Annotated in this window: 57 protein-coding genes and 1 riboswitch (1 of these 58 running past the window's edge); of the genes, 23 read left to right on the top strand and 34 right to left on the bottom strand. The window is 33.9% G+C overall.

The genetic code is table 11. The annotated features are described in order from the left end of the window. The 17 genes from xylA to RT99_RS04065 all read right to left on the bottom strand — a co-directional run. Positions 1–225, bottom strand: partial view of a xylose isomerase gene (xylA, locus tag RT99_RS04145; protein ID WP_042563473.1) — the 5' end (the start) only. Its footprint begins 1,101 nt before the window's first position; 225 of the gene's 1,326 nt are visible here — the first part of the coding sequence; the start codon lies at positions 223–225; its stop codon lies beyond the left edge, outside the window. 247 nt (positions 226–472) lie between these two features. After that, entirely contained in the window at positions 473–1,417 is a 945-nt protein-coding gene (locus RT99_RS04140) for a DUF4465 domain-containing protein (protein WP_052483555.1), read from the bottom strand. A gap of 63 nt (positions 1,418–1,480) precedes the next feature. Continuing rightward, positions 1,481–2,698: a hypothetical protein gene (locus tag RT99_RS24580; protein WP_052483553.1), complete on the bottom strand. Its 1,218-nt coding sequence runs from the start codon at positions 2,696–2,698 to the stop codon at positions 1,481–1,483. An 8-nt stretch (positions 2,699–2,706) separates the two neighbouring features. After that, complete coding sequence (locus tag RT99_RS04130) at positions 2,707–3,945, bottom strand: hypothetical protein (protein ID WP_042563472.1); 1,239 nt, start codon at positions 3,943–3,945, stop codon at positions 2,707–2,709. Positions 3,946–3,985: 40 nt separating this feature from the next. Further along, complete coding sequence (locus tag RT99_RS04125) at positions 3,986–5,269, bottom strand: hypothetical protein (RefSeq protein ID WP_052483551.1); 1,284 nt, start codon at positions 5,267–5,269, stop codon at positions 3,986–3,988. Positions 5,270–5,279: 10 nt separating this feature from the next. Next, on the bottom strand, positions 5,280–6,425 hold the full coding sequence (locus tag RT99_RS04120; protein ID WP_042563470.1) for a DUF5074 domain-containing protein: 1,146 nt from the start codon (positions 6,423–6,425) through the stop codon (positions 5,280–5,282). Beyond that, positions 6,422–8,467, bottom strand: coding sequence for a TonB-dependent receptor (locus RT99_RS04115; RefSeq protein WP_042563469.1), 2,046 nt, complete (start codon positions 8,465–8,467; stop codon positions 6,422–6,424). Before RT99_RS04115 ends, RT99_RS04120 begins: the two co-directional genes overlap by 4 nt. A 114-nt stretch (positions 8,468–8,581) precedes the next feature. Continuing rightward, positions 8,582–8,782: riboswitch (cobalamin riboswitch) on the bottom strand. Positions 8,783–8,832: 50 nt separating this feature from the next. Continuing rightward, positions 8,833–9,480, bottom strand: coding sequence for an NAD(P)H-binding protein (locus RT99_RS04110; protein ID WP_042563468.1), 648 nt, complete (start codon positions 9,478–9,480; stop codon positions 8,833–8,835). Positions 9,481–9,526: 46 nt separating this feature from the next. Continuing rightward, a complete protein-coding gene (locus RT99_RS24575) occupies positions 9,527–10,582 on the bottom strand; it encodes an adenylate/guanylate cyclase domain-containing protein (protein WP_052483549.1) in 1,056 nt (351 codons plus the stop codon). Between the two features lie 226 nt (positions 10,583–10,808). Beyond that, positions 10,809–11,918, bottom strand: coding sequence for an alkene reductase (locus RT99_RS04100; RefSeq protein WP_042563467.1), 1,110 nt, complete (start codon positions 11,916–11,918; stop codon positions 10,809–10,811). A gap of 94 nt (positions 11,919–12,012) precedes the next feature. Continuing rightward, positions 12,013–12,837: a DJ-1/PfpI/YhbO family deglycase/protease gene (locus tag RT99_RS04095; protein WP_052483548.1), complete on the bottom strand. Its 825-nt coding sequence runs from the start codon at positions 12,835–12,837 to the stop codon at positions 12,013–12,015. Positions 12,838–12,878: 41 nt separating this feature from the next. Beyond that, positions 12,879–13,643: a putative quinol monooxygenase gene (locus RT99_RS04090; RefSeq protein ID WP_042563466.1), complete on the bottom strand. Its 765-nt coding sequence runs from the start codon at positions 13,641–13,643 to the stop codon at positions 12,879–12,881. A 150-nt stretch (positions 13,644–13,793) separates the two neighbouring features. After that, positions 13,794–14,015: a 2TM domain-containing protein gene (locus RT99_RS04085; protein WP_042563465.1), complete on the bottom strand. Its 222-nt coding sequence runs from the start codon at positions 14,013–14,015 to the stop codon at positions 13,794–13,796. A 28-nt stretch (positions 14,016–14,043) separates the two neighbouring features. Further along, complete coding sequence (locus RT99_RS04080) at positions 14,044–14,631, bottom strand: NAD(P)H-dependent oxidoreductase (protein ID WP_042563464.1); 588 nt, start codon at positions 14,629–14,631, stop codon at positions 14,044–14,046. Between the two features lie 163 nt (positions 14,632–14,794). Beyond that, positions 14,795–15,298: a Crp/Fnr family transcriptional regulator gene (locus RT99_RS04075; RefSeq protein WP_207384879.1), complete on the bottom strand. Its 504-nt coding sequence runs from the start codon at positions 15,296–15,298 to the stop codon at positions 14,795–14,797. A 30-nt stretch (positions 15,299–15,328) separates the two neighbouring features. Continuing rightward, complete coding sequence (locus tag RT99_RS04070; protein WP_042563463.1) at positions 15,329–15,895, bottom strand: Crp/Fnr family transcriptional regulator; 567 nt, start codon at positions 15,893–15,895, stop codon at positions 15,329–15,331. A gap of 180 nt (positions 15,896–16,075) precedes the next feature. Continuing rightward, entirely contained in the window at positions 16,076–16,306 is a 231-nt protein-coding gene (locus tag RT99_RS04065; protein WP_042563462.1) for a hypothetical protein, read from the bottom strand. 229 nt (positions 16,307–16,535) lie between these two features. On the opposite strand from RT99_RS04065, the gene RT99_RS04060 reads away from it, so the two are divergent. The 4 genes from RT99_RS04060 (at position 16,536) to RT99_RS04045 (ending at position 20,383) form a co-directional block, all read left to right on the top strand. Next, on the top strand, positions 16,536–17,450 hold the full coding sequence (locus RT99_RS04060; RefSeq protein ID WP_042563461.1) for a phytanoyl-CoA dioxygenase family protein: 915 nt from the start codon (positions 16,536–16,538) through the stop codon (positions 17,448–17,450). Between the two features lie 166 nt (positions 17,451–17,616). Continuing rightward, the gene (locus tag RT99_RS04055) at positions 17,617–18,612 is read left to right on the top strand and encodes an SDR family NAD(P)-dependent oxidoreductase (RefSeq protein ID WP_042563460.1); all 996 of its coding nucleotides are present in this window, start codon (positions 17,617–17,619) and stop codon (positions 18,610–18,612) included. 139 nt (positions 18,613–18,751) lie between these two features. After that, positions 18,752–19,597, top strand: coding sequence for an AraC family transcriptional regulator (locus RT99_RS04050; RefSeq protein WP_042563459.1), 846 nt, complete (start codon positions 18,752–18,754; stop codon positions 19,595–19,597). Positions 19,598–19,819: 222 nt separating this feature from the next. Next, complete coding sequence (locus tag RT99_RS04045; RefSeq protein ID WP_131494895.1) at positions 19,820–20,383, top strand: tetratricopeptide repeat protein; 564 nt, start codon at positions 19,820–19,822, stop codon at positions 20,381–20,383. Between the two features lie 39 nt (positions 20,384–20,422). Here RT99_RS04045 and RT99_RS25110 read toward each other — a convergent pair whose 3' ends face one another. The 9 genes from RT99_RS25110 to RT99_RS04000 form a co-directional block, all read right to left on the bottom strand. Beyond that, on the bottom strand, positions 20,423–20,947 hold the full coding sequence (locus tag RT99_RS25110) for a hypothetical protein (protein ID WP_042563457.1): 525 nt from the start codon (positions 20,945–20,947) through the stop codon (positions 20,423–20,425). Between the two features lie 355 nt (positions 20,948–21,302). Continuing rightward, positions 21,303–21,593 carry a hypothetical protein gene (locus tag RT99_RS04035; protein ID WP_042563456.1) on the bottom strand — a complete coding sequence of 97 codons (291 nt, stop codon included), beginning with the start codon at positions 21,591–21,593 and terminating at the stop codon, positions 21,303–21,305. A 32-nt stretch (positions 21,594–21,625) separates the two neighbouring features. Then, positions 21,626–22,987: a S41 family peptidase gene (locus RT99_RS04030; RefSeq protein ID WP_052483546.1), complete on the bottom strand. Its 1,362-nt coding sequence runs from the start codon at positions 22,985–22,987 to the stop codon at positions 21,626–21,628. A gap of 52 nt (positions 22,988–23,039) precedes the next feature. Then, the gene (locus RT99_RS04025) at positions 23,040–23,834 is read right to left on the bottom strand and encodes a hypothetical protein (protein ID WP_042563455.1); all 795 of its coding nucleotides are present in this window, start codon (positions 23,832–23,834) and stop codon (positions 23,040–23,042) included. A 57-nt stretch (positions 23,835–23,891) separates the two neighbouring features. Further along, the gene (locus tag RT99_RS04020; RefSeq protein ID WP_042563454.1) at positions 23,892–24,749 is read right to left on the bottom strand and encodes a T9SS-dependent choice-of-anchor J family protein; all 858 of its coding nucleotides are present in this window, start codon (positions 24,747–24,749) and stop codon (positions 23,892–23,894) included. 84 nt (positions 24,750–24,833) lie between these two features. After that, positions 24,834–26,144 (bottom strand): hypothetical protein, encoded by a 1,311-nt coding sequence (locus RT99_RS04015; RefSeq protein ID WP_042563453.1) that lies wholly within the window; start codon positions 26,142–26,144, stop codon positions 24,834–24,836. A 422-nt stretch (positions 26,145–26,566) separates the two neighbouring features. Then, entirely contained in the window at positions 26,567–29,800 is a 3,234-nt protein-coding gene (locus RT99_RS04010; RefSeq protein WP_042563452.1) for a TonB-dependent receptor, read from the bottom strand. Between the two features lie 139 nt (positions 29,801–29,939). Further along, entirely contained in the window at positions 29,940–30,779 is an 840-nt protein-coding gene (locus RT99_RS04005) for a FecR family protein (RefSeq protein ID WP_042563451.1), read from the bottom strand. A 223-nt stretch (positions 30,780–31,002) separates the two neighbouring features. Continuing rightward, a complete protein-coding gene (locus tag RT99_RS04000; protein ID WP_042563450.1) occupies positions 31,003–31,581 on the bottom strand; it encodes an RNA polymerase sigma factor in 579 nt (192 codons plus the stop codon). A gap of 207 nt (positions 31,582–31,788) precedes the next feature. On the opposite strand from RT99_RS04000, the gene RT99_RS03995 reads away from it, so the two are divergent. From RT99_RS03995 to RT99_RS03945, 11 genes are all read left to right on the top strand, one after another. Then, positions 31,789–32,343 (top strand): AAA family ATPase, encoded by a 555-nt coding sequence (locus tag RT99_RS03995; protein ID WP_042563449.1) that lies wholly within the window; start codon positions 31,789–31,791, stop codon positions 32,341–32,343. Between the two features lie 111 nt (positions 32,344–32,454). Further along, positions 32,455–32,826 carry a hypothetical protein gene (locus RT99_RS03990; RefSeq protein ID WP_042563448.1) on the top strand — a complete coding sequence of 124 codons (372 nt, stop codon included), beginning with the start codon at positions 32,455–32,457 and terminating at the stop codon, positions 32,824–32,826. An 18-nt stretch (positions 32,827–32,844) separates the two neighbouring features. Then, positions 32,845–33,201 carry a nuclear transport factor 2 family protein gene (locus tag RT99_RS03985; protein ID WP_042563447.1) on the top strand — a complete coding sequence of 119 codons (357 nt, stop codon included), beginning with the start codon at positions 32,845–32,847 and terminating at the stop codon, positions 33,199–33,201. Positions 33,202–33,393: 192 nt separating this feature from the next. After that, complete coding sequence (locus RT99_RS03980; RefSeq protein ID WP_042563483.1) at positions 33,394–33,990, top strand: hypothetical protein; 597 nt, start codon at positions 33,394–33,396, stop codon at positions 33,988–33,990. 433 nt (positions 33,991–34,423) lie between these two features. Next, complete coding sequence (locus RT99_RS03975; protein WP_042563446.1) at positions 34,424–35,893, top strand: glycoside hydrolase family 130 protein; 1,470 nt, start codon at positions 34,424–34,426, stop codon at positions 35,891–35,893. A gap of 235 nt (positions 35,894–36,128) precedes the next feature. Beyond that, positions 36,129–37,709 (top strand): FAD-dependent oxidoreductase, encoded by a 1,581-nt coding sequence (locus RT99_RS03970; RefSeq protein ID WP_042563445.1) that lies wholly within the window; start codon positions 36,129–36,131, stop codon positions 37,707–37,709. A gap of 7 nt (positions 37,710–37,716) precedes the next feature. Beyond that, on the top strand, positions 37,717–38,301 hold the full coding sequence (locus tag RT99_RS03965; protein WP_042563444.1) for a flavodoxin family protein: 585 nt from the start codon (positions 37,717–37,719) through the stop codon (positions 38,299–38,301). A gap of 70 nt (positions 38,302–38,371) precedes the next feature. Then, positions 38,372–38,752, top strand: coding sequence for a YidH family protein (locus RT99_RS03960; RefSeq protein ID WP_042563443.1), 381 nt, complete (start codon positions 38,372–38,374; stop codon positions 38,750–38,752). Between the two features lie 113 nt (positions 38,753–38,865). Next, positions 38,866–39,384 (top strand): hypothetical protein, encoded by a 519-nt coding sequence (locus RT99_RS03955; protein ID WP_042563442.1) that lies wholly within the window; start codon positions 38,866–38,868, stop codon positions 39,382–39,384. Positions 39,385–39,507: 123 nt separating this feature from the next. Further along, the gene (locus RT99_RS03950; RefSeq protein ID WP_042563441.1) at positions 39,508–39,954 is read left to right on the top strand and encodes a hypothetical protein; all 447 of its coding nucleotides are present in this window, start codon (positions 39,508–39,510) and stop codon (positions 39,952–39,954) included. A gap of 40 nt (positions 39,955–39,994) precedes the next feature. Then, a complete protein-coding gene (locus RT99_RS03945) occupies positions 39,995–40,663 on the top strand; it encodes an SRPBCC family protein (protein WP_042563440.1) in 669 nt (222 codons plus the stop codon). Positions 40,664–40,777: 114 nt separating this feature from the next. Here RT99_RS03945 and RT99_RS03940 read toward each other — a convergent pair whose 3' ends face one another. Then, a complete protein-coding gene (locus RT99_RS03940) occupies positions 40,778–41,071 on the bottom strand; it encodes a hypothetical protein (RefSeq protein WP_042563439.1) in 294 nt (97 codons plus the stop codon). A gap of 221 nt (positions 41,072–41,292) precedes the next feature. Between RT99_RS03940 and RT99_RS25780 the strand changes: the two genes are divergently transcribed. From RT99_RS25780 to RT99_RS03930, 3 genes are read left to right on the top strand one after another with little or no spacing between them, the layout of a single operon-like run. Continuing rightward, a complete protein-coding gene (locus RT99_RS25780) occupies positions 41,293–41,424 on the top strand; it encodes a hypothetical protein (RefSeq protein ID WP_256365458.1) in 132 nt (43 codons plus the stop codon). A 21-nt stretch (positions 41,425–41,445) separates the two neighbouring features. Beyond that, positions 41,446–41,751, top strand: a complete 306-nt coding sequence (locus tag RT99_RS03935) for a hypothetical protein (protein ID WP_052483540.1) — start codon at positions 41,446–41,448, stop codon at positions 41,749–41,751. A gap of 39 nt (positions 41,752–41,790) precedes the next feature. After that, positions 41,791–42,042, top strand: a complete 252-nt coding sequence (locus RT99_RS03930; protein ID WP_042563438.1) for a Rho termination factor — start codon at positions 41,791–41,793, stop codon at positions 42,040–42,042. A 187-nt stretch (positions 42,043–42,229) separates the two neighbouring features. Here the strand turns inward: RT99_RS03930 and RT99_RS03925 are convergent, their stop codons facing one another. The 7 genes from RT99_RS03925 to RT99_RS03895 form a co-directional block, all read right to left on the bottom strand. Continuing rightward, complete coding sequence (locus RT99_RS03925; protein WP_042563437.1) at positions 42,230–42,478, bottom strand: hypothetical protein; 249 nt, start codon at positions 42,476–42,478, stop codon at positions 42,230–42,232. A gap of 322 nt (positions 42,479–42,800) precedes the next feature. Then, positions 42,801–44,498: a ribonucleoside-diphosphate reductase subunit alpha gene (locus tag RT99_RS03920; protein ID WP_042563436.1), complete on the bottom strand. Its 1,698-nt coding sequence runs from the start codon at positions 44,496–44,498 to the stop codon at positions 42,801–42,803. Positions 44,499–44,510: 12 nt separating this feature from the next. Then, positions 44,511–45,485, bottom strand: a complete 975-nt coding sequence (locus tag RT99_RS03915) for a ribonucleotide-diphosphate reductase subunit beta (RefSeq protein WP_042563435.1) — start codon at positions 45,483–45,485, stop codon at positions 44,511–44,513. Between the two features lie 669 nt (positions 45,486–46,154). Then, positions 46,155–46,922 carry a methyltransferase domain-containing protein gene (locus RT99_RS03910; RefSeq protein WP_042563434.1) on the bottom strand — a complete coding sequence of 256 codons (768 nt, stop codon included), beginning with the start codon at positions 46,920–46,922 and terminating at the stop codon, positions 46,155–46,157. A gap of 454 nt (positions 46,923–47,376) precedes the next feature. Further along, positions 47,377–48,531 carry an alpha/beta hydrolase-fold protein gene (locus tag RT99_RS03905; protein WP_082036910.1) on the bottom strand — a complete coding sequence of 385 codons (1,155 nt, stop codon included), beginning with the start codon at positions 48,529–48,531 and terminating at the stop codon, positions 47,377–47,379. A gap of 219 nt (positions 48,532–48,750) precedes the next feature. Continuing rightward, positions 48,751–49,959, bottom strand: a complete 1,209-nt coding sequence (locus RT99_RS03900; RefSeq protein WP_042563433.1) for an MFS transporter — start codon at positions 49,957–49,959, stop codon at positions 48,751–48,753. A 177-nt stretch (positions 49,960–50,136) separates the two neighbouring features. Beyond that, positions 50,137–50,718: a TetR/AcrR family transcriptional regulator gene (locus tag RT99_RS03895; protein ID WP_042563432.1), complete on the bottom strand. Its 582-nt coding sequence runs from the start codon at positions 50,716–50,718 to the stop codon at positions 50,137–50,139. 401 nt (positions 50,719–51,119) lie between these two features. On the opposite strand from RT99_RS03895, the gene RT99_RS03890 reads away from it, so the two are divergent. From RT99_RS03890 to RT99_RS03870, 5 genes are all read left to right on the top strand, one after another. After that, complete coding sequence (locus RT99_RS03890) at positions 51,120–51,554, top strand: DUF1810 domain-containing protein (RefSeq protein ID WP_042563431.1); 435 nt, start codon at positions 51,120–51,122, stop codon at positions 51,552–51,554. A 279-nt stretch (positions 51,555–51,833) separates the two neighbouring features. Then, on the top strand, positions 51,834–53,312 hold the full coding sequence (locus RT99_RS03885) for an ankyrin repeat domain-containing protein (RefSeq protein WP_042563430.1): 1,479 nt from the start codon (positions 51,834–51,836) through the stop codon (positions 53,310–53,312). Between the two features lie 10 nt (positions 53,313–53,322). Then, positions 53,323–53,802: a DUF2271 domain-containing protein gene (locus tag RT99_RS03880; protein ID WP_042563429.1), complete on the top strand. Its 480-nt coding sequence runs from the start codon at positions 53,323–53,325 to the stop codon at positions 53,800–53,802. Between the two features lie 6 nt (positions 53,803–53,808). Beyond that, positions 53,809–56,010 (top strand): PepSY domain-containing protein, encoded by a 2,202-nt coding sequence (locus RT99_RS03875; RefSeq protein WP_042563428.1) that lies wholly within the window; start codon positions 53,809–53,811, stop codon positions 56,008–56,010. Positions 56,011–56,208: 198 nt separating this feature from the next. Continuing rightward, positions 56,209–57,219: an FAD:protein FMN transferase gene (locus tag RT99_RS03870; RefSeq protein WP_042563427.1), complete on the top strand. Its 1,011-nt coding sequence runs from the start codon at positions 56,209–56,211 to the stop codon at positions 57,217–57,219. Positions 57,220–57,671: the final 452 nt, after the last annotated feature.

Genomic DNA, 57,671 nt, shown 5'->3' with positions numbered 1-57,671 from the left:
ATTCCACGAAAAATTGTGAGTGGCCTGCCCAAAAAGATCTGCGCCGTTTCCTCCAAAGCTATGCCAATACGCAACTGCAAATTTAAAATGCTCCCGCATTGTTTTGCCTGCCACAATTTGCTCAGGATTATAATATCTAAATGCCAAAGGATTATCTGAATCCTTTCCTTCAAAATTAATTTTGCCAATTCCTTTGTAATATTCTTTGTCTCCTAAAACTATCATCTCCCGTCTCTTTTTATAATTTTAAAACAATTTATCGTAATAATACGGCAAATGTATAGTCAAAAAGACTGTTTGATAAGCCAAATTTCTTTCAAAAATTTAACTTTAACACATATTTACTAGTATTTAGCTTCAATAATTCAATCGAATATTAAACTTACATAACTTCGTTATTCTGTTTATAACCGAAAAACCCCTTTTGCCAAATTGGTAAAAGGGGTTCTTTTTAATCTGAAAACTGCTTAAATTAATCTACACGTTTTACAGAAAGCTTGTCTAAACAGAAATAAGCCGCCGTATTCATTCCGTAAAGAGGATCTGAATCTGTTGAAGCCATTTGAAAAACAAGGTATTGAACGTCTCCCAAAGCCTGAAGTTTGCTGGCAGAAACACTAATCCATCCGGTTGGCATAACCAAAGATGATCCTGTATAATCTGCCAGAGTCTGAGTTACCGGATTTGTAATTACTCCATTTTCATCAACACCATAAATCAATAATTCAAAATGATCGCCGGAAGCAAAAGGCTGAGCAAATCCATCGCCATACAAACAGCCATAATAGGGCCATGGATGCATATTGATTTTTAAGCCTTCAACCGTATATATTCCTGTATTTCCAATTTTAATCCAGTTAGAAAAACCGCTTTCGCTAAAGGTAGTTCCTTCAGGGTTTTGAGGATCTAAATAGCTCGACCAATAGGCCACAATATAAGGGTCTCCCGAAGTTCCCGGTGTTCCTGGCGTTGTTGTAGAGGAAGTTCCAAAACCGCTTCCTGCCATAGTTCCCCATTGATGAGGCACCCAGCCATCTGATCCGCCCGAACCCGAACCAGAGCCATAATTTGTAATATCATTTACATTTGATACAATAAAACCATCCCAATAATTATAACCTGAAGATGTCGCAGTGTGCGAAAATGTAAAAATATCTACACTTAGGTTCGTGTTAGACACATAAGTGTTTTGCCAGTACTTTCCTCCTGTTGTTGTAATACCGCTGCTCAATAAAGCACTAGTCAGATTAAGAGTTGTCGTGGTTCCTATCGAAGGATCTGTAACAGCGATTTTTGCTGTTTTTGATGACGTTTTTACTGCCGAATTACTTTCGCTGCCTAAAACATCATCGTCGCTACTACAGGACGAAAATCCCACCATCAAACCGAATGTCAAAAAATAAACTACTTTTTTCATGATTTATAAAATTTATGGATTAATATTCATTCTTAATTATCTCAAATTCAACAGTATAAATAATTACTTCTTTGGAAAATTTAAATCCGATACTTCCTGAAAAACGCTCGTTAATAAATCTGCAGCTCCCAATGCTGTAAATGTTGGCACATATACTTTTACAAAATCAACTCCCGGTAAATGCACTTTTTTTCCATCTTTATCAACTGCCCAGCTAATGTCTATTGATGGATCTTTAATACCACCGTAACCCCATTCAAAAGTTCCAACATTGTAAGCTGTACCGGCACCATCACTTACATCTTTTACCGGTATAGCTACTTTTGTTCCTTTTAAAGTATAAGTATCTGCTGCCCATGCCGGATAATAATTAACTCGTCTGCGATTATTGGTTTTGGTAATTGTACCAGATCCGTTTTGGTTGTCTGTCCACGGAAGATAGGCTGTATCATACTGCCAGCTTGCTGTTCCGGTTACCGGGCTCGCCGTGGCATCAGGTTTATGATAAGTTAGTTCGTAATTTTTAACTGTTGTAGCTTTATAATATTCGCTTCCTGCTATTTCATACCATTCGTTTTCATCAGCAATTCCGTTTTTATTTGCATCATAAGCTACGGCTATACTTACGGGAGAATATTTAATCGAAGTAGTTCCTGTTGCCATCTGAACAGTAAAATCACGTTTATCATAAGCGTTAACAACGGTGTGGTCAAACGCTGTAATAATATATCCTCCAAATGTTCCCAAATAAACAGAACCACCTTCTTTTATAGTTGCCTGAGTTTGCTCCAAAGCTTCTTCTTTTGTAGTGTAACTCGCTACACTAAAGCTTGGTGCTGGTAAAAAATCTACAAGTGTTAATGCTTTTGCTGTATAGGTTTTTCCGGTTTCTGAAACGGTAATTTTAGTCGAAGCCTGTTTTACAATTTTGTCTACTGTTACCGTAAGATCTATCGCATAATCACCTGCTTTTGGTGTAATAAATAATAAAGTTTTGCTATCGCCGATGATAGAATCTTTTGCAACACCATCTTTATCAGAAACTTTTACTGACCATTGGTATTTGGCAGTTTTTCCGTCACCATTTTCGATTACTACTTCCGGAGTTATTTCTGTAACATTATATTGTTCTATTGCAAAATCTGAAGCTAATTTTATAGCAATTGTTGGGTCTTTAACAGGCTCTTCTATAACTTCTTCCGGCTTTGGATCGTCATTGCTGCACGCGTAAAAACAAACAAAAGCGATTAGAAATAAACTATACTTTAAATACTTTTTCATGGTCTTACTTATTTATTTTTTAGATTGTATTTTTTTAATATATGAAGGTCTCCTGCTCCTGCAAATACAGTCGCCATTGAAGATTGTTGCTGGCAAAGTCCCATTGGTTCACTCACACAGTTAACTACTTTAATAAAATTGATTCCCGGAAGATTAGCTTTATTTCCGTCTTTATCTACTGCCCAGTCAATATCAATATTCGGGTTTATGGCATTTGCATATCCCCATTCCGGAGGAGTAGAATTCCACAAAGTAGTCTGACCTGCACGTGCGGTTTCAAAATCTACATCTAGTTTCAGGCCTTCATAAGTAACTGTAGTCTGTGTTGCCCATAAAGGATAAAATTCCTTTTTAGCTCTTGGTCTAGCCAAATAATAGGTTTCTTCCTGATTGTTTTCGCAAAAAACATGTTCATAATCTAAGAAAAGGGCACTCGATGTTACCAAAGGTTCTCCGGCAGCTTTTTTATGGTAGGTAACTTTAAAATTCTTAATTGTATTGGCTTTCGAGTGCTGACTTCCAATAATTTCATACCATTCGTCTGCATCGGGTTTTCCGTTTTTATTTTTATCATAAGCCACATAAATCAATCCCGGTGCCGGCGGATTTGCTTTAGGGGATGTTGGATTCGATACATCTCCTCCATATACCCTAAAATCTTCGGTTCCTGCCACATTAAGGATAGTATGGTCAAAACCAACAATTATAGAACCTCCAAAACCTCCCAAATCTATTGGATAACCTACACTGGTTTCGTTGATTCTGCCCAAAGCCGTTTTCATTACGTCTTCTTTAGAATTGCCATCTTTATACAAATCGTTGGCGAACATTCCTGGCGCTGGATCAAAATCAAAAATACTTGTTATGTAAGGATTGTAATTTGAAGTTTCGTTTGTAACGTTTACAGTTGTCGTTTTGCTTCCTTTTTTTTCTGCAGCTGTAACATTCAGAGTAAATTCATAAGAACCTGCATAAATCGCTGTGAATCTTAAATCTTTTGAGTTTCCAACAATAGAGTCTGTTATCTGGTTAACAGGATTTTTTGTCATGATCCACTCGTATTTGGCAGTAGTTCCGGCATCAGAAGCTGCAATATCTAAAACCGTAAATGTTGGAATTTCATATTTTTCCTGAAGCGTAATTTCAATTACATTGGCATTTTCATCCGGTTTATCGTTATCACTGCTGCATCCGATAAACGAGAATGCGAGGGCAAACAATAGAAGATGGGTAACATTTTTTTTCATAATTTCTGATATAATAATTTTGGTTTTGATACTGTTTGATTTATCGCGTAGGGATATTTTCTCCTAAAAGATGTAGATCTGTTGCGCCCATTATTTCTGTTGAAGTTTCTCCCAGCCATCCCGCCTGTTGGTTAAGACCGTTGTAAACTTTTACAAAGTCAATCCCCGGAAGCTCTACTTTTTTTCCGCTTTTGTCGATGGCCCAGTTAATGTCTATTCCGGAATCGTCATCTGCATTGGGTGCATTATCGGCGTACCCGTATAAAAAAGCATACTGAACAAAATAACTTCCAGTTCCGCTTTCATCTACAGCATTATCGGGTAATCGCGTTCCTTTAAAAGTGATTGTTTCCTGATCTTTAAGCCATTTAGGCCAATAATCCAATGAATGATTGTAAGCGTTGTTTTGTGCCAAATAACCATTTTTACCCTGATTATCTGTCCAATAAATGTATTCCATATCTGTAAAAAGTACGGTTCCGGTTCCACCGCCCGGAACAGGTGTTTTGTTTGGATCCGGTCTGTGATAGGTTAATTCATAATTATGAATTGTTTTAGCCATTTTATGTCCCCCGCCTTCAATTTCAAACCATTCATCATCCGGGAGTCCGTTTTTGTTTTTGTCATATGAAACCATTATAACTCCGGCTTCGCTGCTTCCGCCACGCAATTCTGCATTCGGATTAGGATTGGTTTCTGCCCAAAAAGCATTACCCAGAACTCTAAAATCACGCTTTCCTTTTAGGTTTACAATTGTGTGATCAAACCCAAAAACTACATAACCGCCAAATGCGCCAAGCGAAATAAGATCTCCGTTTTTCTTTGCCAGATACGAATTGGCTCTGCTTAATATTCTCTCGGCAGTGTCACCATCATTTGCCACAGGAAGATCATTGACAAATTGTCCCGGAGCCGGTTTAAATTCGAATACTTTTTCGATATAGCTTTTTAATTCTTTAGTTTCTGCGCTTACAAAAACCTTAACTGTTTCTGTTTTTGTATTTCCTTTGTCGTTGATGGTAACTTTAAATTCATAAGTTCCAACTTCTGTCGCTGCGAATAAGGCTTCTTTTGAAGTGCTATTTGTCAAAGAGTAATTTTCTGAAGAAGCATTTACTGCCGTCCAACTGTAAGTAGCATCTGCGCTCACACTTATTTTTGAACTTAAAGGCACTATCGTAAAACGTTGGGTATTATATTCATTGTTATCAACTTGTTCTTCATCTGGCTGTGTGTTATCACTGTCAGAACAATTGGTTAACATTACTATTGCAAAGAAAAAAAGCAGTAATAACTTTAAATATTTTATAGATCTGTAATACATATTTCTGGTTTTATTTTTTGGTTATAAAAGCGATATGTGCGGGGATATTTCCTGCTGTTGTTTTCCATTTTAATTTTCCTTCGGGGGTAAAACAGTAGATATATCCGGTTACTACATAATTTTGGGCATCGGTGATGTAGATTTCTTTGGTTTCAGGATTTACCTGAAGTCCATACGGAATCATGATTTGCTTATCTGTACCATCCGTAATAATTTTATCGCTTATAATTTTCTTGGTTTTGGTGTCTAATATCCCATAAGTAATTTTGTTGCTATTCGTGAGATAACTCCACTGAACGCTATAGTAATAAAGTAAATCGTCGACAAGGCACATTCCTAAAACCGGAAGATCCAACTGCATTTTTTTCTCATCGGTCTGGGTATCTATTACAAAAAGATTGGATGGCGTATTGTAATAATCCCCTCTTGAACTCACATAAATATCTCCTCTACTGTCTATTTGCATACCGTAGAGATTAATACCTACGTCTATTTTCTTTATTTCGGTAAAAGTTTCAAGATCGATTACAGAAACTGTTCTGTCGTAGTTAGGAACTCTATAGCCTCCGGAATTAGCAACATAAAGTTTACCGTTATGCACCACCATTTGTTCGGGCTGGTATCCTACTGTAACTTTTCTTTTAATTTCTAATGATGTGGTATCAATTTCGGCAACAAAACCAATTTCTGCATTAGGGTCAATAGCAACTGGACCCGAATAAGAACTCACGTATGCTTTATCTTTATAAAAAGTTACATAACGGCAATTGGGAATATCAATTTTTTTGATGCGTTTTGCCGTCCATTTATCTATAACTTCTACTTTATTAGAAACATTTATTACCGCGTAAACCTTGTTGCCATAAATTTGAATATCATTTCCAACATCGCCTAATTCTTTTACGACTGTCGGGTTGCGTTCTGAGTAAATATCGGTTGTATAGTTTCCTGTTCTGTAATTAAAAACATCTATACTCGCCCGGTTCATTCCCATATTTCCCTCGTTTAGAAGATAAAAACCTTCTATATTGCCATCACTTCTGGGTGCAGCAACACTTACATCCGAAGATGGAAAAATGGTTTCTTCTTCTCTACACGAAACAAAAGCAAGGGCTATAAATAAAGGAAGTACTAATTTTGCGGTTATCTTTTTCATAGCTCAATACTGATTATAAATTTTAGCGTACGACCCGGCATCGGATAATTGTAAATCACTTCATATTGCTGATTGAGTGCATTATTGAGTTCTACCGTTCCTTTTAATTTGTAATTATGAATTGCAAATGCTTTTTGTACCGATAGATCATGTGTGTACCAAGGCTGTACTTCGTTGATTCTGATGTTGTTTACATTGCCATTATATCGCTTTCCGACGTAGATAAAACTATAGTTGAAATTCCACGATTCATAATTGGCATTTAGTATTCCGGACCCGCTATGCCAGGGTGTGTACGGAATCTGATCGCCGTAAGAGGACAATTCCAAGCCTCCAAATTTGGTATAATCCCGACTTTCAGAATACGTATAAGTTAGATTTGCAACAAGGTTCAATTTGTTAATATGCATACCTATATTAATAACCGATTCTATTCCGTGGCCTTTTACCTGTCCCATGTTGGTCATCATCCATCGGAACAAATTTCCTGTTGGAGCTGCGATTATTTTGTCTTTGGTATTGGTGTAATATCCATCAACCTGAATAGAAAATTTGTCAAAAAAGCTTTCCTTAACAGGCAAATTATAAGTGAACCCAACATCATATTGATTCATATAATCAGGTCTTAAAGTGCTTGAACCAACCATTGTATAATATAAATCATTGAAAGTGGGCATTCTGAAAATGCGTTTTGCAAATGCTCTCAGATTAAAATCGTAAGCTGCAAAAGGTGTATATCCGAGAAATAATGCCGGAGTAAATTCTGTTTTATCGGGCGCTTTTGCATTGTATCGAACCTCTTCATGCACGTGCGTACCAACAACACTTCCTAAAGCTTTAAATCTACCCACTCTGTAAGAACTCGCGAGAGAAAATAATGCTGTATAACGTTCGGGATAAGAAAACAAGGTTTTAATTCCTTTTCTGGTTGCATTTAATCTGTTGTATTGAAAATCTGTAGAAAGCGAAATATCCCAGGTTGGCAAAATGCTGTACATATTTACTGCCGAGAAATAATATTCCTGCTGGTAATAACTATCGTCTGACTGCGCTCCTTCGGTTACGGTTTCGCCAAGCACATTTGTAGTATCTCTGGCTACGTAATGGGTATAATCGTAAGCATATTTTGCCTTTGCCTGAAATTTATATTTATTGGTAAAGTCTTTTATAAATGTTCCCTGCGAGAAAAAATTCTTGTCGTATTGCCTAAAACCGTCTGAGAATTTATTTTCGACAATAGCGCCGGGAGCACCTCTGTCTGAATCATAATAATATACTTTTGCATCCCACGAACCATTTTTTATTTTTCCGTAAAGACCCGATTCAAATCTTAGTGCTTCAATATCGCTGTTGTGTCGGGTTGCGGTAGTATCGTAGGCCACAGTTCCATCCAGATTATTTCTTTTGTACCTGAATTTATATTGCCCATTCGATTTTATATATTCAGAACTTACGCTCAGGCTTACTTTGTCACTCAATTTTTGTTCCCATCTAAAAGACGGATCAAAATAATTGATTGACATTGTTTTGAAACGTACTAATACATTTGTTTTTTTATCATCTAAAAAAACAGGTCGTTTCGTTCTTAAATAAATAGTTGAAGCGGCCGCAAAGTCTTTTGCAGACTGAAATATTTCACTTTTTTGCCCGTTATACATGGTTAGGGATTCCATGTCGTCTAGAGAGTATTTTCCCAGATCTGTAACTCCGTTTTGGGCATTCCCTAATTGAATCCCATCGTAAAAAACACCCACATGATGTGTACCCATGTTGCGTACATCAACGGTTTTTAGACCGCCAAGACCGCCATAATCTTTAATTTGAGTTCCGGCAAAATAACGAAGTGCATCTGCAACATTATGACTCGCGAGATTTTCAAGCAATACTCCCGAGAGGCTTTGTACAGGAATTACTTCCTGATAGGGTTTTCCTTTTAAAATTACTTCTTTTAAAACCCGCAAACTATCGTTAGATACTTGAGAATGAAGTACAACAGGAGATAACAGAACAATGAATAAAAGTATTTTTTTTGTATTATACATCACTTATTTAATTAAATAAACTTCGGGATGTAATAATCAAAAAAGCAATAAGAAAGAATCCCGCCATATAATGACAGGTCCGTTTATTGTTGTTCAACTTTATTCCACGAAAGTCTTAAACTATGTGATTGTGGCAGGTCTCCTGACTTGTTCCATCTTTAAACAGCCTTCTCATCCCGAGATCGGGACAATGGCATTGGTAACGTTTAAAGACTTATACAGAACTTACAGTAGCGGGTCTGTTCAGGATTTACACCTGATTCCCTTTTAACTATTTTTTTCTAAGAAAAATAGACCAAAATCTGGCGCAAAGATATAACTATCTTTATAAAAATAAGTATGAATGTATTAATTTACATTTTGTCCTACATATTGGCAAAACTGAATATTTTATCAAGTTCGATAATAGAAGTGCCTTTAGGCAGCACTGTTGGAGCCTTTGCTAATTTCTTTGCCAGCAAATCAGTTGGGAGTGGTTTGAACTTTTTAAATAAGCCAATTGAGTTTACTGCTTTTAATATTTTTGCCATCGCATATTCACCAAAACGATCTGAATTTGCCCTTAAAAGCAATCCTGGCCTAAAAATAATATACTGTTGGAAATTGAGCTCTGCTATGCTGTCTTCGAGTTCTCCTTTTATCTTCGAATAAAAAACTTTACTCTTCGAAGTAGCTCCGTAAGCAGATAACAAAACAAAGGATGAAACTCCATTTTCTCTGGCTAATCTGGCAAATATTGCAGGAATATCAAAGTCTATTTTCTTTTGATTTTCCTTTGATCCTGCTGCTTTGAGCGTTGTTCCTAAACACGAGAAAATGACATCGCCTACAATCAAATTCTTGTAATTGTCTATGTTGGAGAAATCCACAATTTCTTCTACGAGTTTTGGATGCTTTTTGTTTGTTGCTCTTCTTACAAAAATGGTAACAGATTCGTAATTTTTATCTGCCAAAAGTTCATCAACCAGAAATTCTCCCGTTGAACCTGTTGCGCCAATAACTAATGCTTTCATAATTTTAATTTTTAAATAATAATTTCTAATACAATATTAAGGCAGACTAATAAATTTCGTCAATATTAAAATCAACAGTATAAAGTTTCATTGGTTGCGCCTTTCCTCTTAAAAGTATTTCTCCCTGATGTATATAAGTTACAGGTAAATCTTTTGGCAGAGCTTCTTTTATGGCTTCAGAAATAACAAAATCATGATTAAAATCATTGCATTTGCATTGAATTCTTGACGTTGTATTAAGAAGATCTCCATGATAAACAATTTCTTTTTTTACTTTTCCTACCCAGGTTGTTACAGCATTTCCAATGTGCATTCCGGCCTTAAACTTCGGAATCCTATTATAGGTTTTTAAATAATATTCATTTCTGTTTTTAATACATTGTTTAAGAAGATAAAAGCAATACAAACACCGCTGGTCTTTTAAACCCGTTGCTGTTTTCCAGGTCAGAATAATTTCGTCTCCGGCATATTGATAAACTTCTGCACGTGAAGCCAGAATGGCATCAGTAAAATCGTTGAACAAATCCTGCAGTAATTTGCTATACAGAATATCTCCCAACTCTTCTGCCATTGTGGTGGATGATTTGACATCGACAAACATAAAAATCCGTTCTTCCTGCATGGGGCGATGATATCGACCTGTAAAATAATTAGAAAAAAATCGGTTGCTTAACAAACTGCTAATTTCTAAAAACAAAATCAGAAAAATTGATGCACCAAGCGAAAAGATAAAATCTTCAAAAAGACGATTATTAATGTATTTACTTAAAGCTTCCTGATAGGTAAGATGACCTAAAATCTCTGCAAAAACAATCACGAAAAATAGTAAAAACAATATTATACAGAAACTATAAATAAGTGCTTTTAAAATCATACTTCCCAAAAAGGAATAGTTATTTAGATGAGTAAGTGTCTTCTCAAAAATAATTACAATAAAACCAATAGAAATTCCAATAATGGTACCGGGCAAAAGTTTTAGATATTGATAATCTGCTCCGGCATTACTAACTGCGGTATAAAGCAAACCCATTGCTCCACCAGCAACAATTGCTTTAAAAATGAGACTGTATTTTTCATAAAAAGGTATCTTAGGCAATTCCATATAACTAGATATTGATGAATTTCAAGGCACTTTTCCTTTATCTTTTAGAAATTTTAAACTTCTTCAATAAATAAAAAATACTATTCTAATCAAAAGTAATATAGAATGTTAAGTATAAAAAATTAATCAATAACAATATCCGGATTAAATTTCAAACCTAAATAAAGCAAATTTCAACGTTAATAAACGGTAACAAAACTGTCTCTGTTACCGCTTTTATTCAGATTTAAATTGTTGCCGGCTCTTTATAAGTTTTCCAATCTATATAACCGTGATTTCCTAATCCATAATGCAAATCACGATTTGGCGGCGTTAATTCCCAGTTGTTTTCCAATCTTTCTACTAAATCCGGATTAGAGATAAAAGGTTCGCCAAATCCCGCAATATCAATTGTTCCCGCATCGATAAGCTGCTCAGATTTTTCTCTGGTCATTCCGCCGGCAAGAATAATTACACCATCATACCAGGAACGAAAACGCTCTATAAAACCATCTGGCAACGCATGGCTTCCTTTAGATTGCTGATCCATTAAATGGATGTAAACTATATTTCTTTTCTTTAATTCTTTGGCTAAATATTGATACGTTGCTTCTATTTCATCATAATGAGGCAAATCTCCCAAACCTCCGTATGGCGTTAATCTGATACCTGTCTTTTCATTTCCAATAGCTTTGATAGTGGCATCAATAATTTCTAATAAAAATTTGGAACGGTTTTCAATGCTTCCTCCATATTCATCTGTGCGGTTGTTTACAAAAGGATTTAAAAATTGCTCTACCAAATAACCATTTGCGCCATGAATTTCTACACCATCAAATCCCGCTGTAATTGCATTTTTTGCAGCATTTACAAAATCGTTTACAACATCTTTTACTTCGCTTGACGAAAGTGCTTTGGGCTTTGATGCTGCTACAAAACCTTCAATACCATTTTCGTTATATCCCCAGGCCGAAGTATTTTTTGCCTGAATATCTGATGGACCAACGGGCGCGATTCCGTTTGGTTGATTTGAAGTGTGAGAAACCCTGCCCACGTGCCACAATTGAGAAAATATAATGCTTCCTTTTTTATGTACCGCATCGGTTACTTTTTTCCAGCCTTCAATTTGTTGTGGTGTATACAATCCCGGAATGTAAAGTACTCCTTTTGCTGTTGCAGAAATTGCTGTTCCTTCTGTTACAATCAATCCTGCGCCTGCACGTTGCTTGTAGTAGAGAACATTATTTTCGTTGGGAATACCATCTTCATTTCTTGCTCTTGTCATTGGTGCCATCGCAATACGATTTTTTAATTCTAAAGAACCAATCTTTGCCGGCTTAAATATATCTGTTTTCATAATCTATTTTAATTTGAAATCTATTATTGTATTTTTTTTAATGATTTGATAGTGAAGAAAAAGTGCTATTTCTTCACTATCAAATCTCTTGAAATTATTTTTTAATCAACCAGCTTTCAACAGCTCTTGAAAAATCTGCTACATCAATAGGATGTCTGCTTGTGATAATGTTTCCGTCAGTTACAACGGTTTCTTCTAAAACAATTCCACCCGCATTTTTTAAATCTGACTGAATGTTCCAGTAACCTGTTAATTTTCTTCCTTTCAAAATATCAGCAGATGCCAATACTACCGGAGCGTGACAAATAGCTGCAATTAATTTTCCTGATTTATTAAAATCCTGAATAAATTTTATCACATCTTTATCATAGCGAAGATTATCCGGATTCCAGGCTCCACCGGGAATAAATACAGCATCATAATCACTTACTTTAATCTGATCTGCCGTGCGGTCAAATTTTATCCAGCCCACTGGCTGTAAGTACTGAATAGCCATTACATGTGTTTTTGACATTTCAGGAAATGCAAGCCCGTATCTTTCAGGAGCCGGATTGAATTTTGGAGAAATAATCTCTACCTCTGCTCCCAATTCTTTAAAATACCAAACCGGACCTGTCAATTCAATTTCCTCAAAACCGTCTGCTACAAGAACAGCTATTTTTTTTCCTTTAAGAACCGTTTTGTCTTTTACGGGAGTAAAAAAGAAAGCTTTTAAGGCTTCGTTTCCTGGTGCGTTCAATAATTTTGTTACGGGCATATTTACCACTGCCGATTGAGTAGATAATTGATTTACAACTTCTAACTCATTAGAATAATTTGTTTTCATTTCTTTAGTTTTTACTGTTACCTGAGCTTCTGCGTTTGATAGTGCAAATAGACTTACTATACTTGCTACAATGATTTGTTTACTTGTTTTCATTTTTCTTTAGATTTAATTGTTACTTGTTCTGTTTAAAATTGTTATTCACGAATAAGCGGTGCAAATTCGATAAGGTTGTGAATTCCGTCCTGAAAAGGCTGTTTTTTTATACTCGTATTCAGATAATCAAGTACAGGTTGAATGGGCGGAAAATTGAGATGGTACTGAAAGGCTTCATTACTTCTAAATTTTTCAAAAGTCACAAACTGGGTTTTATCACTATCTAACTGAGATAACTGATAGGTTACGACGCCCGGTTCGCTTCGAAATTCTGGCATTGCAATGTGATAAACATCTTTGAAGTTTTCCTCTGTGCCTGCCTTTGCATCCACAAAAAGCATAATGGTTAATTGCTTATCTTCTGCTTTGCTGGCTCTTCGCCATTCCTGCTTAGAAATAGGTTCTAAATCTTTTACGCTGATTACCTTTTCAGGCTTTGCCAATGCAGATTTTTCTAATTGTATTACTGCTTTTGACTCTGAATTTTTCCTGAATTTATTCAGTTTGTTTTGATTTGTCCAACGCTCGAATAACCAAATAACTGATTGATTATCTTGTTCAAAATAAGCTTCTGCCATAATATTACTATCATCTGAAAGCGATTTTAGAACATAGTCTCTTATGGCTTTTTCAAATTTTTGCAGATATTCCTTCTTTACCTCGTAACGAGTAATTTTAGCCACTATAACACTTTCTTCAAGTTTAGCTGAAGTTTGTGCGCTTGCAAACGCACTTGCTAACATAAACAGCGTTGTAAAAATTACTAACGCTCTTTGAGAAATAGAGAGATTTGTTTTTGCTGTCATAATTTTAAATATTTAAGGATTATTATTTTTAAAGATTACTTGCTGATAATGATCTTAATTATAAACCAAAATTACTACCACAACCAGCCTCGCACCAATGAGGCAAATCACTAAAAATGTGTGATCGAAATCACTTTCAATAATTTCAGATTAATGATTTTTCTTTTTGAAGATAAAAACGCCCAAATAATGAAACAGTAAACCCACAGCCCATGCTGAAGTTTGCCATAATGGCCATAAATAAGTTCTGCTGGTAAAAAACCATATTGCCCAAATGATCGGAATCGTTAATACAAATACCAATAAGTGAATTCTAAAACCTTTTGTTGGGTTGATTTGAGCAACTGTGTGCCCGTTTGCTAAATTTTTCATGATGTTTAATTTTTATTGTTGATTGTTATTATTTAAGTTGTTTTCCTAATTGTTCTACTTTTTTCAACCACTTATTTCTTTGGTTTTCTGTTGATTTTCTCATAAAACCAAAAGTTGAAAATTTGACAGGATCAAATCCCACGTAGCCAAAAACAATGTCTTTGAGAATTTGATATTGTGATGCACGATAGATGAGGTAAAACCACCATTTTGGTGTGTCCATCGTAACGAGGAGTCTTAAGCTTTTTCCTTTTAAGAGTTTTTCGGGGAATATTTTTCCTGAGTGATGTTTGAATGCGAAGTCCGGAAGTAGAATTCTGTCTATAAATCCTTTGGTAATAGCGGGCATGAAACCCCACCAGTTTGGATAAGACAAAACAACGTGATCTGCCCACAAGATAAGTTCCTGTGATTGTACTAAATCTTTTTCGAGTTCTAAAGTTTCTCCGTTTTTATATCCGTCAGAAAGATTTACATCAAAATTTAATTTAGATATATAAATCGTTTTGCAGTTTGCTCCTGTAGTTTCTACTCCTTTTCTGTAAGCGTCTAATAATGCATTACAAAAAGAATTTTCAGAAGGATGCCCTAGTATAAGTAAGATATTCGTTTTCATTGCAGTTTCATTTAATTTGACACTGCAAAGATTTTAAATAATCAAAAGGTACTCCTGACACAAATGTGTCAAAAACTATTTATGGGCTAATTTTTGACGAATTCTTGTAAGTGACTGTCTTTCAATTCCCAAAAAACTGCAAAGATGAGATACGGATATTCTGTTAAAACAAATCTGAATGGCATTTTATAAAATCGAGATAACGCTCTTCGGCAGTTTGAAATATAAAACTTTCAATACGAGCCTGCTGGCGTTTTAAAATTTCTTCGGCAACTAATCTTCCATATTTTTCAAAGCCCGATAAGTTTTCATAGATCCATTGTAAATTTTCATATGAAATGCAAACCATAGTGGTTGGTTCTAAGCATTGAATGGAATATTTGCTTGGCTGTTGTGTTATAAAAGCAGGATAATGCGTTGCGTAATCACCTTTGGCATAAAAACCTACGGTGATTTCATTTCCATCATTGTCGATAAAAGAAGAGCGCACTAAGCCATTGGCAATAAAACCAATTGCTTTTTGAACTTTGTTGATAGGAACAAAAAAGTCTTTTTTATTTAATTCTTCAATTGTAAGTTTTGAAGCAAACACAAAAAGCTTATCATCAGTAATATCAGGGCAAATTTCCTTAACTGATTTTAAAAGTATTTCTGCTCCTGATTCCATTTTATGATTTATTTTAGATCAAAAAATTATCTACGAATGTTGGTATAATCGACTTAATGTTTCGCGGCTTACGCCCAGATATTCAGCAATTAATTTTTTTGGGATTTTTTGCAACAGACTTGGATATGATTTGGCAAACTCTTCATAACGCTGTTGCGGATTACTGGATAAAAGCAATTTAATTCTTTGTTGTAAAGCAACATATCCATTTGTGAGTTTTATTCTGAAAAAATGCTCCATCTGATGAAGATCAGCCGCTAATTTTTCTCTTGAATCGAGTGTTAAACAAATCACTTCTCCATCTTCAAGGCATTCAATATACATTTCTGCTTTTTGCTGTTTAAAAAAAGCATAATAATCAGACATCCACCAGTTTTCCTGAGCAAACTGAACAATATATTCCTTGCCCTGATTATCCAGATAAAAAACTTTATAGATACCGGATATGGCTAAAAAATCATATTTCACCTCATCTCCTTCATGAATTAAATATTGGTGTTTACGTACTTTTTTTACAGAAAAAAAAGATTTGATATATTCAAATTCTTCATCAGTAATTGGTGTTATTGCTTCTATATGTTTACGTAACTGCTCCATAATTTTGATAAAGTTCCTTAACAAAAATAAAGAAAATTAGCTTATAACTATGTAGACATAAAGGCATTACTTTTAAAAATTAAAATGAAGTAAGAGATTTTCAAAAAGCAAAAAAAAAACTCCATACGAAATGGAGTTTTATAAAATTTAAATGTGTTTTGTTTCAATTAGCAAAAAATGCTATTTTTTTGGAGTTTCTCTGTCTCCCGGAGCCGGATCCCCATCTTCATTACCTTCATTGTTTCGGGTTGTGCCTCTTGTTCCGGAATTTAATGATGTACTGTCTCCTGCTTTTATAGCATCAGAATCTGTTGTTGTAGAAGTTCCTGAAGGAGAATTTGTTTTACACGAAAAAGTTAGTGCCATTAATAGAATAAACACTAATAGTTTGAATTTGAATATAGTTTTCATAATGCAATTTTTTAAGTTTATATAAAGCTTTTTCAAATTTACTTAGATAGAAGTTTTTTTTGTTTCAATATTTTAACTTTTTGTTACACAATTAAATACAAATTAAAACATTATAATTTTTAGAATCAAAACAGGTATTTTTACCTTAAATCAAACACTTTAAAAAGTGTATTTTTGAAATTACTAAAAAATTAAACAATCAACCTCAAACATAAACCACCAAAAAACAATGCCCTGGACTATTCTTGAAAAATTATGGGAACGTACTTTACATCCTTCCGGCCATACTTCTGCAAATACCCAAACTTGGGATAATGAAATTAAAATCTTGTATCAATTGGGTATTAGTATAGAAGATGCTTTGCAGTTTTTGTATTTTGAAAAACCTGATTTTAAAACTTTTAAAACCTGGATCGTCAATAGGCAGAAAACTGAAAACACTGGGATTAACAATTTTGAAGACAAAGTACTTTCTGAACAGGATCTTCAATTTTGGAATAAAAACGGTTATGTTATTGTAAAAAATGCTATTTCAAAAGAAGATTGTAAAGAAACCCAACAAGCCATTTGGGATTTCTTAAAAATGGATCCCAATGATAAACAAAGCTGGTATAAAAGACACGAGGATCAAAAAGGATTAATGCTTAATTTTTCGAATCATAAAACTTTAAACAAAAACAGATTTTCTACAAGAATAAAAAAAGCTTACGAGCAACTTTATAAAACAAACAAAATATACAAAACGATAGACAAAGTAAGCTTTAATCCTCCCGAAACTGAAGATTTTCGTTTTTTAGGAAGTCCGCTTCATTGGGATACCAGTTTAAAACAGCCCATAAAATTTGGATTGCAGGGACTACTCTATCTTAGTGATTGTGGTATTAATGATGGTGCTTTTCATTGTGTTCCGGGATTTCATAATATTATAAATGATTGGCTAAATGATCTTCTGCCAAATGAAAATCCAAGAGAAAAAGCTTTAACCTTAAAAGCTGAACCCATAATTGGCGAGGCCGGCGATTTTATAATCTGGAACAATGCGCTGCCACATTGTGCAACACCAAATAAGGGCGAAAAGCCAAGAATGGTTCAGTATCTTACCTATTTACCAGATGATTATGATACTTATGGAGAATGGCTGTAGCTATTTCAAAAGTTTTTTATTTCGGCACAATAAAGGATAACAACTTCATCTTTTAATTAAAAACAAAATGACATTTTGAACAAAGTAAAATGACATTTTGAACAAACTCACTACTTGAACTTACCGATAACTTTGTCTTATAATAATCAACTAAATATTATAAGAAATGGAAAGTAATAATTATCAGGGAGCAATGCAAAATCCGGTTGGTTCTGGATTTAATGCACAATCAACAACAAATGATGTAATTAAAGGAATTGATCTTACAGGCAAAATTGCTATTGTAACCGGCGGAAATACAGGCATTGGTTTAGAAACTGCCAAAACTCTTGCCTTTGCCGGAGCAACTGTAATAGTGCCTGCCAGAGATATTGAAAAAGCAAAAAAGAATTTACAGAATATGCCCAATATAGAATTGGCAGAAATGGATTTGATGAATCCTGATTCTATAGATGCATTTGCACAAATTTTTTTGCAGTCAGAAAGACCTTTGCATTTACTTATTAATAATGCAGGTATTATGTGGGTTCCTTTTCGAAGAGACAATCGTGGTATCGAATCGCAATTGGCTACAAATTATTTAGCTCAGTTTCAGCTTACAGCGAGATTGTGGCCTGCATTAAAAAAAGCCAATTCTGCACGGGTAATAAATGTATCATCGCAAGGACATCAATTTGCTCCTTTCAATTTTGATGATCCTAATTTTCTATACAGAGAATACGAAACTTTACAGGCATACGGACAATCAAAAACAGCCTGCAATTTATTTGCTCTTGAGTTGGATAATCGTGGTAAAGAATTTGGTGTAAGGTCTTATTCTCTTCACCCGGGATCTATCAATGGAACTGAACTTGGCAGGGAAGCATCATTAGAATTATTTCAAAAAATGGGTTTCTGTGATGCAAATGGTGCTATTTTGCCTGAGATTTTAGCCAACTTAAAAACGATTCCACAAGGGGCTGCAACAACTGTCTGGTGTGCCACAAGCGCTCTTCTTGATACTGTTGGAGGTGTTTACTGCGAAGATGTTGAGGTCGCTCCTATAGCAACAGAAACATCAATATCATCTGGTGTAAAACAATATTCGCTAGATGAAGATAATGCCAAACGTTTATGGATACTTAGTGAAAAAATGAGTGGAATTACATTCAAGGTTAGCTAATTAAATTAAAATAATGTTGTCGGCATTACTGGCGGCAACATTATTACAAATATAATTTTAGTAAATTTGGTAATGTGTTCTCCAAAAAACTATTGATTTAACCTCATCCTATTTTTAAAAAACGAATTATCACAGACAAATGGAATTTGAGGCAAAATATATTACTCCGGACATTAAACTTTCTTCTTATGAAGACAAGTTTTTTAAATCAGATATCATATTCGATCAGCATATGCTGGTATGGTTTATTTCGGGGGAAACAAAAATTGTTCAGGCAGATACTATTCACATTTTTAAAAAAGGAGATATTTTTCTTATTCCCAGAAATCAATTGGCCACTATTATCAATTATCCAAAAGATGGTGAGCCGCACAAAACGGTGGTAATGCATTTAACTACTGCCAGACTTAAAGATTTTTATGCAAATCTCGATATTAAGCCCAAAACTTCAATCTCTCCAAAAATAAACTATTATAATAATCATCCCTTATTAGAAAGCTGTCTTACTTCATTGATTCCGTATTTTGATATGACAGCACTTCCGGAAGATATTGCTTCACTCAAAATAACCGAAGCGATCACTATTTTGAGAACTATTGATAAGGAAATAGATACTATTCTCGCAAATTTTGAGGAACCCGGAAAAATTGATTTAGTACATTTTATGGAACGCAATTTTATGTTTAATATGCCATTAGACCGTTTAGGATATTTAACCGGCCGCAGTTTATCGACATTTAATAGAGATTTTAGAAAATACTTTAATACTACTCCTCAAAAATGGCTTACTGCAAAAAGATTAGAATTAGCACATTATGAGCTAACAAAAAACAAGAAAAAAGCCATAGATGTTTGCTATGAAGTTGGCTTTGAAAACCTTTCTCATTTTTCTTTTGCCTTCAAAAAACAATTTGGTTATACTGCCACAGAATTAGTTACTGCCAACCTGGATGTATTGACTAAAAATGGAGATTTGATTGTGTAAAACAAATTTTCGCTTATCTCTTTCATAGCAGTAGATCGCGCGACTATTATATTCTAAAACAATGTTTAACAATACTTTATAATCGGTTTTTTTTCAAAATATTATATTTTATCTGAACAATAAACTCTAAATATTCCAAATTTTAATTATCTTTAAATCCTCCCCAATTTTATAAATCGTTTCCTTGCTATTACAATTATGACCAACCAAAAACCAAAAGATATGAAGTGGTTCAACAATTTAACGCTCGAAAAAATTAGAGGAAAATTTTCAAAATCTATTACTGCCGGCGAAGAATCTGTTCATTTTGAAAAAGGAAAAGAACTTTATGCCGCAAACCAGTTTCAAGAAGCTATCATTCATTTAGACAATGCTATTAGCTCAGGTTCTTATCACGAAGCTTACAAATTAAAAGCAAATTGTCTGCAAAAAATGGATTATCATTACAATGCGATCGAAGATTTTGACAAAGCAATTGAAGCGAATCCTCTGGACTTTTCAAGCTATTATAGTCGCGCGGTTTCTAAAAAAGCTATTTTTGATTTTACCGGACAAATTGAAGATCTACATAATGCCATTTACTACTATAAAAAGAATACAATTTTAGAAAATTCGATATTAAGATCGTTTGAAAGTGATCTTTTATTTGCTAAGATGAGCATTGACGGACTAACAAAAAATGCTGCCGAAATTGCCAAAATTCCTGCTTTGGAAATTAAATCCCTTATCTCAGATTCATTACATCTTATCAAACAGGTAAAGTTAAAAAATGCAGCTCTGAAATAGCTATAAAAAAAATAAGCCCTGAAATTCAGGGCTTATTTTTTATTTTTTCTTTTTCGATTTTGACTTCGATTTTTTAGCTTTCTTTTTAGCAATTTTTTTCGCTTTTACTTTATCTTTTGCTTTTTTCGCTTTAGCTTTCTTTTTCGCTTTAGCTTTTTGTTTTGCTTTTTTAGCTTTGTCTTTCTTTTTATCCAGTTTCGCTTTTTCTTTTTTCTTAGCTACTTGTTTTTTCTTTTTCTCTTTTTCTTTTTCCTTTTCTTTCATCTTTTTATTCTTCTTTTTAGTATTAGATTTATCTCCTTCTTCTGAAACAATTTCCTCAGTTTCTGTTGAAACTTCAGGAGAAATCGCTTCTTCTTTTTGTTCTGCTGTTTCTGTTGTTGAAACTGTCGATGTTTTAGCAACTTTAGCAGCGGGTTTCTTTTTTGTATTTGCAGGTTTAGTTTCAGTTTCCTCGGCAATTATTTCATTTCCTGCTTCAACATTGGTTGTGTTTTCATCAGTAGTAATCAAATTGCTATTTTCTGTTTGGTCCTGAGTGTTTGTAATGTCTTTTTCTTTCATGCGGCATGTATTATTTTAGGATTTTACGTGGTTTTTAGCATTAAAGTTATCTTTACTTTATTTTAATGTTATCAAATTATTAACAAATATACTGTTAATACACATTGTCCAATGTTAAGCTTTTAGTTTGAGTGAAAGCTTAACATTGAAAAACTTAAATAATTGATAATCTGAGTATTTATATTTTATTACAAACTTCTTTTTTGGCTTTAAAAGCAATCAAAATTAAAAGAGATATAAGAAATATTATAACATTTATATCATGATATAAATAAATTTTGAATAAAAACAAGAGGTAATCCTGAAAAAGGTCAAAAAGACAAAAACCACTTAAAAATTTTAAATGGTTATTCAATTAATTGATAGTATCATTTTCGTTTTGCATCGCCGGCATTAATTTTCGGATGCTTTTGTTGATAATGCTGCGTGTAGATTTTTTCTTGAGTTCATAATCTCGGGTGCATTTCTCCAATTCGCCAAATAAGATTTGGAACTTGTCATAAAGCAAGTCAAGTTCTTCCATTGCCTTTCTTGTTTTTACATCTTCTGTCTCTCCTATTTTGTCGCCGGCAATTTTTGACATGTACTCAAATTTACGGAATGCGGCCAATAAAATTCGATGTTCTGCAGAACTTATTCCTTGCATAGTAATTCTGGATATTGAATGGAAATTTTAATTTACGGAGTAACCAATAACGGATCGGCATCGGTATAAACTTTTGAAAGCGGTAATGCGTGCGATTTTACCATTTTTGCTTTGCCTGCGTTTCCTGATATTGCATTTATAGCTGTATTTAATAAAACTTCAGAACGATTTCCTAACGCAAAGACTTCAGGGTTTTCAACTTCATCTGCATTAATTGAAGGATTTATTCCCGCAGAATAACCTCCTTCGTGCTTTGCATTAAATAATTTATAGATAGAAGGATATAAAACCCATCCTTTTTTGCCCGAAATTCTGTCATCTTCTACAGGAAATCCCGCAACGTCTTTACCAACCGTTTTCTCGCCTATTGTAATTACATTTATAAACGGGCTTAAATTGTTTATGATTATTTCTGAAGCCGATGCTGTATGTTTTCCGCATAAAATATATACTTTTTGAATATTTGGATGCGTGTTTTTAAGCGCTTCAAAGGTTATACTTTTTTCATTACTTTCTAATGCCTGCTGAAAAGACTGTTTTACAACGCCACCGTTTTTATTTCCTTCAAACTCGATAAACAAATCACCTGATTTTATGTTGGGAGCCAAAATAATACTTAACGCTGTTGCCGAAGCTATATCTCCTCCGCCGTTGTAGCGAAGGTCTAAAACTAATTCTGTTATTTCTTTATTTTTTAATTCCTGAAAAGTCTGCAGGAATAATTGTGCCATACCAACATCAAAATGCGGAATTTGGACATAACCAATTTTAGTGCTTCCTTCTGTAACAACCTGGCTTAAAAGTGGCTGCGAAAACGAAAAACCCTGAGAAATAGCAACTTGTTTTTCATTGTAAAATCCCAACTGAGCTGAGTATGAAATTAATTTCAAATTTAATTGCGTTGCTGCTGTCATATTTTTGTAGAGGCTGTCGTAATTATTTAAAGTTAATTCGACACCGTCAATACTTGTTATTAATTGCCCTCTTGCCAAACCATTATTTTTGGCCGGGGAATCATACAAAGCATATAAAATTACGCCGAGAACCTTGCCCTGATATTCCATAAACGAAATATCAAATCCAAATTTTTGTCGCAGACTTTTTGGGGCTGTTTCCGGTAAAGCGGGATGCATCGCATACGAAAAAACATCATCAGTTTTTAATAACCTTGCAAAATACTCTTTGGGATTTACTGATAAATCGCCCTGATTTGGCATTGCATCATTCCAACGGTAATATTTTTTCATTTGCCCGTACATCCATTCATTGGTGTATTCATTTGTACCTTCTGTGTAAACCTGCTCCGGATCATCTGAAGAGCAGGAAGAAAGAATGATAACTTCTATCAAAAGAATAATACCATAAAAAAGATAGCTTAACGCTTTATTTTTCATTTTAAAATCTATAAATATGAATTCAATTTTATTATTCCTGATATTATTTTATTTATTTAAAAACAAAATAATCAACCAAATTTAAATTTCCGTCTACGCTGGCAAAAGCACCGCTTGCATCTGGTTTTTCATCTAAAACTATTAGTTTAGATTTGTTAACAGACATGGTTAAAATAACGATAACTTTTTTTCCCGGAACGTACGATTCTGTTGTTCCGTGTTTTACCAATTCCATTAAAATTGTAGGAGGCGAACTATACGGAAATTCAATAAAAGAACTAAATTGATCTTTGTTGATATTCTCAACTTTACCAATTGTCTGGCCGTTAATTTTACGCAGGATTCCGTCAAGATTTCCTTCATATCCACTTTTAGAATATAAATTTTGTGTTGGAAATATAAACTTATAACCCGTATTTCCTGTTTTACTTAAAACGCCTGGCTTTATTGCTGAAATGTTCTCTATCCAGATGTTTTCTTTTGCGAAAAACGAAATTGTATCAATGGTTTTTTCCGCAGTAAAATTATAGCTGCGAAAAACCTTTTTCGTTACTTTATCCGTTATTTCAAAAGTTTTTGCTTTATCCCCAAAATAAACTAACTGATACTCTGTCTCAATTTTTTTTGTGAAAGCCGTTTTTTTATCTTTCTCTTTCCCTATTTCAATAAGTTTTCCGTTTACATTTATTTGTATAGAATCATTCAGGGCGCTATAACCTGTTATAACGATTTTTCCGGGTACATTGGTTTCTGTACCATAATACGGAATCAATTCGTCATTGTTACAAGATTCAAAAAATGCAATTATGATAGAGAAAATTAATACTCTTGTCAAGATATTCTTCATATTCAGTTTTATTTATTGTAAAGGTTTTAGGTATCGGAAATCATAAAAATTCCAAATTTATTTTTTGATGAATTTTAATTTTTTAGAAACACCATTGTTAGACACTGCAAGGAAATAAAAGCCTTGTGGTAAATCGCTAACTGATAAATTTTCTGGTTTATATGGAGATTCTTTAACTAAAATTCCGTTTGCATTATAGATTTTTAATGCTGTTTCTTCGTTTTGAAATTGTTCTGCCAATTGTAGTTCTAAACTTTCCTGAACCGGATTTTGGTTTATTCTGCAAATCTGAGATTCTAGTGTTATATCATCAACTCCTAAAAGTGATTCGGCAGTAACAGATATTTTATCAATTTCGTAACCAATAAAATGTATATCTTTAATAGTTCCTAAAGCTATGTAAACTGCAGTTTCACCCTTAAACTGCGAAATATCAACTGTATAATCTTTAAACTCTGCTTCATCAGGTGTTGCTCTTTCTAAAGTTACTGTATTTATAAGTGTAAAAGAAGCGGGATCCGGCGAAGTGGAGCCATATACAAATAAACTTTGAGGACTGTCATAAATACTAGTTTGTGCATGTAGTATTAAGGATAGTTTTCCAGAATAAAAGGAAGCATCTATGGCAGGTGATATTGCAAAATTATCTTCGTTAGTTTCAAGTGGAATCCCTCCATTCGCTAAATCAATATTATAAGTACCTAAAACATCAATAGTACCGTCTATAACAGCATTTGTTTCTGTATCAAACTGAATGTTTTTTCTTGCAAACCAATTACTTCCATTCCCATCTCTGTCTAATAAAGTCCAGTCAGAAGCATCAGCATCATCAAAATCATCTTCCCATATTGTAAATTGAGCAGATGCTATTGTTGTCATCATTATAAATAATACTAAAAGTAGATTTTTTTTCATTTTTTTTAAATTTTAAATTTTATTTTAAAACATGGGCAGATACAGATCTGCCCATGTAGTTTTAATAATTAACCGCTGTATAAATTAAAAATTAGTAAACTTTGTCCAAGTATTAGTCCAAAGAGGTTCGGTTCTAAATGCACCTGTATTACCTGTTAAATTAAGCACGCCATCATTAAAGAAAGGCTGTGTAAGACCCCATTTTGGAGCTGGATTTGCAGTTGAAATACTTGTACCCAAACCTGAGAAAGTTGTTCCTGTTGGCAGAGCTACATTATCAAACCCGTGGATTGATACTCTTAAATAAGAAGAACTAGCCTGAGTTGATGGAGCTTCATATCTAACTCCTGTGTTATATCCTGTAACGGTTGCATCAGTTAAACTTATTTGTCCTAATCTGCGTACGTGAATAGCATTTTCGTATAAATCAGCAACTGTAGTTGAGCTTACACCAATGATTGACAATTGATTAAGAACAGGACGTGTAATGATACCAGTTGTAGCAGGTGTTCCTGAAGCATTATTATCTAACTCAATACCGTTAGAATCAGGATTTCCGCTGCTTAAACTGTGGCTGGAATTACTATCTGCAATTGCAATCGCTTTTGTAATTGTACCTGTATAACCAAAATCGAAATCGAAGTTATCATCATCCGGTGCAAAAGAAACTAAATGTGTAGCACTTACTGTTCCTCCAAAAAACTCAAATGAGTCATCTCTACCGTATGATACCTGAATGTGGTTAACTGTTGTACCAGAACCAACTCCACCAAATGTTAATCCGTTGATTTCTATATCAGGAGAAGTAGTTATAATACGTCCTGCAAATTCGATACGAACATATTGTAAAGTTCCTGCATTATGAGCATTGTTAGAACCTCCATAGTAAAAATCAGAAACATTAGGCTGATCTCCTAATCCTTCGATAATGTTATTATCCAATCCGTTATTTACAACAGCGTCACCTAATATAACAACACCTCCAAAATCTCCAGGAGTAGCTGTAGTAGCAGCACCGTCTAATAAATTGTAACTTGTAAAAATAATCGGAGCAGTTGCTGTTCCTTGTGCATCAATTTTACCTGTTTTAGTAATTACAAGAACTCCTGTAGCAACTCCTACGGCTAAAGGTTTTGCCTTAATGAATGTACCTGCCTGAATGGTTAATGTAGCACCAGATTTTACACGAACTACACCTTCAATTTCCCAAACTTTATCGCTTGTCCAGGTAGTGTTTGTTGTAATATCACCACTAACAGTTTGTACTGTTCCAGGATATCCACTGTAGTCAGCACCAGCAGCTTTCATAGAAAAAGAAGAATCAGCAGTTGAATCATCATTTTGGCAAGAGCTCACAGCCAGAGCAATCATTGCACATAGAAAAAATTTTTTCATAATAATTTATTTAATGCTATATTTGCTGCAATTACAAACTAGGCCTTTGGAGAGAGCAGCAAAATATCTTTCCTCAGGTCTTTCTCTTTTTTGGTAAAGTTCTTTTCAATAAACGATCCCGCTTTACCATCGGCGTTTATACCTAATATTCCGTCTTTTACTCATAGGATTTTTTTAACGCAGTAAAAGGTTTGCTTTCCATTCTTCTAAAATTTATATCAAATTATTTAGAGAACATCTTAAAGTACTTTATTCCATTTTTGCTTCATGCACTAAACAAAAAAGAAATCTAATACTTACAACTAAATACATTAGCATTTGAAAAATCAAAATATCATCCCCTGATTTTATTGTTAACGGTTTCTTAATATGCATAACAATCACCGCCATAAAGCACCAAAATCTTCCTGATTATTAAATATTTAAAAGGAATAATTAATAGATATACTTATCGTTCTTCCATTTTTTGCTTTAAATAATTCCTGATCAATATCCTGATCGTATTTATCTGTAGCTCCGGCTCCAAGAGCAAATCCCTCCCTTGGGTTAGATCCAATAGGAACGTCTTGTCTCTTACTGTAACTATTAAAGTTGTTGTATGTTTCTATACTGGTATCAAAGAGGTTTTTTAGACTGCATTTTAATTCCAGGTTTCTTTCTTTAAAGAATTTGTAACTCACCTGCGCATCTGTTATACCATAAGGTTTACGAATTTCCTCGGCACCGTATTCAAATCCCACCAGTATATATTGATCACCAACAGCACTATGCTTAATACTAAATCCTAAACGCTCACCCACATAGTCTAAACCAAAATTATAACTGTAAGGCGATTGCCCGTACAACGGTCTGTTTGCCTCATACAGAATACCAGATCCATCTAATCTTTGATACGATCTTACCTTGGTAGAATTTACAGTAGCATTACCGTTAATAAACAAGTTTTTTAGGGTTTGGCCTTCGCCTAAAAAGGAAAGACTTTTATAAAATTCTACTTCAAAACCCCAAAGTTTAGCGTCATAGGAGTTTATGTTATAAACATTTCTTTCTAATGAAGAACTTAGTGCCCCTACACTTTCGATAGGGTCTTTTATATCTTTATGATACACACCAAAGGACAAAATTTCGCCACCGGAAGGAAACCATTCCATTTTAAAATCATAATTATTGGCAACACTTGAAACAATTCCACCGGTATAATTATATATAAAATAGGAACGAATAGGATCAAAATATGGGATGTTCAAACGTTCTGCAAACTGAGGGCGTAAAACAGATCTGTTATACCCTAATCGAACATTCATTTTATTAGTAGGGCTAATAATTAAGCTGGCTGAGGGTAAAAACTGCCATAACTTATCATCTTTTTGTTCTTGTTCAAAACTACCAGAATCTATAGACTGACTTTCAATTTGCGTGTAAAGGTAACTTTCTGCTCTGGCGCCCCAGACAAAGCGTACAAAGCGCCCCATTTTATTGTCAAGCATTAAAAACGGCGAATGTACTTTGATATCTCCAACATATTGATTACCATATTTAAAGCCGCCAAACCAACCATAACCACCGTAGTAATAGTTTGATCCGTCTAAAAATTCTTTCAGTGAACCATAAATATTTCCTCTGTCAGTTTCCTGACCAAAGGTTTCTAATTTAACGGATACCTGTTGATTGGTTGCTCTTTTATAAGTCCCGAAGTATCCGGCTTTGATATCGTTTGTAAAAGAATCACTAAAATTAAATGAGTATTTAAAATTAATTGCAGCGTTATAATCAATCTCATCATTTTTAAAATTACTTCTTCTAATATTTTGGGTTGCATTATAAACATCGTAATAAACTAGTATATCGTCACCAATTTTTCTTCGATCCATATTTATAAATGTGGCGTCTTTAGTGTCTTTTGTAACATTTCCGTAAGCACCATACCAGTTGATTTCAAGCTTATTAAACTTGTGGTTTCCTTCAATTTTATTCTGAATAAAAGTCGTATAAACCGGATAATTAGTCTCTGCTGTTCTGGCCAATGTAGTTTTATCCAATATATCATCAATAGGAACTCCATTATCCCAGCCTGTAATTTGGGTTAATTGACTGTTATAAATGTGCATTACAGTATTACGGCTTGTAATTTTATGATTATCAAACTGAATTGCCGCATTAAACATTCCGCCCAAAGTTGAATTAAAATTATAAGTGGCTCCGGAATTCTTAAACCCGTATTTGTTAAAGGTAGAATATGCTACAGTTTCGTTTTCTGCAGAAAACTCTGAATTGCTTTTGTATTTCCCTCTTTCTGTATGCTCTATATCTAATTTTTCCTGTGTATTCTTAAAAATTAAAGACCCTGTAAATCCCCATTTGTTATTGTCCTGTAATTTATAATTTCGTCCAATACCAAATTGAAGTGTAGTACCGGGAGCCGCATACGTTTTATAAGTAGTTAAATTATCCTCTGTAAATTGTTTTGATTCGCGGATAGAAATATTCGGATCTGCTGCATCACTTTTTACATTTTGCGCAGTAAGATTGTCAGCACTGGGAAAATCACGTCTTCCATCATCAAATCCCCAATAATCATAGTCGCCTTCCTGTTTTGTAAGTCGTTCTTTAAACGTGCTTCTGCTATTGTATGAAGTACTGATAGAAAAATTGGTAAAATTTTCTTTTGGAATGTCCTTTGTTTTTATCTCCACATAACCTCCGGCAAAATTCGCGTACATATCCGGAGTGGCCGATTTGCTCACCACAATACTTTCTACAATCGAAGTTGGAATAATATCAAAAGAAAAGTTTTGCTGATAGGCATCTGTACTCGGCAGGGCAATTCCGTCCATAACAGCCTGATTCCATCTTTCGCCCATAGAGCGCACCACCACATATTTATCGCCCACAGTTGTTACTCCTGTGATACGTTTTAATGAACTTGCCACGTCTCTGTCCGGCGTTCTGGCAATTTGTTCCGCAGAAATACCATCAGAAAATTGAGGCGCTTTTTTTTGCTGCAGCAACATTCCTTCAACCGAAGCCGTCGCTTTTTTATAATCCTGAATAATCACGACTTCTTTCAATGATTGTGTATCTTCTTTTAAGGACACAACCAATGGCGTTTCCTGATCTTCAAGCACTTTTACACCCGTAACTTTTTGTGTTTGAAACGAAATAGCGCTTATCTCGATTGTATAATCACCGGGCTCCAATTCCAGAATATAATTACCATCAATATCAGACTGCACGCCATAATTAAGACCTGCGACTTTTATATTTACACCCGGCAGCGAAAGTCCGTTTACATCAACAACTTTACCCGTTACTTTTCCTTTCTTTTTTTTTTTGCCCGTATCTTTACTGTTTACGGCTATATTATTTTGATTTCTTCTGAAATTTAAATTGGTCATGCTTTGCAAATCCGTCAAAATTTCATCGATAGAAACATTGTCTTTTTTTAATGTAACCAATGGCAAACTCAAATCGAGATCTTTTTGATAGATAAATTGATACGGAGTCTGGGATTTTAAATTATCTATTATTTTTTGAGGCGTAGAATTTTTAAAATCAACCGAAACGGTGCCGGTTTGCGAATACATAGTGTGCGTTCCTAAAAGGAAACCGAAAAACAAAATCCAAATGGCAAACTGCCTGGAAAAATCATTGTTCATAATTGATAATTGTTAGTTTATTAGAATTAATTTTTATATGATATTTTGGGTTAATATTTTAAAATATTGCAATACTTGTCTTGTAGCTCAAAGTTGATTTTGGCTAAAATGTTATTCTAAAATGTTTGTAATTTTATATTTAGTGACTAATGAGATAAGTCTTATTTCCTGTAGATTGAATCTTGATTTCCAATGCAAATGCAATAGTCTGCAGCATTTCATAAAAACCTTGTCTCGTATCCAGCGTTCCCTGCATTTTTAAGTTTCGTAAATCTTCATCCAGATAAGTCACTTCAAAATGATGATCTGTTTTCAACTTCGTAATCACCTCTTCAAGCGTCAAATCATCAACATACATCAGCACTTTTTTCCATTTTGGTTCCAGAACTGTTGTTTTTTCTTTAAACACCATCGAAGTTCCGGCGCCATATACGGCTTTGTCTCCGCGTAGCAGAAAAACAGTATTTTCTTCCGTTTCTACTTTTACTTTTCCGGTTCTCACGTTAACTTCCGGCTGATGGTGATCGTAGGCTTTGATATTAAAAGAAGTACCTAAAACAGTAGTTTTTATAGGTCCTGAGCTAATAACAAAAGGATGCGAAGGATCGCGCTTTACTTCAAAAAAGGCCTCTCCTTTTAAAGTAATTGTTCTTTCTTTTCCTGTAAATTTTTTAGGATATTCAATTTCTGTATTTTCATTCAGCCAGACGCGTGTACCATCAGGCAAATTCAAAAGTCGAATATCTTTATTGAATGTTTTTGTCGAAGCAATTTCAATTTTAGCCTGAGGGATCAAACTATAAACACCAATTCCAAGAACAAATACGGCACAGGCAACAGCTGTCCAATTATAAAAGTTTTTGTATTTATCAACAGTAACATTTCGAATATTCTTCCACATACGAGATGAAGTTTCACCAGGAAGAATTCCTCTGTTTGGTATTGCATTCCATTCGTCTTTTAATCTTTTTGACTTCATTACAATTTAAATGTTTGTTGTTGAAAATTAAACCTAATCTTATCGATACAACTACATTAGATTTCCAATGAATCAAATATCATAGGCTAACATTACTATTAACGTTTTCTTAATGCAAAAGAAGATTTGTAATAACATGACTAAATACTAAAAGACCTGAAATGATGCAAAAAAACAGCAATTTCAATACATTTTAAACTGTAAAAAATAATCGCGCAGAATGTTACGAAATTAGGTTTTGCTGACTCATAAAAAACAACGCAAACCAATACAGTTCATGATTTTGTACCGAATTCTTTTTAAGATACTGCAGTGTTTTCGATATCTGATTTGCAACTGCACTTGGTGACATATTCATTTCAATGGCAATCTCTTTATAGCTTAAGTCTTCAAACCTGTGAAGGTTGAAAATCTTTCTTCTTTTTTCGGGAATTTGATCCAGTAATAATTGTATTTGTTCCAGCTTTAAATCAATATCATCGTCTGATTCTGATGGAGAATCCAATTCTTTAATCAACTGTTCGTTTTCTACAGAAAAAATCCTGTTTTGCTTTTTATACCATTTCGAAATTTCTTGTTTCGAACTTTTAAATAAAATGGCTTCCAGACTTACGTTTGGGTCTAATTTTGCACGATATTTCCAAAGATGAATAAAGACGTTTTGAGTAACATCTTCTGAATCTGCCAGCTGTGCAGTATATTTTTTTACAAAACAAAATACTTTAAAATGATATAAATCGTAGATTTCTCTAAAACAGGAATCATCTCCCTCTCGTAACCTTAATACCAAATTAGAACTCATGATGCAATTTTAATTGTTAAAGAAGACCCTTACAAATGTAAGATAAACGGTTATTGATATTTTTTCGATTTATTCATTTAATAATTTATTAATATTCGCAAATTCTTTTTTGATTTCTGGTGATATTACAATTTCAGTCTCCTTTTGTAAATTCAAAACAATAAAAGATTTTGTAATATTGAGGTCTAATAGTAGTAATTCTGAAAGATGAAAATTCACATTTTTGGTGCCTCCGGAAGCGGCGTAACAACAACAGGAAAAATATTGGCCGAAAAACTTAACCTGACTTATTTTGATAGTGACAATTATTTTTGGGAAACTACAGAACCGCCTTTTACAGTAAAACGAAATCCTGATGAAAGAAATACTACTATAAAAACAGACCTGAATAATCTAAAAAACTGGATTTTAGGAGGATCAATTTTTGAATGGGGAGAAAATGTATTTCCTGATTTTGATTTGATAGTTTTTCTTTGGATTCCTCCTGCTATCAGAATTGAAAGATTAAAGAAAAGAGAATTTGAACGATACGGAAACATTATTTATACTGACCCGGCCAGAATAAAACAATTTGAAAACTTTATAGAATGTGCAACGGATTATGATAACCATACAGGTATTGCAGGCCGGAATTTTAATGCTCACGAAAAATGGCTCAAAACCGTTCCGTTTCCAATTTTAAAAATTTCCGGCGATTTAACTGTTCAAGAAAGAATTACACTTATCCTTGAAAAAATACAAAGTATAAATAATAAACAATGATAATTAAGTAATTTTTTCTGTTAATGCTATAAGACAATTTGTTGCCTTTGAGGTTAATTTTGATAGAAAGCTGAAATTCAGCAATAATAAATCAACTTTAAAAATATCATTATGACAACAGATAGCAACAAATATTACGATCAAAACGAAAATAATACTGAAGAAAACCAAAGTTATGTTGATCAATACCAACAACAAAATATTGGTGACGAAAATACTTTTGAGCAGGAAATGCTTCTAAACGAAGATCAGAATTATTTGGACAATGAGTATTCGAATGCTCTTGAAAGAGACGATCAGGAAGATCTTGAACAAAATTATGACGAAAGCGAATTAAATGAAGATGAGCTTGAAGAAGATGATTTGGAGGAAGACGAAGATGATTTAGATGAAGACGATCTGGATGATGATTTGGTAGAAGATTATGATGAAAATGATCGTGAACCAGAAACTTTTGCAGACGACGGTTATAAAATTGACTAATCCTGATTTTAGAATCGTATGAGTGCAATTGATAATAAAGAAATACTCAAAAAGGCTAACATAGCCATTACTCAGGGTGACAATGAAGGCTTTCTGGCCTTTTGCACAGATGATACTGAATGGACATTTACAGGCGAGCAAACTTTAAAAGGAAAAGAAGCCGTTAGAAACTGGATGAAAACAGCCTACAAAGAGCCGCCAAATTTTGAAGTAGCAAATTTAGTGGCCGAAGATGACTTTGTTATTGCAATTGGCAAAATCAAAATGAAAGATGAAAACGGAAAAATAAAAACTTACGATTACTGTGACGTCTGGAAATTTAGGAACGCAAAAATGGCTCAATTGAACGCTTTTGTTATTGAACCTAAATTCTGAACCTTAATATTCAAAATTGAAAGTCATAATGGATTTAAAATTTCATGCTTTTAATTAAGGTTTAATACTACTTTAAATCTGGTAACGTTTTTTAAACCATCATTTCCTTAATTATTAAAAAACCAATTCTCTTAAAGGCAATAAATGCCAGAATTAAATGTTTATATAAAGAGATTAAAATATTTAAAAAGTATGAAAAAAATATTGTTTTTGATTATCATCATCAGTGTTTCAATGCATGGATATGCACAGGACGAACTCAACAATAAAAATAAACCAATCCAATCTAAAAATTTAGACAATAAAGAAGCAATTCCGCCAACGGAAGAAGCGCCAAAAGCAGATGATCCTACAATTCCAAAAGAACCGGTTACTTTAAAAATTAATCCGGACGAGCTTTTTAATAATAATGTTTTATATAAAAGAGAAGCCAATGTACCGGGAATTTTTTATCGTCGAAATGAATATTTAGGAGGCTTTGTAACAAAATCTATTACATCTACAATTCGTTATAGAGATGCCGCTTTTGTAGATGGCGATAAAATTAAAGTTTACCTTAATGATAAAGTTATTGAACCGGAAGTTTCACTTGATGGAGAATTTAAGGGATTCAAAATAACTTTAGTAAAAGGGATCAATAAAATTGATTTTGAAGCTCTGAATGAAGGTTCTGCCTCGCCAAATACGGCTGAATTTCAGGTTTATGATGATCAGGGAGTAGCTATCGAATCAAGCCAATGGAATGTTGGTAAAGGTTACAAAGCGGTTATTATTTTGTATAAAGAATAAAGTTTACAGTTATAAATATTATTAGTTCAATTAATTAACGGGAAAAAAAGAAAACCTCTTTTATCCCGTTTTTTTCTTTTTACAGGTTTAGGTTTATTTAGAAATGAAAAATATTTTATTGAAAATCAAACAATTATAAATAATTTATTTATTCTTTTTTGTAAATTTGATATTCCCTCTTTACATACAATTCAGCCTTTACAAATTGATTTTTCCTAAAAGCAGTTTGACAAGTAAGCATCGACATCAAGTTTTAATAAAAAATTAAGTTTTTTTTCGTTCACAAAATTACTAACTTAGAAATAGTAATAGAAAAATACTGTTCCTGTTCTAAACATCTGTATTTCTATATTTATCTAAACGAAACAGGTAATCCTGAAAAGCATTACTTAAAAAAAAATATACTTATTTACTGTAATTAAAAAACAAAACTATGCGAGTACCAATCATTCGAAAAAATATAAAATTTACCCCAGATTCTAAAAGAGTTGTTGCACGATATTTTATGAATGGTGAAGAACGGACACAACAAATGGTAAGCCGCATAATGTTGCTTGACGAAAAACAGGTTTTACAAACCCTGGAACAAACACTTCGCGAATTTGCCAGGCGTCACCGAAATATCTCGAATATATTTTTCAAACATTGCGAAAAAATCAGATACATTATCGAAGGAATGCAAATAGACTATGACGCCCTTTCTGTAGATAGAAAAATGCTTATAGGTTCTTTCTGTACAATGGAATATGCTATTGAATCGGCAGCGATTTTCAATCCGTCTATTATCGAAGATTTTGATCAGTCTGGTCTGGAAGCAGGAGCAAAACGCGTTATCATTTCGTTTCGTGCCACAGGCGAAGGTCATATTTCTTCTATAGTTTTTAGACGAGGAATTCTCGATAAAGACAATAATCTGCAGATAATGAAAAATGGTAATAACATTGATAAGGCAGAGATTGAACACAAAAGCTTATACAACAAAGAAAGATTTTTATTAAAGCTTTCAGAAATGCATACGCAGGACAAATATATTACCCAAATCATGCAGGATTTACCGGATGAATTTGAATATGCTGTTTTAAAAAGTATGGTAAAAGATGCCTTGCAAGATCCTTCTATACGTCAGGAAAGACGAACAGCACTTGAAGAAATCATCTGGCTGGCAAATTCCTTTTATGATTTGCAATTTAAACATGATTCTGATATAACAGAACGTGTTATATTTCCAATTTCCGATTCTGAAAGCCGTGGTATTGAAGATGCCCGTTTTGTACGTTTTACAGATGATGACGGTTCTACCCGCGTCATGGCAACTTATACAGCCTATAATGGTCATGCCATACTTCCTAAACTTATTTCGACCGAGGATTTTTATAATTTCAGGGTAATGCCTCTGCACGGTGCTGGTGCTCAAAATAAAAACCTGGCTTTATTTCCAAGAAAAATAAAAGGAAAATATGCAATGCTCTCCAGGATCGATGGTGTTAATAATTACATCATGTATTCTGACAGACAAACACAATGGAACACTCCTATTCTTTTGCAGGAGCCCCGATATACGTGGGAACTGACCCAAATAGGAAATTGCGGATCACCACTTTGGACAGAAGAAGGCTGGCTTGTTATTACACACGGTGTAGGTGCCATGAGATGTTACTGTATTGGTGCTTCTTTATTTGATCTTGATGATCCTTCTAAAGAAATTGGAAGACTTAAAGAACCTTTACTTTCGCCTCTGGAAGATGAACGAGAAGGTTACGTACCCAATGTCGTGTATTCCTGTGGGGCGATTATTCACAACGGTAGTCTTATATTACCTTATGCAGTCTCAGATTATTCGTCGACTTATGCTGTGGTAGATATGGTAGAATTACTGGATGCTTTAAAAAACAGTAATAAATAAAAATATTTCAAACACTAACAAATAAGGCTGTCAATTGACAGCCTTATTTGTTTTTAGGCATTAACGTAATATCCCTTGTTACCTAAAAACATAACTGAAAATCTTATAAAACTTCCCTTTAAACCTGTAAACGTTTTGTTTTTATAGCTAGTAGCTTTGATATCAACCTCTTAAAAATGAATTTATACAGATTTTAAATTTCTCCTGTAAATTCTAAATTCTAAAAAATTACATTATGGATGAATCAAACAATACCTTAAAAAGCTCCAGCATCACTTCGGGTGAAAATGTTTCATTTTGGATTGACTCTGCTCCCATTATTTCTTTTGAAAAACCTGATCAGGATATTCAAACGGAAGTATTGATAATTGGTGGTGGAATTGCGGGATTAACAACTGCTTATAAATTATTAAAAGCAGGTAAAAAAGTAGTACTTGTTGAAGATGGTTTTATTGGCAGCGGCGAAACCGGACGTACAACGGCACATTTAACCTGCGCGCTCGACGATCGTTATTTTTTTCTTGAAGAAACCTTTGGCAAAGAAAATGCAAAACTTGCTGCCGAAAGTCATGTAGCCGCTATCGACGAAATTGAAAATATTGTTACTTCCTTAAATATCGATTGCTCTTTTAAAAGAGTAAACGGTTACTTATTTCTGCATCCCACAGACAAGGAAGAAAATCTGGATAAAGAATTTCAGGCAACACAAAAAGCGGGATTGCAGACTTCGGTTTTAGAAGAAATTCCTGCTTTGGTCAATGCCGAAAAACAACGATGCATCGTCTTTAACAATCAGGCACAATTTCATATACTGAACTATCTTAAAGGACTTGCCGATGCTATCGTTTCTCTTGGCGGAATTATCTACACCGAAGCTCGTGCAGAAGATATTAACAAAAAAGGGGCGAAAGTAAACGGTTTTACTTTTTCTGCAGATTATATCGTGGTGGCAACAAATACGCCCATAAATGATGTCTTAACAATGCACACCAAACAACACGCGTACAGAACTTATGTTATTGGAGCCAAAATTCCGAAAGGGCAGCTTCCCTACTCGCTTTGGTGGGACACCGGCGATCAGGAATCGAAATGGGTTTCTCAGCCTTATCACTATGTTCGTTTGGAAAATTATGATGACGAATACGATTTACTGATTTCCGGAGGTGAAGACCACAAAACAGGTCAGGCCGATGAAGAAGGGATTTCTGAATTTGAAAGATATGAAAGACTTGAGGCCTGGACACGAAATTATTTCCCTATGCCGGATGACATTTCCTATCGCTGGTCGGGTCAGGTGATGGAACCTGTGGATTCTTTAGGTTTTATGGGAAAAAATCCCGGCGATGACAATATTTATATCATTACAGGAGATTCCGGAAATGGAATGACACATACTACAATTGGCGCCATGATTATTTGTGACAGCATTATGGGCATTAAAAACAAATGGGAAGACTTGTATAGTCCGTCAAGAATTACCTTAAAAACGACCGGTGATTTTATAAAAGAAGCAAGCAACATGGCTTCACAATATCTGGACTGGATTAAGGGCTCTGATTTAAAAAACACAGCCGATTTACCAGCGGGAGAAGGTGCTGTACTTTCTTCAGGCTTAAATAAAATTGCTGTTTATCGCGATTACGACAATGCCTTAAAAGCATTTTCTGCCGTTTGTCCGCATTTGGGCTGCATTGTACAATGGAATAATGATGAAAAATCTTTTGATTGTCCTTGTCACGGTTCACGATTTGACGCAGAAGGTATCGTCATCAACGGTCCTGCAGAAACTGATCTATCCAAAATCCATATCAAATAAAAAACATATGAAAGCTATCATACTACTCGCCACCTTAAAAAATAAAGGCAGATCTAACACAGAAATTCTTGTAGATTTTTTTGCTAAATATCTGATTCGGCAAAAAATTGAATTCGAAATAATAAAACTTGTTGATCACAATATTGTTCCGGGAACTTATACGCAAATGGACACAAAAGATGACTGGCCGGATATTTACAACAAAATTCTGCAAGCTGAAATTTTACTATTTGCAACACCCATTTGGTGGAACAATCACTCCTCTGAACTGCAAAGATGCATTGAAAGGCTTGATGAGGTTTACGACATTATTTTGAGCGGAAAAGATTCTCCGCTTGACGAAAAAATTGGCGGTGTAATTGTAACAGGCGATTCAGATGGTGTAGAACATATTACGGGAAATATTGCGAATTTCTTTTGCAGCATTGGTGTTACGGTTCCGCCTTATACTTCACTTGGCGTTATTTGGGAAGGCCATGCCAAAGATGCAAAAAAGACCAAAGCCGAGCTTTTAGAGTACTACAAAAGCACTTATGAAAAAGATGCCCAGGCTATGGCAGAATCTTTGAAAAAAGCAGCAGGCAAAAGCTGATAATACTTTAAATAAAAGCAAAATATTAAAATTACTAAATAAGAATATCGTGGATAACAAAAATAATAATATGATTAATGAGCATATGTCAAACGAACGCACGTTTTTGTCGTGGATTCGTACTGGCATCGGAATTATGGTATTTGGTTTCGTGATTGTAAAGTTCTCATTATTTGTCAATCAATTACCGTCCACGTTTTTTAAAGATTCAACTATTCCAAAAAATGGACTAACTATATTTATTGGTATCTCTTTAGTACTTACAGGCGCTATTACCATCTTGTTATCCTACTGGAAATACAGACAAGTACACAGACTTTTACAGCGTGGCGAATATTTATATTCTACAATGCTTTTAACAATCCTTACGGTCGTTATTTTTCTTATGAGTATTATTATAATTACCTATTTGATAATGGCTGCCTATCCCTTTACATTTCTCGAAATCTAACAAAAACAACTGATATACTGTAAATTATGTAATTACAAAATATCTGTTTTATAAAATTTTGATTTTCTGTACGTGTAACTTTACAATCATACAAAAACTTAAAATTGACTATTATGAACTTAAGAGAAAAAGAAAATTACGGTCAAACTGACACGGATTTTCAAGACAATACAAATCCATCTAACAAAAATGATACTATCCCTTTTGATAATTCGATCACCAATGACATAGAGCAGAACTTAAATCGAAGTTTTAGTAATCAACAGGATCGTGATGATGAGCTCGACGATGAAAATGACAATGATTTACGCACAAATCCTGATGAGGATTATGACAATGATTTGAATGAGGATTATTTGAGTGAGGATGAAAAATTACAAAATGAAAGAGATGCCAGAAATGATGATGGTTTTGGAAAAAGCGATTCTGAAGATAATGATGACTCATTAGAAAACGACAAGCAAGATGATGAAGACAACGAAAATCCTGATAATGAAAAAAGACAAGATTATGTTTCCGGAGATGTTTCGTTAACCGAAGATATTGATCAGGATCTTGAAGAAATAGATCCGGTAAATCATCCACGTCAATTCTCGAATAAAATAGCGATTAAAAAAAGTCCTGCCAAGTAATGAAACCTAATAAAGATATTGTACTTCCTTGTCTCAACGTTGTTTTTTTCATGCTGATACTTTAATAAAGTTGATGACCTGGAAGTACATTTTTTAAGTAACCTAATTTCAAAAAGTACTAATATGAACTTTCATGCATTTTTACAAATCTTCGTTTCTTCCATCGCAGCAACAAGCGTAATGACGCTGTTTAGTTATGCCGTTTCTGCAAGCGTAAGAGAGTTATACAAAGAGCCAGTTTTGCTTACGTACATCCTGACAAGATTTCACATCGAAGTATCTCTCAAAACAAAAAGAGTATTAGCGTGGATTTTACATTATATTATCGGAGCTTTTTTTGTTATTATATATCACTATTTGTGGCTGTATGATGTTGTAGGATTTTCGTGGCGAGTTGCATTACTTTTTGGTGCAATAAGCGGTATTGTAGGCATTTTGGGCTGGATGATTTTATTTAAAATTATTCCGCAAAAACCCAATATCGATTTTAAGGGATATTATACACAGCTATTTATCGCGCATGTTATTTTCGGTTTGGTTGCTTTTTTGGTTTACAAAACTTTCTTATAACTATTCTTAAAATAAATAATAAAATTAAAAATTAGAAATTATGGAAACAAATATATCAGTTTCGATACAAAAAAAATCAAAACTTAAAACAAATGTATCTACCCTCGAAAGAGTTTTAATGGTTACAAGCGGAGCATATCTTTTATATTCCGGTTTATCCAAAGAAAATAAAAATGCCGGAAAAATTGGTGTTGGCGGATCAATGCTTTTACGAGGAATTTCCGGATATTGCCCTGTTTATGATGCAGTTGATCATTTAAAAAACGACAAAGCATCAAATGTAAACATCCGAATTAATAGTGTAATCAAAAAACCTATTAGTGAAGTATATGCTTTTTGGCGTGATTTCGAAAACTTACCAAAATTTATGAATCATATTGAATCTGTAAAACCTCTAAACTACACTACCTCTGAATGGACAGCCAAAGGACCTATTGGAATTGGAAAAATAAAATGGAAGGCAGAAATCGTAAAAGATGAAAAAGAAAAATTAATCAGCTGGAATTCCCTACCCGATTCTACAATTAAAAATGCCGGAAAAGTAACTTTTAAACCAAAAGGAAACGCTACAGAGATTGATGTTACTATTTCATATCACGCACCATTGGGCGTTGCAGGAGAAAGTGCCGCAAAACTTCTTAATCCATATTTTGAAAAACTGGTAAAAGACGATATCCTAAATTTTAAAGCGTATTTGGAGTCTGTTTAAAATATAATTTTCTCCAATTAAAAAAGCCTGTAATTAATTATTACAGGCTTTTTCAGAATTAATCAAGTTGAGGGAGTGAAATTAGTAATCAATAAAAAAGTAATAATAAGTCGGTTATTTGCCTTTTGCAGTACCTGTAGAATCTGTATTTAGAGAACTATTTCCTTTTTGTGTAGTTCCTGCAGATCCTGATCCCGTCGAGCCTTCGCCTGTTGCACCGGTCGTACCATTTGTGGCAGAATTAACAGTTGTACTGTCTGATACAGAACTTACTGTATCAATTGTTTCTGTAGTAATTGTATCATTTGCGGAATCACCTGTATTGCTTCCATCAGCCTTTTTACAAGAAAATAAAAGTCCTCCCAAAAGTAAAAACAATACAATTTTTGATTTAAATAAAGTCTTCATAATATTAAAATTTTTCTGTTAGTACTATTTCAAATATAAAATTCAGCTAAAGCAAATTTTTATACAATTACTCCTAAATCTTATAGAATTATTAAATGTATTTTTCACTAATACTCAGATTTACAATTACTTATTCAGTAAATAATATAAATATTTAGGTAAATAGTATAAGTATTTGATATTCATGGTTTTTAGATTTGTAATTTAAACTTTTCTTTATCATGAATACTTCAAAAAACAGTTATGCTGAAAGTTCCAGAACTTCAGATAAAAAACACGAGTCAAAAACGACATCGTCGAGAAGTAATGAAAAACCACATACCGATTATAAAAAATCGTCTTTAAAAAAATAAATAACTCTAAAAATTCAAATTATGATACAAGAACCAAACGAAAATTTTGATCTGGAAGGTCACAATTTTCAATTAGCAGACGAAGGAATCAATTCTGAAACTATGGAAAACCAGGATCCTGCAATTAATCAGCACGAAATAGACAATTCTGATTCTGTTTATGAAGAATCGGATTTGGATACAGAAACCAGAAACGACTACGATCCGTATCAGGATGATCTGGACGATGAAGATATTGACCAGAATATCGATGAAGATTTAGATGACGACGGTGATGGTGACGGTTTTGAAGAGGATTTTGACGAAAAAGACCGATCTGATTACTAGACAGAAAAACGATTATTATAAACTTTAAAATGTACTATTATGCCAGGAAGAGATCCGGGTCCTTCAATTAAAGACAAGGACCAATACGAAGCACTGCGCGATAAAGGTTACAGCAAAGAAAAATCTGCGCGTATATCAAATAGTCAGGGAGCCGAAAAAAGAGGCGGAAAAAGTGGTGACTATGAAGACAGAAGCAAACAGGACTTGTATACCGAAGCTAAAAAAGCAGATATTAAAGGAAGATCGAAAATGACAAAAAAAGAGTTGATGCACGCACTGCGCAATAATTAAATTCTCGATCCAAAATGTATTACACAACAATTATAAGCAATTAAAAAGCCTTCATAATTTGAAGGCTTTTGATTTTTCTATTGATTTAGACTTGATTTGGTTACTTTGTCATTTTTGTGAACGATAAAGGTTTGAACATAATATTCATTTGGTTTATTAATGGCTTTTGGTTTTAAATAGCGATCTGTTATCTAAAAACAGTTATAGTGTCTGCTAAATTTTCTCTGTTAATGAAAGCCGCAATAAATTCCTGAACTTCGGTAGTACTTTCTTTTGGGGTTTCGAAAGAATTAATATGAAATTCATCGTCCTGATCAAGAATATGAATGATTTCCGTATAGCCCTTAGAAATTAAACTACCTTTTAATTTAATTATATTCAACTGCTGTTGGCTGTCCAGCTCTTTGCGAACTTTTAGTTTTATAGCTCTTTCCATAGTTAATATTTTAAATTATTAGACGTATAATTATATCCAAATATAGCTATTAATTGTTTTGACGCATCACTAAAAAGCATTTATAAGTCATTATTTATCAACATATTAATAAACAATATGTTAAAATCCGAAGTTATTTTTATTTTAACATATTATAAGTTATTTCTTCAAATTGAGACATAAAAAATCCCACTTCATTGCGAAATGGGATTGTTTTTATCCAAAGTTTAAACAAAGTTTTAAACATTAATTGCCCAAAATTGACATTATCTTACAATAATTGTTTTTTGCAAAACAAGATTTGTCGTATTTGGCTTCTAATTTACGATTCACAGCTGCTGCAGGAAACAAGACTTGTAACAAGTTCTTTAGAAACACTTTGGCTTCGTTGGTAATACAAACTTTTAATTCCAAGTTGCCACGCTTCAATAATCAAACGATTCACCTCTTTAATCGCTAATTCTGAAGGAATATTAAGATTGATACTTTGCCCCTGATCTACAAATTTTTGTCTTATTGAAGCTTGTTGAATTATTTCAAGCTGACTGATTTCTTTAAAGGTTTTAAATACATCTTTTTCTGTTTGCGAAAGCTGTTCCATATGTTGTACGCTTCCGCCGTTTAACATAATTCCTCTCCAAACCTCTTCATTATCAAGACCTTTTTCTTCAAGCAATTTGGTTAGGTATTTATTTTTTCTCATAAAATTCCCTTTGCTTAAACCTGCTTTGTAATAATTACTGCTAAAAGGCTCAATTCCCGGAGAAGTTTGTCCTAATATGGCAGATGATGAGGTTGTTGGTGCAATCGCCATCGTCGTAGTATTGCGTCTTCCGTAGCCTTTTAATAGTTCCGGTTCACCGTAAATACGTGCTAATTCCTGAGATGCTTTATCGGCTTTTTCACTAATGTGTTTGAAGATCTCTGTGGTTTTCATTTTAGCTTCCAATCCTTCAAACGGAATCATATTTTTTTGCAGATACGAATGCCATCCCAAAACTCCAAGCCCAAGTGCGCGGTGTCTTTTTGCAAAACGATTTGCTGCAGAAAGATAATAATTCCCTTCTGTTTTTTCTATAAATTCCTGCAATACGGCATCAAGAAAAAAGATCGCCAGTTTTACAGCTTCGGTATCTTTCCATTCTTCGTAAAGCTCCAGATTCATAGACGAAAGACAGCAAATAAATGATTCGTCGTTTCCTGACGGAAGCATAATTTCACTGCATAAATTACTGGCATTAATAGGAAGGTTTTTGTCTTTATAAACCTGTGGCTTGTTTTTGTTTACATTATCAGTAAAAAAGATATAAGGCAATCCTTTTTGCTGACGGCTTTCTAATACTTTTGCCCAAACCTGACGTTTTTCGACATCACCATCAATCATTTCCTGCATCCAGTAATCTGGTACACAAATTCCTGTAAACAGGTTCTGAATAGGGTTTCCGATGCTTTTTATCTTTAAAAACTCTTCAATATCCGGGTGGTCCACATCAAGATAAGCCGCAAATGCACCTCGGCGAACGCCACCTTGCGAAATCGTATCCATCGTAGTATCAAAAAGTTTCATGAAACTTACCGCTCCACTACTTTTTCCGTTATCCGTTACAGCGCTTCCGCGTCCGCGTAATTCACCAAAATAACCAGACGTTCCGCCACCAATTTTGGTCTGCATGATAACTTCGCCTAATTTATGGGTAATTCCCTCAATTTTATCCGGAACGTGAACATTAAAACACGAAATTGGCAAACCGCGTTCTGTTCCCATATTCGCCCAAACCGGTGAACTAATACTCATCCATCCACGCTCGATCATTTCTACAAAAGAATCTTTCAATTCGGGTTTGTAAAGTCTTTTTGCAGCAGCAGTACAAATTCTGTCAATCGCACCCTCTACGGTTTCTCCTTTTAAAAGATAACCACGATTTAATATTTGTTCACTTTCAGAGTTTTTCCACCACATTTTGTTATCGGCATAACTTAATGGCGGAATATTTGTTTCGGTTGTATGTAATGTACTCATAATATATTCCGTTTAAAAAAGATCGTTTGCAGTAATACTTTTATCATGTTTGGTATATTCTACCGGTCTTTTTGCAAAAAAATCATCCAGACTGTTTGCAAATACTTCTTCTTCAAACCAAGCCATATTTTTATAGTCTTCTGCAGGAACATTAAATATGGTTGGAATTCCAATTTGACCTAAACTCTCATCAATTCTGAATTTCATGAAGTTTACTAAATCTGCTTTTTTGATGGTTTCGATTTCACCTTCCTCAAATATCCAGTCTAAAATGTCAGACTCTACGCCTATCGAATGTTTTACTGTTTCTCTGATCATTTCTAAAGTATCGGCATCAAAATAATCCGGAAATTCTTCCCGTATTTTATTGATGATATAAATTCCGCCATTGGCATGAATTTGTTCGTCGATAGAAGTCCAGGCAATAATGTTGCTTACATTTTTCATGTAACCTTTAAATCTTGTAAACGATAAAAGAATCGCAAACTGACTAAAAAGTGATACATTTTCGATCAAAATACTGAATAATATCAGCGATACCATATATTTTCGGTTGTCTTGGGAACGTGTATCTTTAAGAACATCCGAAAGATAATCTACACGTTTACGAACCACCTCAATGTCCATTAATTTTTCGAATTCATCATTATATCCCAAAACTTCCAAAAGACGCGAATAAGCCTCAGAATGCCTGAACTCACATTCGGCAAACGTACTTCCCAAACCATTAAATTCAGGTTTTGGAAAATGCTCATAAATGTTGCCCCAAAAACTTTTTACCGCCACCTCAATTTGTGCAATTGCCAGTAAACTATTTTTGATTGCCGTTTTTTCGGCTACATTTAAATGAGAGTGAAAATCCTGTGTATCAGCAGTAAAATCAACTTCTGTATGCACCCAATATGCTTTATTGATTGCTTCTGTAAATTGTAGTACCTCTGGATATTCAAAAGGTTTATAGTTGATTCTCTTATCGAAAATAGACATAATATATAGTATTTAATAATGAACTAAACAAGAATAAAAAGCCAGTTACGAAGTGGGAATAACGGCGTTTCTATACTTACAAAATTAAGCCACTGTTGCTTTTTTGTTATCCTTTTGATGTTAAAAAACCAGCCAATTATCAACAGCTGTCATCCTATTGAAACAGACCAAAAAATTAGTTTTTATGAACAGGGAGATTAGTCTGGCTAATGCCCGAATTATCAGTTATTTATAAAGAATCTAAATAAAGTTATCAACAGGAAAAAGGATATCAAATTGACCTTTTAAAAAAACACTTATCAACAGCATTTTTTAAAAAACTGACTTTTTCTTGCCAAAATCCTTCTTTTCAAAAGAAAAAAAAGAGCGGGATTTTGTTTTTAAATCAGCTGAAAAATTAAATCATTTCAATCTGAATCATTTTAGAAAACAAAATACAAACAACTTATTTACAATGATTTAAATCTAAAGTTTAACCGCAAAGAGCGCAAAGATTTTACACAAAGTTTGCAAAAGTTTATTTTGAGTACACAGAAAGGTCACAAAGCTAAATCAATATAAAACTTTGCGAACTCTGTAATTTATAAAATCTTGTAAAAAACTTCGCGTCCCGAGGCTTCGGGATGCGTAAAATCTTAGCGTACTTTGCGGTTAAAAACAATTGTTATGTTATGTTTTCTTCCCATAAAGCAAAATCCTTTTAAATGAATATATAGCAGGAAGTTTAGGAAATTCAGCCGCAATTCTCTCTTTATAAGTTTTAATAAAAAGTGTTCTCTCATCTCCGTCAAGTCTTTCTATATAAGGAATTAATGCCGAACCCGAAATAAAATTATAAAGCGTCTCGTGATCGTTGGCAATAATTGGATATACTTTTTGCATGATCTGAATATCTTCGAGTCCGCCATCAAAAAGTATTTGCGCATAATCATCAATACTCAAAACGGGAGAATCCCTTTTGAAACCGTTTAGATAGGACTTAGATGGTTCTTCATCAACCAATTCAGAAAGGATTTTATTGAGTTTATTTTCTGGCTGAACTGGCATTTGCACCGCAAATTGTCCTTTTGGATTTACTAATTCTATCAATTTAGGAAACAATATTTCGTGATCGTTTGACCATTGCAAAGCGGCATTACTAAAAATCAAATCCCATTTTTCTCCCGATTCAATTGTTTCTTCTGTAGTCGCTTTTTTAAAATGTAAATTAGCTGTTTCTAATGACTTTGATTGTTCCAGCATTTCATCAGAAGAATCAACTCCCAGGAAATTGGCATTCGGAAATTTATCGGCCAAAATTGCCGTTTGTTCGCCTGTTCCGCATCCCAAATCAATGGCTTTCATAGATTCCATCGGTTTAATAAAATCGATTAAATCATAAAACGGCTGATAACGAATGTTTTTGAATTTATTATAGATTTCCGGATTCCAGGGCATTTTGTATTGGTTTTAATTGTGTTATTAGCTAAGATACAAAATTATTCACTCTTCAACTTCTTAATCATTTTCTGTTTTCAATATGTGAATTTTAATGCAACAGTTTTGATATTTGATGTAAATGTATAGTCCCTACGGGACAATCTTGTGGTGAAAATATTTTTTTTTCTACCAACATGTAACCTCTCCGAGGTATTATTTTAATACTGCTTTAGGAGTTATATATTGTAGAAATATTTTTTTTACCAACATATAACCTCTCCGAGATATTATTTTAATACTCCTTTAGGAGTCATATATTGGTAGAAATATTAATTTCCGTTTTTAAAATTGTCCCGTAGGGACTACATATAAAAATTACCCATCTCTCCAAGGTCTTCCTAATTTATCGCAATCGCTATGCGAAATCTTTGCACAACGTCATGCAAATTGATTTTCTCGATTAAAAGCAAAATTATTCATTCTTCAATTTCTTAATCATTTCCTTTCCATTTTCATTCTGTCGGTTTATGGCAATTGATTTTTCATAATTCTCAATGGCCAAAGATTTCTGTCCATTTATCATATAAGCTTCACCCATACTGTCATAAACATTAAATGAGTTTGGGTGCAATTTGATATTCTGCTTAAAAAATTCGATAGCTTCATCAATATGTTTAAACCGAAGTTGTTGATAACCAAGTTGATTTATAAAATCTTCCGTTGGATTTATGTTATAACCAAATTCATTGGATAATTTTTTAAAATGCTCTTCAATATCTTTATACAAAATTTTATTTGAGTTTAAAAAAGCTTCCGTATGCCAATTTTTGTAAATAAACCGAAGTCCGTCATACATGCTTTTATAAGGTACAGAAAAATGATTTTCTTCTTTGTATTCTTTATAATTCCATTGAAAAGATTTTGAAGCAAACATTTTTAATTGTTTCGTTAATAAGTCAACCGCCTGTTTATCTTCATTGGCAATCGATACAAAAATCTTTCTCGAAAGCTGTTTATTTTTCTTAAGATACAAAGCGTATTCTTCCATTACTTTATCTCTATTTTTATCACCTGTCAAAGCGGGACTAATAAAAATTGATGCCTGAAATAATTCTGGCGCATTTTCATTGGCATAAATTCCAAAGAGTCCGCCAAGTGAATGCGCTTCAAGAATTCGATAAGGCTGTGTTCTGTAGTTTTTGTCGATGTACGGAACAAGTTCGTCTTTTATAAAATGGAGAAAATTATCTGCTCCATTTTCTTTTGAATCAAATATTGGTGTAAAATCCCTTCCGCGTTCTGTATTGGGAATTGCTACAATAATCATTTTTGAAATAAAATTAGTCTCAAAATCAGAAAGAAAATCGACCATTTCTGAAACGTACTTAAAATGACTTCCGCCGTCAAGCAAATACAAAACCGGATAAGTATCTGTCGAAGTGTTATATTCCGGAGGAGTATGAATCCAGATTGTCCTGTCTTCGTTAATTGCTTTAGAATGAATTAAAAATTGCTGTTGATTTGCCGGAGGAATGGAATCTATTGTTTGTGCCACTGCATTTTCTGAAAAGAGAATAAAAAATAACACGCAAATGCAAACACTAAATCTTTCAATTTGTTTTCTCATACTTATATGTTTGTTACAACTGAATTTATCTTGTTTTGAATAAACTTCAACACAATAGTTTTCTTAAACATAAAGACTTAGGATATTACAGATTGTTACACCTGATTTTATTTGATGTAAAAACACTAGTAAACCCGACAGGTTTTTAAAAACCTGTCGGGTTTGTTGCATATATATTTAGAAAACACCTATGGGAATCTCAAATTTTCTATTTGGATTTTAACTTTTAACTGTCGCAAGATGCACCGCTCTGTATCTATTAAAAACAATAAAAATAATACCGATAATAAAAATCAAAGAAATATTTGTTAATCCCAATAAAAACTGACTTTTAACGGCATATAAATTGACAAATCCATAGCTAAATATCGAACTCACCATATATGTTGCACCGCCTGTAAGTCCGCTGGCAACTCCGGCATTTTTAGAGAAACGGCTTAAACAATAGCCATAAATAATATTAAAGATAAAGCCGCCGCACATATTGATTCCCATTGTAAAAGCTATTAAAGTATAAATATTACTTGCTATTGAAGAGGTAAAAATCATAAGTAAAACCAAAGTAAACTGTATTGAAACCGCAATAGTTATTTTTTTAGCCAAAGGTTTATGAATAAGAGATTTAGCCGTGATTCCGCCCATCATAACGGCTAAACCTGACAATAACGAACTGTAACCTGTAGTAACGGCAGAATACCCAAATACGCGTTCTACAATAAACGGACTCGATAAACTGTACACTACAACAAGACCAAAACAAATACCAAGAATTATGATTCCCAATGTAAAATCGGGGGATTTTAAGATGTTTGTATACGTTTGTGCGATAGACTTTAGTTTAAATTCATGAAAGTATTTTAAAGATTCTCCGCTATACAAAAGTTCCAGAATTAAGAACAATAATGACAATCCGCCAAGAAAATAAAAGTTAGATTTCCATCCAAAAATATTCTCTAAATATCCCCCTAAAAATGGCGCCATAATAGGCGCGCAGGCCCAAATGATTGAAAATAAACTAATGTAACTTTTTAGTTTTTCGCCAGAATAGAGATCGACAAAATAGGCACGTTTTGCAATTACAATAAAAGCAATTGCAATACCCTGAATAATTCTCATGGCATAAATAACATAAATATCCGGCACCAATGCAATTACAAAACTGGTTAACGAAAAAACGGCAAGCGATGCAATGCTAATTTTAAAACGCCCAAAACTATCGAGTATGCTTCCTATAAAAACCTGGCTAATTCCTAGGCTAAACATAAAAAAGACCAGCGAAAGCTGAATGGCTCCTGCCGAAACCTGTAAATCTTTTGCCATAGCCGGCAGCGATGGCAAATAAATATCTGTTGCAAATCCCGATAACGGAATTAAAGCAAATGCTAATTTGGTGCTAAAACCCTGATGGTTTTCTGGTAAATTTCTCATTTTATTAAATTAATTAGTAATACAATAGACCGATCGGTCTATAATTTTGCAAAAAAAATGATTATAAAAACAAACACTAATTTCACTAATTAACACGAATCTGAACGGTTAACTTAGTTTGTGAAATTATTTCACGAACCAATAATTAGTGATAATTCGTGAAATTCGTGTTTAAAATTAAAGAACATATTTTTCGAAATCGTCTTTTATACTTTGCAGAACAATCTTCATCTGATCATTATTTCCCAATATTTTTCGGCATAAAATACCGCCTTCGATCATGGCAAAAGCTTTAATGCTAAAATGTTCCGGGTTTATTTCTGCTGATAATTCTTTATTATTAATTCCGTTTTCAATAATGTTATAAAATCTTTTCTGGGCAGCAAGAATCGCTTTTTTTACCTGCTCTTTTATAACGGGGTTTGTATCATCGGCTTCGATCCCGAAATTTAATATCGGACAGCCTTCCGTCATATTTTTATCATTTTCATACACGCTTAATAAGTTGAAAAGTTTGGCTTTTGCCGATGTTCCCTGAGCGACTGCCGTCTCCAACTTACCGGCCAATTGCGATCTTAGATATAAAAATGATTCTCTGCAAATTTCATCTTTACTCTCAAAATTGCCATAAATCCCGCCTTTTGCTAGCTTGGTAACTTCCATAATATCAGTTAATGAAGTTCCCGCCATTCCTTTTTTATTAATCAAAGGAGCCGATGTTTCAATAATAAATTGTCTGGTACGTTCTGCTTTACTCATGATTTCTAAATTTTATACTGCAAATATAGACCGATCGGTCTAAAATACAAAATATTTTAACTTTTTATTTTAGAAGACAGAAACTTATTGATTATGAATAATAAACCTGTAGGGTTTGTCGCCATTATCTTTGTCAAACTTTAAAACTTTGACAAAGATTGTATGCAACTTATTTTTCGATAATAATTCACCATCCTGACATTGAATTTTTATGATATAAACTAAAAATTAAGTATTAAAATTTTAAATCGCTAATCGTTAATCGCAACCCATAAGATTTTTTTTACAGCCCAGCAATTCCGCGGAAAAAAAGCAAATTATAAAGATTTGGTAATGTAAATCAAGATATATTTTGATTAGATTTACCACCAAATTGACCCCAAATAATATTCCAATACAGAATGGCTTACAACACAAATGATCTGATGCGCTTTTTAGACGCTCAAAATAAATTGTACTTAGTTGCACTTGCAGAAATTAAGAAAGGGAAAAAAGAATCTCCCTGGATGTGGTTTATTTTTCCGCAGATAAAAGGTTTAGGTTCGAGTGACACTTCGAAATTCTACGAGATTAAAAATGCCGACGAGGCAATGGCTTATCTGGAGCATCCTATTCTTGGAAAACATCTTCTTGAAATTACTAAGGAACTTATCAATACAAACGAAAAAAGCGCCCTGGAAATTCTTGGAGATAGTGATGCCGAAAAATTAAAATCGAGTATGACATTATTTGCCAATATCCAAAATACAGAACCTGTATTTGAACAGGTTATTAATAAATATTTTGGCGGATCGTATGATTTCCATACCATTCAATTATTATATAGTAATTTATAGTATAAGAAAAAATTTACCGCAAAGTGCGCAAAGTTTTTTTTAATTAAGTTTATACAAAAGGCAAAGTTCGCAAAGCTGAGTCTATTAACTTTGCGAACCTTGCGTATCCCGATAGCTATCGGGATTGCGAACTTTGCGGTTAAAATCTTCACCTCATAAAATTAATTATATCTTATTCTTTATTATTTGGAAATATTCTAAATAAGCAATAACTTTCGCCCTCGAAATCCCGAAGTGGAAATTTCATTACATAAATACCCATTTGCTTATATCTCCAATATGAAAAAAACAATCTTTGCAGTCCTATTATTTGCGTCGCTTTTTGTTAATGCACAGCAAAACAAGCTTCTGGATGCTAATTTCTGGAAAACTTCTCCAGATTTAGCCACTTTAAAATCTACAATTGACAAAGGAAATAACCCAACAGAATTAAATCAGTTTGCATTTGATCCAACCGTTTTAGCGATTAATAATGGCGCTTCAAACGAAGTTGCGAAGTATTTAATCGAGCTTCCGGGCAACGGAGTAAACAAACTTACACATGACGGTCGTATCTATTTACATTGGGCGGCCTATAAAGGAAATGCTGAATTGGTAGAATATCTTATAAAAAAAGGTTCTGATATTAATCTGGAAGACAGCCACGCCGCTACACCTATTGCATTTGCTTCTGGTACCGGAGTGGTAAATCCTGCTACTTATGATGCTTTTTTTAAAGCTGGAATTGATCCTAAAAAGAAATACGACGGAGCAAGTTTATTATTACTTGCTATCCCGAACGATAAAGATCTTACAACAACAAATTACTTGGTATCACAAGGTTTATCGCTAAAAGACGTTGATAAAAACGGATACACGGCTTTTGATTATGCTGCAAAAGCAGGAAATATTGCACAGCTAAAAACCCTTGTTGAAAAAGGTGTAAAATATACAGATTATGCCTTAATTTCTGCCGCTCAGGGAATGCGTCGCAGTGCCAATCCTATTGAAGTTTATAAATATCTGGCAGATGATTTAAAATTAAAACCAACCGTTACGGCTTTAAACGGGCAAACGGTTCTTCATATATTGGCACGCAAAGAAAAACAGTCTGAAATTGTAAAGTATTTTATTGACAAAGGTGTGGATGTAAACAAAGCCGATAAAGACGGAAATACTCCTTTTATAATAGCATCAGAAGGAAAAGATCTGGAATTATTGCAAACTTTATTGCCAAAGGTTAAAAACATAAATGCCGTAAATACTAAAGGAGAATCGGCGTTGACACAAGCTGTAAAAGGCAGTTCGGCAGAAATTGTTTCGTTTCTTTTAAGTAAAGGAGCTGATATTAATGTGAAAGATACTAAGGGAAATGATCTGGCTTTTTATCTTATAGATTCTTTCAGAAGTTCTGGTGAAGCATCGCAAAAAGATGATTTTGGTGATAAACTGGCTGTTTTAAAAAGCAAAGGAATAAATTTTGCAACGCCTCAAAAAGACGGAAACACCGTACTTCATACAGCGGTAATCAAAAACAATATTAACCTGCTAAAAAAACTGGAAGGACTTAATATTGATCTAAATGCCAAAAACAAAGAAGGCTTAACTGCATTGCATAAAGCGGCTATGGTGGCAAAAGACGATGTTGTTTTAAAATATTTGGTAGCATTAGGCGCAAAAAAAGAAATCAAAACCGAGTTTGATGAAACTGCCTACGATTTGGCAAAAGAAAATGAAGTCCTGAAAAAAAATAATACATCGGTTGAGTTTTTAAAGTAAATAATTATACATGAAATCATTATCAAAAACCTGCCTTGTGGCAGTATTCGCGTGTCTTTTCTCATTTAAGGCAGCTGCACAAACTGACAAATACAAATGCCTTTTACAAATGTCTAATTACGTAGGCGAAGGCGCTTATATCGTAGTATCGCTTATTGATCCTAAAGGAGAATACGAAAAAACATTATATGTAATGGGCGATGACAAAAAATGGTACAAAAGCATTAAAGAATGGTATAAATTTTATGTTAAAAAACCGGATATCAGTGCCAAAACAGGCGCTTCTGTAACGGGTGGTGACCGAAGCGTAACTACATTTGAAATTGAAGCTTCGAAATTTGACAAAGGCTATAAAATTCGTTTTGAAACTGCTGTAGAAGACCAAAAATATCATGTAACCGATGCAGAAATTCCGTTTACAACAGAGGGAATCGCTGAAAAAACAGAAGGAAAAGGGTACATCAGATATGTAAAATTAAATAAGATATAAGGCATAATGACATTATCCGTTTGGAGATACGCGCATTTAACTCTCGCTGTATTTTCTTCTCTATTTCTAATTCTGGCATCAGTTACAGGAACTGTACTTGCCGTAGACGCTGCACAGGAGAAAATACAGCCTTATGGCGTGACAAATTTTGATGATTTGACTGTTGCACAAACGCTTCCCATATTGCGTAAAAACTATATGGAAGTGACTGAAATTAGTATCGATCACAACAAATTTACAACCCTAAAAGGTCTTGATGACGATGGCAATGATATTGATGCCTGCATAAATCCCCAAACGGGAAAAATTATTGGCAAAACTCAAAAGAAAAGCGAGTTTATACAATGGGTAACTTCGCTTCATCGTTCGCTTTTTTTGCATGAAACCGGACGATTTTTTATTGGTGTTAATTCGTTTTTGCTTTTTCTAATCGCCATTTCCGGTATTGCTTTAGTGGTACAAAGGCAAAAAGGCTTTCGCCGATTTTTTTCTAAAATAGTCAAAGATAATTTCAGTCAATATTATCACGTTGTTTTAGGAAGATTAATGCTGATTCCTATTTTTATCATTGCACTTTCAGGAACGTATCTTTCTATGTTACGATTTAAGGTTTTCACCGAAAAGCCAATCCAGCCGAAAGAAATTAAAGCAGATACAAAAGATTCTAAACAAAAGAATATTGCCGATTTTGACATTTTCAAAAAGACAAAACTTTCTCAGGTTCAAAAAATAGAATTTCCTTTTGATACAGAAGATCCCGAAGAAGTTTTTATACTAAAACTGAACGATCGCGAACTAAAAGTAAATCAGTTTACAGGTCAAATTGTAAGCGATGCGCCCTACCCGACCACCGTTTTACTTGAAAATTTAAGTCTTGATCTCCATACAGGCCGTGCGAATATGGTTTGGGCAATTGTTTTGGCTTTGGCGTCATTAAATATTCTGTTCTTTATATATTCGGGATTTTCGATGACCTTAAAACGCAGGGAAACCAAAATTAAAAACAAACATAAAGCCAAAGACAGCCGTTTTATCTTGCTTGCAGGATCAGAAAACGGAAGTACTTTTCGCTTCGCCAATGCCATTCATACACAATTGATTGCCAACGGATATTCTTCTCATTTAGGAGGATTAAATCAATATACGGCATTTCCGGAGGCCGAACATATTATCATTTTCTCTTCGACACATGGTTTGGGCGATGCGCCTTCAAACGGAAGTAAATTTTTAACGTTGCTAAATCAACATCCACAGAAAAAAAAGGTCAATGTTTCTGTCGTTGGATTTGGTTCTAAATCATACGCCGATTTTTGTGGTTTTGCCAAAGAAATAGACAATTATCTAAGCAAACAAAATTGGGCAAACAGAATTTTAGATCTGCATACTATCGATGACAAATCACCGGCACAATTTACAGATTGGGTAAAAAACTGGAACACACAAACAGGAATAAACCTCGCGACAGCGCCGGCAACGTATGCGCAAAAACCAACCGGATTGCAAAAAATGATGGTGGTAGAAAAAACAGCATTATCTGAAACGGATCATATTTTTAGGTTGACTTTAAAACCGAGGAAAAAAGTTAAATTTACTTCGGGAGATTTACTGGCTATTTACCCTGACGGAGATGGCAGGGATCGTTTTTATTCGATCAGCAAGAACAATGACAATATACAATTGGTTGTAAAATTGCATCACCATGGTTTTGGTTCGGAATATTTGTACAATCTTGAAGCTGATTTTGTTATCAAAGCGAGAATTGTTCATAATGAAGGATTTCATTTTCCTAAGAAAGCTCCAAAAGTGGCTTTAATCGCCAACGGAACGGGAATTGCCCCATTTCTGGGAATGATTGAAGGCAACAAGAACAAGACGGAAACGCATTTATACTGCGGTTTTAGAAATGAAACTGAGTCTGTTGCCCAATACAAACAGTTTGCAGAAAATCAAATTCAAAGCGAAAACCTGAAAAGTTTTCACATTGCTTTTTCGCGTGAGCAAAACCAATGTTATGTTATGGATTTGATTCGAAAAGATGCTGATTTCTTTGCCGATTTATTAAAATTTGGCGGAAAAATTATGATTTGTGGTTCGCTTGCGATGCAGCAGGATGTCGAAAAAGTATTGGAAACCATTTGCATGGATAAAAACAAAACCGATCTTGCGTATTATAAAACTCATAAACAGATTCTTTCTGATTGTTATTAATTTGTATTAAAAGATTTTCACGCAGATTTTATTCTCATTTTTGTCATTTCGACGGAGGAGAAATCACATAAAGTGAAGACACACAGTACGTCGCTCTCTGGATGTGATTTCTCCTCCGTCGAAATGACAAACCAGACTTAAAAAATCAGACTAAAATCTGCTCAAATCTTTTTAAATCTGCGTGAAAAATAAATAATTATGAAAACTAAATCATACCTAAAATATTTCGCAACTCTTTTATTAGTGCTTTGTTGTTTTACATCAAATGCACAAATTTTGCGTAAAAGAACCACGCTTCTTATGGGCGGCCGTTTCGACATTAGCATTGTTGCGAAAGATTCTCTCACAGCAGAAAATTCAATTGATACGGTTATTGCAGAAATTACCAGAATTGAAAACCTGATTTCTGACTGGAAACCAACTTCTCAGGTTTCTGAAGTCAACAAAAATGCCGGAATTGCGCCCGTAAAAGTAGATCGCGAGGTTTTTGAATTAACACAAAGAGCGCTTCAGTTTTCGAAAATTACAAATGGCGGTTTTGATGTGAGTTTTGCGGCTATGGACAGAATCTGGAAATTCGATGGTTCGATGACAACAATGCCAACGGAAGAAGCGATCAAACAATCTGTTGCAAAAGTGGGGTATCAAAATATTATTCTCGACAGTGTTCAATCGACTATCTTTTTAAAACTAAAGGGAATGAAAATTGGCTTTGGCGCTTTGGGAGAAGGTTACGCAACCGATAAATGCCGTGATATGATGCTAAGCAAAGGAATAACAGCAGGAATTGTAAACGGCTCTGGCGACATGACGGCCTGGGGAAAACAGCCAAATGGTAAAGACTGGAATATCGGAATGACAAATCCTTTTGATACTAATAAACTTTTTGCCGTTGTGCCTTTAAATGATGGCGCGGTAACAACATCAGGAAGTTATGAAAAGTTTGTTGTTTTAAACGGAAAACGATATTCGCATATTATCAATCCTGCCACAGGATATCCGTCTACAGGACTTTGCAGTGTTACTGTTTTTGGTCCAAATGCCGAAATGGCAAACGGTTTCAGTACATCGTTAATGGTTTTAGGAAAAGATGCGGGATTAAAATTAATCAATCAATATCCGGAATATTCCTGCGTAATGATTACGGATAACGGGAAAATTATTAAATCTAAGAATTTTAAGATTGCTAAATTTCACCCTAAAATTTAAGTGTAATCCCTACGGGATATTTTTGTTTGGGGATTTTATTTTTTTCTACCAATATGTAAATCCTAGCGGATTATTATTATTCATGATATTATTTTATTGATATCACTAGCTATTTATTACAAATAAATTAATCACAAAAAATAACTAAACGTACTGTTTGTCATTTCGACGGAGGAGAAATCTCCGTGAGAAGCTCGACAAAGATTGGATTTTCGTTGCGGAGTTACTTGCGGAGATTTCTCGTTCCTCGAAATGACAAACTGCACGGAAATATTCTAAATGACAAACTTTGTAGACTATTGTTAGTGAGGTTGCTTCGTTCCTCGCAAGGACAAACTACACGAAAATATTCTTATGAAAATGAGTGTCCTAGCCCCGATAGAAGTGGAAATCCTTTTATTTTTTTTCTTTAAAAAAATAAAAGATTGGAACGGATAGCGGGATTAGCTCCT

It is taken from the genome of Flavobacterium sp. MEB061 (assembly GCF_000834715.1).
Taxonomy (GTDB): domain Bacteria; phylum Bacteroidota; class Bacteroidia; order Flavobacteriales; family Flavobacteriaceae; genus Flavobacterium; species Flavobacterium pectinovorum.
Note: the sequence above shows the minus strand (reverse complement) of the source record. Positions and strands in the feature narration are given on the sequence as shown.

Excerpts from the sequence above, each read along its gene's own strand:
- RT99_RS03910 (WP_042563434.1), bottom strand. The coding sequence starts at position 46,922 with ATGCCCTGGAATCCGGAAATCTATAATAAATTCAAAAACATTCGTTAT.
- RT99_RS04080 (WP_042563464.1), bottom strand. The coding sequence starts at position 14,631 with ATGAAAACGAATATCTTACTTATACTAGGGCATCCTTCTGAAAATTCT.
- RT99_RS04075 (WP_207384879.1), bottom strand. The coding sequence starts at position 15,298 with ATGGAATCAGGAGCAGAAATACTTTTAAAATCAGTTAAGGAAATTTGC.
- RT99_RS04035 (WP_042563456.1), bottom strand. The coding sequence starts at position 21,593 with ATGCAAGGAATAAGTTCTGCAGAACATCGAATTTTATTGGCCGCATTC.
- RT99_RS04070 (WP_042563463.1), bottom strand. The coding sequence starts at position 15,895 with ATGGAGCAGTTACGTAAACATATAGAAGCAATAACACCAATTACTGAT.
- RT99_RS04060 (WP_042563461.1), top strand. The coding sequence starts at position 16,536 with ATGCCCTGGACTATTCTTGAAAAATTATGGGAACGTACTTTACATCCT.
- RT99_RS04055 (WP_042563460.1), top strand. The coding sequence starts at position 17,617 with ATGGAAAGTAATAATTATCAGGGAGCAATGCAAAATCCGGTTGGTTCT.
- RT99_RS03975 (WP_042563446.1), top strand. The coding sequence starts at position 34,424 with ATGCGAGTACCAATCATTCGAAAAAATATAAAATTTACCCCAGATTCT.
- RT99_RS03935 (WP_052483540.1), top strand. The coding sequence starts at position 41,446 with ATGATACAAGAACCAAACGAAAATTTTGATCTGGAAGGTCACAATTTT.
- RT99_RS03965 (WP_042563444.1), top strand. The coding sequence starts at position 37,717 with ATGAAAGCTATCATACTACTCGCCACCTTAAAAAATAAAGGCAGATCT.
- RT99_RS04025 (WP_042563455.1), bottom strand. The coding sequence starts at position 23,834 with ATGAAGAATATCTTGACAAGAGTATTAATTTTCTCTATCATAATTGCA.
- RT99_RS03995 (WP_042563449.1), top strand. The coding sequence starts at position 31,789 with ATGAAAATTCACATTTTTGGTGCCTCCGGAAGCGGCGTAACAACAACA.
- RT99_RS04120 (WP_042563470.1), bottom strand. The coding sequence starts at position 6,425 with ATGAAAAAGATAACCGCAAAATTAGTACTTCCTTTATTTATAGCCCTT.
- RT99_RS04020 (WP_042563454.1), bottom strand. The coding sequence starts at position 24,749 with ATGAAAAAAAATCTACTTTTAGTATTATTTATAATGATGACAACAATA.
- RT99_RS03915 (WP_042563435.1), bottom strand. The coding sequence starts at position 45,485 with ATGTCTATTTTCGATAAGAGAATCAACTATAAACCTTTTGAATATCCA.
- RT99_RS03880 (WP_042563429.1), top strand. The coding sequence starts at position 53,323 with ATGAAATCATTATCAAAAACCTGCCTTGTGGCAGTATTCGCGTGTCTT.
- RT99_RS24575 (WP_052483549.1), bottom strand. The coding sequence starts at position 10,582 with ATGGAATTGCCTAAGATACCTTTTTATGAAAAATACAGTCTCATTTTT.
- RT99_RS03930 (WP_042563438.1), top strand. The coding sequence starts at position 41,791 with ATGCCAGGAAGAGATCCGGGTCCTTCAATTAAAGACAAGGACCAATAC.
- RT99_RS03945 (WP_042563440.1), top strand. The coding sequence starts at position 39,995 with ATGGAAACAAATATATCAGTTTCGATACAAAAAAAATCAAAACTTAAA.
- RT99_RS04010 (WP_042563452.1), bottom strand. The coding sequence starts at position 29,800 with ATGAACAATGATTTTTCCAGGCAGTTTGCCATTTGGATTTTGTTTTTC.
- RT99_RS03980 (WP_042563483.1), top strand. The coding sequence starts at position 33,394 with ATGAAAAAAATATTGTTTTTGATTATCATCATCAGTGTTTCAATGCAT.
- RT99_RS25780 (WP_256365458.1), top strand. The coding sequence starts at position 41,293 with ATGAATACTTCAAAAAACAGTTATGCTGAAAGTTCCAGAACTTCAGAT.
- RT99_RS03920 (WP_042563436.1), bottom strand. The coding sequence starts at position 44,498 with ATGAGTACATTACATACAACCGAAACAAATATTCCGCCATTAAGTTAT.
- RT99_RS03970 (WP_042563445.1), top strand. The coding sequence starts at position 36,129 with ATGGATGAATCAAACAATACCTTAAAAAGCTCCAGCATCACTTCGGGT.
- RT99_RS24580 (WP_052483553.1), bottom strand. The coding sequence starts at position 2,698 with ATGAAAAAGTATTTAAAGTATAGTTTATTTCTAATCGCTTTTGTTTGT.
- RT99_RS04005 (WP_042563451.1), bottom strand. The coding sequence starts at position 30,779 with ATGAAGTCAAAAAGATTAAAAGACGAATGGAATGCAATACCAAACAGA.
- RT99_RS04110 (WP_042563468.1), bottom strand. The coding sequence starts at position 9,480 with ATGAAAGCATTAGTTATTGGCGCAACAGGTTCAACGGGAGAATTTCTG.
- RT99_RS04050 (WP_042563459.1), top strand. The coding sequence starts at position 18,752 with ATGGAATTTGAGGCAAAATATATTACTCCGGACATTAAACTTTCTTCT.
- RT99_RS03925 (WP_042563437.1), bottom strand. The coding sequence starts at position 42,478 with ATGGAAAGAGCTATAAAACTAAAAGTTCGCAAAGAGCTGGACAGCCAA.
- RT99_RS03940 (WP_042563439.1), bottom strand. The coding sequence starts at position 41,071 with ATGAAGACTTTATTTAAATCAAAAATTGTATTGTTTTTACTTTTGGGA.
- RT99_RS03905 (WP_082036910.1), bottom strand. The coding sequence starts at position 48,531 with ATGAGAAAACAAATTGAAAGATTTAGTGTTTGCATTTGCGTGTTATTT.
- RT99_RS03900 (WP_042563433.1), bottom strand. The coding sequence starts at position 49,959 with ATGAGAAATTTACCAGAAAACCATCAGGGTTTTAGCACCAAATTAGCA.
- RT99_RS04065 (WP_042563462.1), bottom strand. The coding sequence starts at position 16,306 with ATGAAAACTATATTCAAATTCAAACTATTAGTGTTTATTCTATTAATG.
- RT99_RS04090 (WP_042563466.1), bottom strand. The coding sequence starts at position 13,643 with ATGACAGCAAAAACAAATCTCTCTATTTCTCAAAGAGCGTTAGTAATT.
- RT99_RS04115 (WP_042563469.1), bottom strand. The coding sequence starts at position 8,467 with ATGTATAATACAAAAAAAATACTTTTATTCATTGTTCTGTTATCTCCT.
- RT99_RS03960 (WP_042563443.1), top strand. The coding sequence starts at position 38,372 with ATGATTAATGAGCATATGTCAAACGAACGCACGTTTTTGTCGTGGATT.
- RT99_RS04095 (WP_052483548.1), bottom strand. The coding sequence starts at position 12,837 with ATGAAAACAAGTAAACAAATCATTGTAGCAAGTATAGTAAGTCTATTT.
- RT99_RS03990 (WP_042563448.1), top strand. The coding sequence starts at position 32,455 with ATGACAACAGATAGCAACAAATATTACGATCAAAACGAAAATAATACT.
- RT99_RS04085 (WP_042563465.1), bottom strand. The coding sequence starts at position 14,015 with ATGAAAAATTTAGCAAACGGGCACACAGTTGCTCAAATCAACCCAACA.
- RT99_RS03870 (WP_042563427.1), top strand. The coding sequence starts at position 56,209 with ATGAAAACTAAATCATACCTAAAATATTTCGCAACTCTTTTATTAGTG.
- RT99_RS04100 (WP_042563467.1), bottom strand. The coding sequence starts at position 11,918 with ATGAAAACAGATATATTTAAGCCGGCAAAGATTGGTTCTTTAGAATTA.
- RT99_RS03955 (WP_042563442.1), top strand. The coding sequence starts at position 38,866 with ATGAACTTAAGAGAAAAAGAAAATTACGGTCAAACTGACACGGATTTT.
- RT99_RS03885 (WP_042563430.1), top strand. The coding sequence starts at position 51,834 with ATGAAAAAAACAATCTTTGCAGTCCTATTATTTGCGTCGCTTTTTGTT.
- RT99_RS04015 (WP_042563453.1), bottom strand. The coding sequence starts at position 26,144 with ATGAAAAAATTTTTTCTATGTGCAATGATTGCTCTGGCTGTGAGCTCT.
- RT99_RS03985 (WP_042563447.1), top strand. The coding sequence starts at position 32,845 with ATGAGTGCAATTGATAATAAAGAAATACTCAAAAAGGCTAACATAGCC.
- RT99_RS04130 (WP_042563472.1), bottom strand. The coding sequence starts at position 3,945 with ATGAAAAAAAATGTTACCCATCTTCTATTGTTTGCCCTCGCATTCTCG.
- RT99_RS04000 (WP_042563450.1), bottom strand. The coding sequence starts at position 31,581 with ATGAGTTCTAATTTGGTATTAAGGTTACGAGAGGGAGATGATTCCTGT.
- RT99_RS04125 (WP_052483551.1), bottom strand. The coding sequence starts at position 5,269 with ATGTATTACAGATCTATAAAATATTTAAAGTTATTACTGCTTTTTTTC.
- RT99_RS25110 (WP_042563457.1), bottom strand. The coding sequence starts at position 20,947 with ATGAAAGAAAAAGACATTACAAACACTCAGGACCAAACAGAAAATAGC.
- RT99_RS04045 (WP_131494895.1), top strand. The coding sequence starts at position 19,820 with ATGAAGTGGTTCAACAATTTAACGCTCGAAAAAATTAGAGGAAAATTT.
- RT99_RS03875 (WP_042563428.1), top strand. The coding sequence starts at position 53,809 with ATGACATTATCCGTTTGGAGATACGCGCATTTAACTCTCGCTGTATTT.
- RT99_RS04140 (WP_052483555.1), bottom strand. The coding sequence starts at position 1,417 with ATGAAAAAAGTAGTTTATTTTTTGACATTCGGTTTGATGGTGGGATTT.
- RT99_RS03890 (WP_042563431.1), top strand. The coding sequence starts at position 51,120 with ATGGCTTACAACACAAATGATCTGATGCGCTTTTTAGACGCTCAAAAT.
- RT99_RS03895 (WP_042563432.1), bottom strand. The coding sequence starts at position 50,718 with ATGAGTAAAGCAGAACGTACCAGACAATTTATTATTGAAACATCGGCT.
- RT99_RS03950 (WP_042563441.1), top strand. The coding sequence starts at position 39,508 with ATGAACTTTCATGCATTTTTACAAATCTTCGTTTCTTCCATCGCAGCA.
- RT99_RS04030 (WP_052483546.1), bottom strand. The coding sequence starts at position 22,987 with ATGAAAAATAAAGCGTTAAGCTATCTTTTTTATGGTATTATTCTTTTG.